The following is a 57671-nucleotide window of genomic DNA, read 5'->3' as shown; positions in this document are numbered from 1 at the left end:
AATACGCCGGCAACATAGGTTTTTTTCGCGTTTTGCTCGCGCTCGTGATTGTACGGATGCGTTGCCCACATGCGCGGTGGTTGGGCAATATCAGCGGTAAAAACACGATGCTTTTCCGGCTGCTCGCTGGGAATATCGCGGACTTTGCCATAGCTCGGATCATTCAGGATTTTGGCTGTGTGTTGCATAATCCGAGTCTGTATAACAAACACATCTTTGTTGGCAATACCTTGATTCACCTGATCGTTCAAAAAGCTTTGGGCATTGTCCCAGGCCTCATCCGCCGCCTGGAGCTTATGCAATGCATGGATTAATGCATCGCTACCGGTCACGGATACGGCGACCAGGTCGGCTTGAAATTCCATTTCGCGTGAAAGTGCGCGCTGGGCCAATAGCACCATATTAAAAAAGGTTTCCATGGTGGCGCGCAGTGACCACACAATTAAACGCAATGCCCAGCCGATCCAGGCAATACGAACATCCACATTGGAAAGAAAGCGCAAAAATTTATCCAGCGCGTCGCGTCGCGCGATAATGTGTGCGGCAATCTGCTGGGCTACATAAACCCAATTTCCCAATGCCATTGAGCGTTGCGCAAAATGGCCAAACTCATGTGCAAGCACGGCCTTTAGCTCGCTGATGGTAAGCACATTAATCAGCGGTAAACCAATTTCCAAATTCTTTTTGGAAGGAAAAATAAAATTCAGTAGCGATAAATCGTAAAACACGCAGGCATTTACGCGCGGTGATAAAAATACCCTGTGTGGTCTTGGTGCTCCGGTTTCGTCGGCCAGGCGGTTTAAAAACGCAATCAATTGCGGTTCGCTGGCCGCGGTAACTTCGTACTCCTGTTCAATGCTGCCTTTCTTCACGAACAGTAGTGCTTTAATCATAAACACGGCTAAAAAGCCGGAGCTGGCAGCAAGTAGCCAGATAAAGAGATTGGACTTTGGCGCAGCCAATTGGGTTGCCGCTAAATGGTAAGCGGACCAGGCAAACCAACTGGTGATTGCCAGGTAAAACAGGATGAAAGCCAGCAACCCCAATGCCGCCAGGGTTGCCTGGCGCTTATGGGATGCGCTGGGTTTGGTAAGGTCTGCGGGTACGTTAACCGGGTTTGCAGGGTAGATATGATCCATAGATAACTTCCTTTGTAAGTGGCTTGCTAAATAACTAACTGGGTTTGCCCTGGTGGTGGATGGGTACAGCGGGTTTAATTCCGAATTAGAATTTTGGTGACAGAGTGTAGTGATTGATCAACATTCCAGCAATTGGCAAATATCTGCATTTTTAGACTTTTTTGCGCAGCTAATTATTGCTCGCGCGTGCCGGGATTTATATGCTGCCGCCATCGGTCACGGCCAGGAGGATGAGCCATGTCATACCAACAACTGCAACATCACTTTTTAAAAATATCGCACTTGCAGCATCTGGAAGCGATTTGTTCCTGGGATCAAGCGGCGATGATGCCCGACGGCGGCAATGATGCACGCAGTGAAGCTATGGCGGAGCTGTCGGTGTTGGTGCACCAGCAAACAACCGCTGCGCATTTGGGGCAATGGATTGATGCCGCAGAACAAGAAACATTATCGGCGGCGGAGCAGGCGAGTCTCGCCGCGATAAAGCGCCGTTGGAAACAGGCAACACAATTACCGGAAGATCTGGTGCAGGCGCAATCGCTCGCCAATTCCACGTGTGAGCACGCGTGGCGCGAGCAGCGGAAAAATAACGACTGGGATGCATTTAAACCCAATCTTGCAAAAGTAGTTGATTTGGTGCGCGAGGAAGCGCGTATTCGTGCCGTCGACTCTGGTTTGCGCCCCTATGACGCTATGTTGGAGCTCTATGAACCGGGCATGACCAGCGCCAAGCTGGATGTATTATTTGCGGATGTAAAAGCCTGGTTGCCTGAATTTATTCAGCGTGCTGATGAAATCCAGCAGCAGAAAAAAGTGATAGTTCCGCAAGGGCCGTTTGCGATCGAGCGACAAAAAGAGTTGGGCCTGGCGGCAATGAAATTGCTCGGGTTTGATTTTACCCACGGCCGTTTGGATGTCAGCACGCATCCCTTTTGCGGTGGTGTGCCGAGTGATGTGCGCATTACCACGCGCTACGACGAAAGCGATTTTATGAAAGCGCTGCTCGGCGTAATCCATGAAACTGGCCATGCACGCTATGAACAAAACCTGCCAAAAACCTGGGCGGGCCTGCCGGTGGGGGAGGCGCGCTCCATGGGCGTGCATGAATCGCAAAGTTTATTTTTTGAAATGCAATTGGCGCGCTCAAAAGAATTTACACAGTTGCTCGCACCGCTTGCGCGCACGAGTTTACAGCGTGAGCAAGACGCTGCTTTTAGTAATGACAACCTCTATGCATTTAATACGCGCATGAAGCGCGGTTATATTCGTGTAGATGCGGATGAGTTGACCTATCCGGCACACGTTATTTTGCGCTATGAAATCGAGCGCGCCCTGGTGGAAGGTGATATTGAGGTCGATGATATTCCCGCACTCTGGAATGAAAAAATGCAAGCCTATCTTGGCTTGTCTACCGAGGGGAATTATCGTGATGGTTGCATGCAAGATATTCACTGGCCCGGCGGCGCCTTTGGATATTTTCCTTCCTATACACTCGGTGCAATGTACGCCGCGCAGGAATTTGCGGCAGCCAGCCGTCGTATTGCGCAACTCCCGGAGAAAATCGCACAGGGGGACCTTGCACCTTTATTTGATTGGTTGCAGGAAAATATCTGGAGCAAAGGCAGTTTGTTGTCCACCGATGAGTTAATCACGGCAGCAACGGGCGAGCCATTGAATGCACGTTTTTTCAAGGCGCATTTACAGCGTCGCTATCTGGATAATAATTAGCAATTAATCGCGGTAAAAATTGCGTGTGGCAGTAAAATTTATTAGTGAGTGTTTGCAGTTGAGTGGATTTATGCAAGTTGGTTTTGATTACGGTACCTCGAATTGTGCTATGTCATTTATGGATGACGGCGTTGCGAAACTGGTGCCGTTGTATGGTGATGACGCTTTTGTTCCCTCCACGCTTTTTGCGCTGGATCGTGGTTTTATTGCCGAGTTGATTGCTCAGCAGTTGCAAAGCGCGAGTGAGAGACAGGCTTATGCACAGGCGCGCTCTGGCGCCTTGGCGCAAGCGCGCGCAGGAAAGTTGGAACACGATTTAGCGCAAGTAAGTGAAGGATTATTTTATGGTGCCGAAGCCATTGCCCATTATGTGGCGGCACCGGAAGAAGGGTATTTTATTAAATCGCCCAAATCGTTTTTGGGGGCGAGCGGCTTACGCCCACAGATGGTTGGCTTTTTTGAGGATCTGGTCGCGGCTATGATGCTCAATGTAAAGCAACGCGCGGAAATCTACTTGCAGCGCGACATTACCCAGGTAGTGATTGGTCGGCCGGTCAACTTCCAAGGTATCAATGCGCAAGAATCCAATCGACAAGCGCAAGCGATTTTATCGGCAGCAGCACAGCGAATTGGCTTTCGCGATATTGAATTCCTATTTGAGCCACTCGCCGCCGGGTTTGATTTTGAAATGCGCCTGCACGAAAACAAAAAAGTGTTGGTGGTGGACGTCGGTGGTGGCACTACAGATTGTTCGATGGTATTGATGGGGCCAGCGCACCGAAACAATTTACAGCGCGAACGCGATTTTCTCGGCCACACTGGTGAGCGCATTGGCGGGAATGATTTTGATATTTTGCTCGCGCAAAAAGCACTCATGCCTTCTTTTGGTATGTTGTCGCCGTTAAAAACCGGGCTGCCCATGCCGCTCATGCCGTTTGTGAATGCCATGGCGATTAACGATATAGGTGCACAATCTGATTTTTATGAGGCTAACACCGGTTTCCTGCTGGAAAAATTACAGCGCGAAACCACCGAGCCAGAATTATTAAAACGTTTTGTTGCCATGCGCGACCACAAACATAATTTTGCCGTAGTACGTGAAGCGGAGCTGGGGAAAATTGCCTTGTCTTCAGCGGCCATGCATCGTTTTCCTTTGGATTTTATTGAACAGGGCCTGGCGCCTGACATAAACGCTCAATCCTATGCTGATATCGTCAATTTGCTGCTGCAAAAAATTGCCAATTTAATTAATGATGCAACCACACAAGCGGGTAGCTTGCCGGACGTAGTGTATATCACCGGCGGCAGCGCCAAATCGCCATTAATTCGGCAGCTGGTGCGTGAGTTGTTGGGAGCGGATATTACGATTGTAGATGGCGATCACTTCGGCAGTGTGGCGGCGGGGCTGGGTGTTTGGTCGAGCCGAATCTTTGGTACAAATTAATGTAACGCGTTAATGTTGTGGCGGGCTAACCAAATCGTAATTCGCGCGTTGTGAAAATAGTGCCCGAGGCTGGTGTTAGCCCGGGCGTTTCATGCTCGCTGAATAAAGTTGCGCGGGTCGTGCTGCATCATCGGCATCGGTTACCAATAAAATATCGACCCTATTGCCTGATGCATTCGCTTCAATACCTTCCAGCTTTACGGTTTTATCAATCGGTTCTAATAACACCAAATCCCCCGTGCGATTAATAACTCCGATCGCCGACCCCATGCATTGCCCATCAAGATAGGAGTCGGAGGTGTTTTCGGCACTGGCTGTAAATACTATGTCGCCGCTATCAAGCGCGCTGGCATCAGTAAAGCAAAGCGGTACATCAGCAATATTACCCAAGTTATAAGGTGTGATGTGAATGTGGGGTGCGAATTTTTTATCAGGCGCGCGCAGCACTTTATAAAAATCCGCGAGTGATAAACGAATGCTTGCATTTAATTTATTCTTCTTATTCCCGCGCTGAAATAAGTACATTGAATCATCCACAACAGCGGCACCTTCAATATTAAGCTTGCCGATTTCATCCTTGAGAAACCCGTAAAATTTCTCCAATTCAAGCAACAGTGGTTTTCCGTGAATATTGCCGTGGCTATCCAGCGTGATCAGCGTACTGCGGTGACGATTCTTCTTCGAACCTGAACCGAGCGCGAGTAGCGTTGTTTGCGCAGAAAAGTTCGGCAGCAGCGTGAGCACTTCAATATCAGGTTTTTCGGCTTTGCGTTCCTCCGCATCCAATGGTAATTCCCCCTCAAAGCAGCGGTGCAACCGCCCATGTGCATGCCCGTCCCGCAAAAACTGCCCGATATGCAGTTCATCATCGGCCACCACATACAACCATTGCCCCACTTGCACCAAACCACTCGCCGCACTCAAATGAGGGTGGCGATCCGCATGCGTGCCTTGCGCTAACATCAGGCTTTTCAATTCAGTAAGGTGGATCATGGGCAGCTCCGTGATGGGATTGGTTTTTTCCGGTAGACGATGAGTATAGGGTAATTATTTAGATTCGAATCAATGTTGGTTGATGGTGACAAGTTTTTCCTGGAGAGGAATACCTATAGAAAATGGATTAGGTCTCATCGCAATCGGAATGTAACACGGAGTTGTTTAATGTCCATGATCGGCAGGGCGGTGTTAGGCATTGCTTTCGAAAATTGCCGCCCTTTTTATCGTTCTTCATGACCACCTGTTTGAGTCAACTAGGGTGTTAGGCTGCACAATTGGTCTTAATAAGTGTCGGGCGTAGATCCAGTGTGGCGTGCTGGTCCGGTGCGATAGGAATGCTTTGAATAAATTCAACAAAATTTGGGGTGGCTATTTTTTCTGTTAGTTCTGGCTGGCCGTGTCGGACTAAGTGAGAGCCTTGATAAACCCAAACCAAAGGAATGGTTTCAGGAAAAAAAGTGCCTAAAAATTCGCAGTGATCTTCCAGATCAAGCCAAAGCCAGTGAGTATTGGATGGTGTAACTTCAGATAGTTGAAATATGGTTTTTTTTACTGGCTCACATTTGTGGCACCAGGATGCGCCGAGGCAGATAACGATAGATTGACTGCTATCGCTTAAGGTCGATGTTATTTTTGCAAAGTCGTCCCAGGCGTCTAACAAATTGCTGTTAGTCATAGAAATTTCCTTTATTAGTCGATAAAAAATGGCTTGGGGAAGTTGGCCAGTTCCTGCGATTCGTCCCTCAGCGTTGTAAGGAGCGCGCTATGCCAATGCTGCGGCATAGCGTTAAATGTGCTTAGCGGCGGTAAGTTCACATTGGTATCAGTGCCGCTGAGAAGATTTTTTCCAGTGGGAAAATTTTCGTGTTGATCAATCAGCCATTGTTTCATTGCAGTAGATGAAACTCTGCTTATTCCCTCTATTTCTCGCATGAGTTGTTTAATGTGTGGTGAATGGTTTCTTTCTAATTCTTCCACTGGGTCAGATAGTATTTCTTCGGGTTCATCGAAGGAGTCAAGCTCAACGCCAGTAATGTGGTGAATTGCGTAGGCGGCAAGTGGTGCTGCAATTTCATGGTCTAGCAACATTGCAAGTCGCGTTATAGAGCTTTTGGTGCCGCGAAAGGCGTTTGCCCAAATATAGTCACTTAAAGTCGATTGAGTGTTGAAAGTAGATAGGCCGGTTTCAAAGTCTTGTTCTGAGCTAGATGCAGACCATATAAGCAGATTTTTAAGGCGCTCATTTCTTTCGAGTAGCGGGAATAACTTGATTGTGTCTTGTTGGTGCTCAGGGTTGCCGAGAATAGCGAGCGATGCGCCAGCAGCCAGTTGGCACAAAGGTTCATTATCCTTTAATCCGTTTATAAGTGCCGGAAGATAATCTCTCAGTTGATAAAGCCCTATGGCTTCTAGTGCCTTAATACGAAGTGAGAGGTCTAGCGAGTTAATGGCGGTTGTTAACAAACGCTCAGCATTTATTTCTGGTATTTTTAATGCGGTGTGAATAAGGGCGCTTTTTATGTGGTCTGATTGTGACCAAAGGAACTGAATAGCTGCAATAGCTTTTTCTTTGTCGCCTAGCAATAGAGTCCAGTGCAATGCAGCAGAAAGCCCATTGTGCGCGTCTTTGTTAAGTTGAACAATTTTTGTAATCGCATCGAGTTGCTCTTCTTTGCTCGTTTGAATAGCGATATAGCTTGCTGCAAATACTTCGTCGGCAGTTTTCCATTGCGTCATTCGTTTCAGTGCGTATGGCCATGCATAATCAGCGTTAATGCGTAGGCCTTCCAAGTGAGCATCAAGCCGCTGCTCAATTCGATAAAATTGATTCAGATTAATATTCGGTCGCCATAGTGAGTCTTCACGTCTCAGCCAGCAAAAGGCGGCTTCCTCTACATGTTGCTCGATAATTGATTTTACGGGGTGTCTAATAATTTCTTTAATTTCTGAAAAAGCCATAGCAATAAACCGTCAGTCCTTTATTAGTAGGGTGCAACCAAACACTGCCATTCATTGCCATCAAACGCATGTACTTCGTAATTGCTGGCGACTACGAGCAATCCATCGTAAGCATCCATGTGGCCGTTGTAGGTAATTAATTCGCCGTTGTGTTGCGGGGTTTTTAACTCCTTGCCGTCCCACACTTTTAATTGATAGCCGGAGCAGAGCCAGAGTTGATTGTTGAACCATACGCTGTCATTGAATAGAACACTGGAAAATCCTTTGGCGATTTTTTTCCAACTGTTTTTTTCGCCAACCCATAAATTGCCGCCTTCACCACTGATGTAAACTTCGCCAGTGGGCGCGACAGTAACTGTATTAAGTTGTTCGTTGCTGGGGAAGTCGCATTGGTGCCAGCGCGTGCCGTCGTAGCGCCATACATCGCCGTGACCACCTACGGCGTACATGTTGGATTCGTTAGGGCCGTCGAGGTCATTAAAGCCGTAACGCCCTTTTTCGATTTGTTCGGGTGATAGTTGAGGGAAACCGTCCATCACTTTTTCCCAGTGTCCAATATCTACTCGCTTGTAGATTTTTCGGAACATACCGACAGCATAGGCCCAACCATCAATGCATTTTAATTTTAATGTGACTATGCCTTTGCTTGGATCTGTATTGCCGATGGGGGTTATTTCTTCTATTCCCTTATTTTCTGCTGATACAGCCCAGGTTGCTCCAGTACGCCAACGTGTAGTCATTAAGGTTTGAGTTATTGGTTTTCTAGAAATACCTACTTGGGGAAACGAAAATCCTGTATCAAATCCGCTGCTACCTAATAGATTATTTTCCGTGTCAAATGAAGTGCAGCGGGTCGGAACCTCGCCATCAAATAACTTATTGAGTTCAAAATCTGGAAGATCTTTTCGTAGAACAAAGCTTATAAGACTCTTCGTTCTAATTGCGCAGTTTTTGATAATCCATCCTTTGAATCGCTTCTCCCAGTCTAATTTCGAAATTAGAGTTTTATGATTAATGTTTGCGTCAGATACCATCTTCTTGGCCTTCTTCATCGGTTATTGTTTTTCCATTTTGATTCACTGCATCTGCTTTTGCATTCGGGCACAAACGGCCGTAATAATCTTCCAGCTGCGCCTTAATACAATCTTTACCGCATCCAGAAAGTGGAAAGGTTTCTGTGTGTGATTCTGCAGCGGCATCAATTGCATCGGTCATGCTCATTTTTCCGTTTGAATCTATGGCGTTGTCTTTAAGCTTTTTATCTAACGCTTTATCAAATTTATTGTGAATCCTTTCATGGCTGCCTCCACTGCCACGCCCGCCTTCCACACATACTACCGGTGCGTCGCTGTCTTTATAGCCGGGGCAATCCACGCCTTTCATGGCGGCTTGTGGAATTAAATGATGCCCTTGTTGGCCTGTGCAGCAACCGCGATCTACGCCTTTGTTGCGATCGGTTTTGCTGGGTTTGGATGGCTCTACACTATCGGCACTGTCCCCCTGCTTTTTGTGGGGGATAAGGCTTCTTTTTTGATGAGCGTGATGCGCGAAAAGATGATTTTCCATCCTTGGTGAATTCCTATTTTTGGCTATTCATAGGGCGCTACCAAGCACTGCCATTCATTACCATCGAATGCATGTACTTCGTAATTGCTGGCGACTACGAGCAATCCATCGTAGGCATCCATGTGGCCGTTGTAGGTAATTAATTCGCCGTTGTGTTGCGGTGTTTTTAATTCTTTGCCGTCCCACACTTTTAATTGATAGCCGGAGCAGAGCCAGAGTTGGTTGTTGAACCATACGCTGTCATTGAATAGAACACTGGAAAAACCTTTGGCGATTTTTTTCCAGCTATTTTTTTCGCCAACCCATAAATTGCCGCCTTCACCACTAATGTAAACTTCGCCAGTGGGCGCGACAGTAACGGTGTTGAGTTGTTCGTTGCTGGGGAAGTCGCATTGGTGCCAGCGCGTGCCGTCGTAGCGCCATACATCGCCGTGACCACCTACGGCGTACATGTTGGATTCGTTAGGACCGTCGAGGTCTTCAAAGCCAAAAAAGCCATTGCGTATTTGCTCTGACGTTAATTGAGGGAAACCATTCATAACCGGTTCCCATTTGCCAATTTCAACGCGTTTGTAAATGTCGCGGAATGAGCCTACAGCATAGGCCCAGCCGTCAATGCATTTTAATTTTTGTGTGGCTATTCCCTTGCTGGGTTCGGTTTTACCGATGGGGGTTATTTCTTCGAAGCCTTTTGAGCCAGAGCCAATTGCGCCAATTGCTCCAGTTCTCGATCTTGATGACATCAGGCGTTGGCCAATAGGTTTTCTTGATACCCCAGCGCGAGGAAAGCTCATTCCTCCATATTCTATATCACCACTTTTTACTGGATTGTCATCTATAAAAATAGTAAGTAATCGGCTCGGAATCTCGCTATCCCAAAGTTTTTCGATTTCTCCATTAGCTATGTCTTGTCTAACTACAAAAGCGATTTTATCTTTTTCCAGAATGGCACAGTCTGTAATAATCCATCCTTTCACTGATTCGGCCCACTCATTTTCAGGTAGATATATTTTAGAGTTCATAGATTTAAGCCTATATTAGTTTTCGCGACGATTTTCTCGTCTAACAGTATTTCCAAGTTGATCTACAGCATTAACCTTTGAATCAGGGCAAAGTCCCTTGTAGTAATCTTCCAGCTGCGCCTTAATGCAATCTTTACCACAGCCAGAAAGCGGAAAGGTTTCTGTGTGTGATTCTGCAGCGGCATCAATTGCATCGGTCATGCTCATTTTTCCGTTTGAATCTATGGCGTTGTCTTTAAGCTTTTTATCTAACGCTTTATCAAACTTATTGTGAATCCGCTCATGGCTGCCTCCACTGCCACGCCCGCCTTCGACGCAAACAACCGGTGCGTCGCTGTCTTTATAGCCGGGGCAATCCACGCCTTTCATGGCGGCTTGTGGAATTAAATGATGCCCTTGTTGGCCTGTGCAGCAACCGCGATCTACGCCTTTGTTGCGATCGGTTTTGCTGGGTTTGGATGGCTCTACATTATCGGCACTGTCGCCCTGCTTTTTGTGGGGTATTAGGCTTCTTTTTTGATGAGCGTGATGCGCGAAAAGATGATTTTCCATCCTTGGTGAATTCCTATTTTTGGTTATTCATAGGGCGCAACCAAACATTGCCATTCGTTACCATCAAACGCATGTACTTCGTAATTGCTAGCGACTACTAATAATCCATCATAAGCATCCATGTGGCCGTTGTAGGTAATTAATTCGCCGTTGTGTTGCGGGGTTTTTAATTCCTTGCCGTCCCACACTTTTAATTGATAGCCGGAGCAGAGCCAGAGTTGATTGTTGAACCATACGCTGTCATTGAATAGAACACTGGAAAATCCTTTGGCGATTTTTTTCCAACTGTTTTTTTCGCCAACCCATAAATTGCCGCCTTCGCCGCTAATATAAACCTCGCCGGTGGGTGCAACAGTGACGGTGTTGAGTTGTTCGTTGCTGGGAAAGTCGCATTGGTGCCAGCGCGTGCCGTCGTAGCGCCATACATCGCCGTGACCACCTACGGCGTACATGTTGGATTCGTTAGGGCCGTCGAGGTCATTAAAGCCGTAACGCCCTTTTTCTATTTGTTCGGGTGATAGTTGAGGGAAACCGTCCATCACTTTTTCCCAGTGTCCAACATCTACTCGCTTGTAGATTTTTCGGAACATACCGACTGCATAGGCCCAGCCATCAATGCATTTTAGTTTTAATGTGACTATGCCTTTGCTTGGATCTGTATTCCCAATGGGGGTTATTTCTTCTAGTCCTTTTGATCCAGAACCTATAGCACCTATAGCGCCTGTTCGAGTTCTTGATGAAATCAATCGTTGCTTTATTGGCTTTCTGCAGGCACCAATACGAGGGAATTGGATTCCTTCGTACCCTTTATGCCCACTTTTTACTGGGTTATCATCCATAAAAATAGTAAACAATCTGGTTGGTATTTCGCTATCCCATAATTTTTCAATTTTCCCGCTTGGAATATTTTCGCGTATCGAAAAGGCAATTGTGTCTTTTTCCACGATTGCGCAATCTGTGATGATCCAATTTTTTAAAGATAATTCCCATTCATTCTTTGGTAAATAGATAGTTTTCTTCATAAAGTTCTCTTTATTCACGACCCGCTTCGTCATTTGCTTTGTCCAAAATTGACTTGCCGTTCTGGTCAACAGCATTTACTTTTGCATTGGGACAAAGGTTATTGTAGTAATCTTCCAGCTGCGCCTTAATACAATCTTTACCGCAACCAGAAAGTGGAAAGGTTTCTGTGTGTGATTCTGCAGCTACATCAATGATTTCGTTTAATGGCATTTTTCCATTGGCATCTACTTTTTTGTTTTCGGCTTTTTGTTGGAGCGCAATGTCGTAGTTATTGTGAATCCGCTCATGGCTGCCGCCACTACCACGCCCGCCTTCCACACATACTACCGGTGCGTCGCTGTCCTTATAGCCGGGGCAATCCACGCCTTTCATGGCGGCTTGTGGAATTAAGTGGTGCCCTTGTTGGCCTGTGCAGCAACCGCGATCTACACCTTTATTGCGATCGGTTTTGCTCGGTTTGGATGGCTCTACATTATCGGCACTGTCGCCCTGTTTTTTGTGGGGGATAAGGCTGCATTTACGTGCGCGAATACAAGGGTTCAATGTTGCCAGTAACTCTTGAAAATCGCCGGTAATACGGCTCAATTCCTGATCGGTAGCGGTGAGTTCGCCTTTTGAATTAATTAATGGATTAATTTTTTCGAAGGCTTCGCTGGCATTTTTGTAAAGCTGCTCGGCCGCTCTGGCGTTTTGGATGTTTTCTGGCAGGCGTGAAATGGTGAGAATCGCATCGCCCACGGACACGATTGTACCCAGGAGCCCGCCTATACCTGCGCCGGGTGCCGCTCCTACGCCCACGGTTGGAACTCCAGCGGCAACGGCGCCCGCTGCGGCTCCTGCCGCTATTTTTGCACCTGTGCGGGCGGCGAGTTTACTTGCCCCTTCAATGGCAGCATCGGACAAATACCCCCAAAACCCGGACTTAATCGCTTCCATTTCTTCCGCAGCGGTATCCAAAAGGGAGTTGAGTTCGTTGCGCAATTGGGTTTTGTTGGGCGTATTGGTTGGAATATTCAAACCATCGCAAAACTCTTGGGTCCAATGCCCCGGCTTCTCATCTTTACTGAGCTTTTTCTTTTTGCGGGATTTTTTCGCTTCACTATCCGAGCAAGCTTTGTTGATGCGTTTCTCTTGTTTTTTACATTCATGCCCACCTAAAAAATTGCGCGATAAAAATGGGAATAGGGCGGTATTGGCCGGGTTGGAGTGGTTGTGGGTTACTGTGTCCATATCCCTTGCAACACCTTCACCCTCGATCTTTACGTTCATAGACCAGCTGGTAAAAAAAGCTCGGCCCTCAATATTGCCAGAGACAATTCCTTTCTTCAGGGCTTTGGTTGCGCCTGTATCGCCAATACTTTTGTGAAAATAGGATTTGTTAGACAAGGCAACTTCTTTGCCGGCAATAAATACTGTACGACTACCATTGCGAATATCTTTAGCAAATACCGTGTTGGGGTAAGGAATGGGAACACCGGTAGCGGGTGGTGTGGGTGGCGAAAAGCAAACATCACCCATGGCATTGCTTTGCCCATCTGAAGAGCGAGAGGCAATTTCGTGACCATTAGCATAAACGTGGTGTGCGCTCATATCTTTTCCTTGACTGGGCATTGGGGGCTAAATACTGCGGCGCCGCGCGATGTTTGCGCCGAGGATAAATGCATAAGAATATATTCAGCATTTAATCGATTAATAAACATTAATTGCCATAAGTAAGCGATGAGTACTGGACCAAAAGAACAGCCTGTGTGGCCGATATGTGCGGCAATGGTCTGGTGCGAAAAATCAGCGGGCGATGGTTCTCTGAGCGTTCTGGCCCACGCATAAGCGGCTTCTTCAAAAAAATATTGTTCACCGCTAAGGTCGCTTACGCGTAAATCAATTTTTTCTGGTGATATTCCTGCTTGCTGAATAGCTGCTTTCATGGCCGCTGCAAGCCCAACGCCATAAACGGGCTGGTCACTCAACAAGCTGGCTTGTTCTTCTGCACAGGCGAGCCCCAGGACAGATAGTTGATGCGCGTGCGGAATAGTCCTTGTCAGCAAGCAGGCCGCCGCTGCTTCACCGGGAATAAAGCCGCCAGCAGACTCGGATGTGTTTATGCGATTTAAATGTAAATTAGATTCGATATCGGTAGTGTTTAACCATGAATCAGCAGCCAGAAGGATTGCATAACTATCATTGGTTAAATAATTATTTGCTGCCGCTAGTGCATAAATACAACTGCTTTCGCCATGGGTAAATGCTTGAATATGGCGTTGTTCTGATTGATGGAAGAGTGAATCATCGTGCAGCAAGGTGTGAATAATTGTCGTGATTGGTTTAGGCCTTGTGTCATCACCCAAAATAAATATAGCGATATCGGTTGGCAGTGGCAGGGTAAGCCCGGCTTTTATTGCGCACTCTTCAATGGCGAGCGTACACATGCGACTAAAGTGCTCGTAACCTCCTTGGCGATACTCGGTAGCAGTTTCAAGCGAGGTTATTTTAACTGGTGCGACAACAATAGGTTCGTTGGTTGTATCTCTAAATTCGGATAGTTGGAAGTTATCCAGGCCCGCGCGGATAGCGGCGGCACTACTGGGTGCATCCATGCCCACACTGGTAACCATTCCGGCCGATACAACATTTAATCTATTTACATTCATTGTAATTGGTTATCCATTTTGTGCTGAGGATGTTGCTGGCTCGCCACAGCACCCCCCTTGTGTACGTTGATTGGCTTTCCAAATATTTATTCCCTGACCTATGAAGACAGTTTTAATTTCTAGCAGAGATCTTTTAATAGGGAACCGTGCGCGCCAGGTAATAAAAATATTTTCCGTTGTTGCATCTATTATCAAAGTATCAACGTTCGACTCTAAAGTATGTTCAAATCCCTTTTGACAAATCAATTGAATAGGCAGTGTCAAATTGGGTAGTGGAAATTGAATAAACGAACGAGTGGGGTGCAAGTTATAAAGTGAAATAACTTCACCTCCTTTTGGGTAATCGATTTGTTGATCTTCTGGTGCAGATTGGTAGTAAAGTTCATTCAAATCGGCAGGTGGTAGAGGGAATACATTCTCTTTCCAGTTGTCGTCGTAAGTGCCAGCCCATTTAAGGCGTGGCTGCCAGCTTCGCCCAATAGGCCCAAACGACATGGGGCGATAATTTGATGCGTAATCTTCTACAGACTTGAGTGGTTCGCTTAAATTCGGAAGTGATGTTCCCAGTAAATGTTTAGTGAATCGCCCTTTAGCAAATCCTCGCCCAACGGGGTTTTGTGGGTAGCATAAGGCATCGGTTGCGTTCTCGTTGCTCCATTGCCCTCCAAAGGCTAGCCCGTAATGAATGGGCATTGAAGTAAATGGTTCTGGTTTTGAGGGCGTCAGCCCGAGCCACCCTTTTTGCCAGATACGATTGCCCGTGACTAAAAGTCTTTTTTCGCAGGTGCCTAGCTTGAAACCTGCGATTAGTTGAGATTCAGGTTTATTGTTTTCAGTATGTGCATTAGCGTGAATCAAAATATCGCAACGTGGTTTATGGGGCGCCAAATCGGATTCAAACAAGGGGGCGGATAGCCCTGCCTCGGCAACAAATACATCATTTAAATTGATTTCACTTTGTTGTGTTGCAGGGCGTGCGCGCTCATTGTTTTTTTCGGGAAATGAATAGCTTGCCTTTACTACGATAGATGCAAAGCGTTGACCACTGCCGTCTAGGGTTTGGTAGAGCTTTGCCGGGTATTTGGTATTGTTAATAAATTCCATGGCAGAGCCTTAGTTAATTCGGACCGACCCAGCTTTTATGCGATGAGATTCGCTAGCCAGGTTGATGATGCGGGTACCACGTATTTCTACCTTGCCGTCCGGATCTAGCGTTATAGAAGATTTGCCACAGGTTATTTTCAAGCCTTCTGGATAATCCAGCTCGCTTCGCGGTAGAAAATTGGACGCTACTGCCGGGGGGCTTTCAATTGTTACAGGGTGCTGTAGCAGTCCAACAATAACCGCTGCAAAATTCAATGCTTCGCTCACCATGAATGCACATTGTTTGCCTGTGTCGTCAGCGCCTAGCGCGCAGGCTGCAACCCCACTGACTATGTCACCTTCGAGTGAGCGGATTTGTATTTCGCCATTACCAACTTGAATTAATGTGCCAATCAAAATAGTTGACGACGATTGCGCGGTGCGAGTGACTGGGGCATCAAGTAAATTGGAAAATGCTGAACTTGCATCTCCTGCGTTATCGGCCGATTCAGGGAAATGATTTGCGTGATTGTTCATTATGGATTCTCCTGAACTTTTTTGGCCTTCATGGTGATCTCCCCTTTCGCTTCGAATAATTGCTCTTCAGCGGCCATGACATTGATATTTGAACCTTTCAGGGTGATGGTTCCATCGCCGTGCATTTCAATTGTCGATTTGCCCACCGTAAAAACAATGCTGTCACCATCCATACTGATATTGGCTTTCTTGCCCACCGTCAGGCTGTAGTCATCGCCCACGGTGATGGATTCGCTCTTACCCACACTGGCGCTTTTGTTCATGAGCACTTGTTCGGTTTTGCTTAAGCCAACCAGAGTGTTCATTGCGGCGCCCACGTTCAAACTGTAAGCGGCGCCCACATTATCCATTCGCGCTAGCAATACATTTTGCGTACTGGTTTTTAAGATGGTTTCGAGTTTGTGACCGCCGATATCGCGCGTTTGGTTCTCGCCGATGCTGATTGTTTCGTTTGCGCCTACATCTTCGGTGCGATTATTGCCAATGGTTATGGTTTCATTGTTGTCTACAGTTTCTGTGCGATCTCGCTTAACGTGTACGGTTTCATCGCGATCAATCGTTTTGCTTCTATCGTTGCCGACCCAGTGGGTTTCATCCTTCTCAACTTCAATATCCTGATTGCGCTGCGCGTGAATCCAAATTTGCTCTTCGCCGATTTTGTCTTCAAAGCGAAAGGCGTTGGCGTCTTCAGCAGTGCCGCTGGGCGTTGAGCGGGTGAGAAAACCGGATTGGGTGGCGTTGGCTGGTAAACCCCAGGGGTGCGGCTGCAAATTGTTGTACACGCGATTGGTGATAATCGGGCGATCCGGGTCACCATTTAAATAATCCACCAAGACTTCTTGTCCGATGCGCGGAACATGCACGCCGCCAAAACCGGAACCGGCCCAGGGGTGAGACACACGAATCCAGCAGGAGGAGTTTTCATCTTTCTTGCCGTACCTGTCCCACTGGAATTGCACAATCACGCGGCCGAATTCATCGGTGTGAATTTCTTTGCCGGCGGGGCCGGTGACTATGGCGGTATCTGGCCCCTGGCTAATGGGTTTGGGTGTGGTGCGAAGTGGGCGAAACGGTCGGCTGCTGGGTTGCGATGTGATTTTTATATCCATCATAAACGGCGTTGTACCAGCATCTGCCTCGTAGTCATTGGCTTGAAATTGATAATGGCAAGCAATGATTAAATATTCTTTGTTTAAAGCAGGTTGCGTGTGTTGCGCGAGGCTGAATAAGCGCCCTGGTGCAATACCGCGCGCGGCGGCGCTACCACTGCAACGCTGATGCTGACTGTGCAATTCTTCCATGCGCACTTGCGCATAGCTGTCGCCCTCACCGGATTGATAATAGCCGCCAGGGTAATCAAAAATTTGTAAATCGGCGAAGGGGTGGGCGCCGGGCTTTTTATGTTGTGTATCCAATAATGCGCTGGCTTCCTTGAAGTGATAATCGCGCGCGGCATAATCGCCGGAGGTCACACTATTACCGCTGTACCAACCGGTAATGAAATCTTCATTGGGGTTGCCCTGGCCGGAACTGCGATAGGGCAGGCTTGCGCAACCGGGCGCTGGGCTGGCAAGACCAATATCGTCCGTGATGACCAGCGCGTGCGCGCCGGCTTTGTGATCAAACCAAAACCAGATGCCTTCATGTTCCAGCAAACGCATCACAAAATTCGCATCGCTCTCGCGATATTGCACGCAGTATTCCCAGGCGCGATAACTTTTGCTTAATTCCAGGCGCAATTCAAAACCGTAAGGCGCCAAAACTTCTTGCACTATTTCCGGCACTTTTTTGTGCTGGAAAATGCGGTAATTCTGCTTGAGCGAGGCGTACCACAGCCAAGGCCGAATGGTGGCGTGATAGGCGTAATGGCGACCCTGTTTGCCGGTGCAGGAAAACGTGCTGCACTGGCCATTGATATGACGCACGCCGCTGGGCTGTGCGATTTCCAGCGTGAGTGGTTTGCCGATCAGTTCGTTCGGGTCAATATCACCGCGCGGGCTTTGCACCAATAACTCAAGCGAAAATAAAGTAGATATTTGCTCAGTTCCACTCAGGCTGACAAAGCGTAAATCTTGCGGCGGCAAGGGGCTGAGTAAATTGAAATTGCGTTGCATGGTTGGCTCTCCTTGGTTAGGCCGGTTCTTGTTGGCGCGCGGCAGCATCGTCCGTGAATAGATTCAATTACAAAGTCCCCTGTTCATATTTATTGGCTAATTCTTTTAGAAAATCCATCAAACCATTTTGGAATAGCCAGGGGTCGGAAAGCGCTAAAGTTTGTAAATCATCCGAATCAAAATGGCTGTGGCGGCTGCCGTTGGTGATGACATAACCGGTATGTGGACAGCCCGCATTGGCACTGCGCATAACGTGTAAATCTTCACCTGCCACAATTTCTTCGTAACTTATCTTATGGGCAGACAAACCACCGTTTTCGGGAGATTTAAAAAACTTTTGTTCAATTACGTCAATGAGCCAGCGGATAGCTTCCAATGGCATTTCGAATTGATTAGCAAATAACTCTGTTTGGCCTGGTTTGTAGTCACTGGTTGGTGGATAGGTATGACGTTGTTCCCTATAAACCAGTAGATGCTTATCCTGAGTAAGAAAGAAAAAGTCTGTCCCATTGTTTTCTTCCTGCGGGCTTTTAAAAAATCTCAGTAACTGGTGTTTAGGCTGTGGGTTTCGTGGATCATATTGTTCAAATACTTGCATAATTATTCCCTATAACGGTTTGGTGGAGATGCGCTTGGCACTACCACTACTTTCAAGTTGGCCGAGAGTTTGCGGACTTTTATCGTAAGTAAACGTTTCCATAACGCCGCATTCATTGGGGCAATCAGCAATTAAGTTTTTCGTAGTGCCATCGCCCGTGTAGTGCTCATTGGCACCAAGCCTTTCGTTGATTTTCATTCGGGTTTTGAACTGCACTTTATCCTCTTTGTTAGAGAAGTTCGCATCAGCGTAGCTGCTCACGTGTTCGTCATTTTGCATATTCAAGCTTCGTTTTTTAAACGCCACCATATGTTCCGCGTATTCCCGGTTATATTCCTGTGTCATTACTTCATCTACCGCATCGGGATTAATTCCTTTAATTTCACTTTTGGCAAAATTCCCCAGGTTTTTATGCGTAGGCACAATGGTGACACTCTGACCTGCGCCCTTTGCTTGGGTATCCACTATCACCAGTGTGTAGGAATTTCCCGGTTTGTAATCAACACCAATAAGCCCGCAGATTGTTTTTGGGTCGGTATCGGCATTCTCCAGTTGATTAAAGGTGGTTGACCAGTATTTCACTTCGCCGTTATTCATTTGTCCTAAATAGCCATCATTATGTTAAGGGGTAGCTGTTGGTTGCTTTAATTGCTGCGCCACTTCTTTGAATTTTTCAAACAGGCCTTTTTCAAACAGAAGCTCGTCGGAAAGGTCGGCTTGTTGGGGGCTCTCATAAGATTTAATTACATGGTCTTGCCTGGAATAATTTCTAAAGCCATAGCCCGGTGTACCAAACATACGCGAAACACAGAGGTGTTCTCCATCGACGATTTCATCGAATGCGAATTGGCCTTTGGGCAAACCTCCTTCGGCTTCAGTTTTAAAGAATTTTTGTTCGAGCGTGTCGATAAACCATTGCAGGCCAGCAATAGGGAATTCGATAATATTTCCTCCTAGCCATTTGGGAGGGTTTCCATTTATAGATGGATAGAGACTTTTTGTTGCCCAAATTAGATGTTGCTTATCTTTTAGTAGATATAAAAAACTGGTAGGCACATCTTCTTCTGGATATTCGACAAAGGAAAAAATTAGTTGAGGGTGTGAATCAAGGTTCTCGGGAGGTATTCTGTTAAAACTTAACATTTGGCAATCTCAGATTAATTAGCTGTTAACGATAAAATGGCGTTTTGTTTTTTTAATTCGCCAAGTGTTTTTGGAGACTTGTCGAGCATTACTAATTCAACTGGGCCGTAAGCGGTTCCATCTTTTACATTGGTGTCCAAAGTCATGCCATTGCCAGTAAATTCTTCCCACGCGGAAACGTCAGTGGCTAATTGATGCCGTGCAATTAAAGCGTCTGCTTCAATTTTGGAAAATCCTTGGCCTAGAGCAAAGTTCTCCATGTCGTCTTGTTTGTTTTGTTTTATCTTCGCCGCACTCATCCCTTTCGCAAACTTGTAGTATTTTGGCGCAAAATCTTGGCTTAATACCTGTTTGCTCACCTCCGGGCTAACTTTGGTGATTTGCGGGTTATCGGCCATGAGTTTTTGCAAGTTGGCATTGGTGGGAATAATGGTTTTGACATCGGCTACTTCATTCATCTTGTGAGTGTCGATGATAAGAATGGTGTAGTTTGCTCCTGGTTTGTGTCTTGTGCCAAATGCGTTAAGGAGAGCTTCCGCATCGGTGTCGCCATGCTCGACCATAGAGAGCGGCGCCATCCACGCGATAGTTGCACCGTGCTCGCGTTTTTGTGCGATATAACCAGTATCACCTTCAGGACGAGTTTCAAATATTCGCACCATAAATCGCTCAGTAACGCCGCTATCAACCACGGCTTGTTTGTCGGCTTGTGTATAGGCAGAATGTGGTAGTGGTTTACCAGCGTTCTTAGCGGCTTGTACCGCAGGGGCGGCATCAACTAACCGTTGTGCGCATTCCTCCAAACTTTGTGGTTGCGAACGGGATACTTGTTTGGGTATTGCTGATGCGGAGGTTTCAGGCTTTGATCGAATTGAACGCACCGCAGCGGCTAACTCTTCCGCCATTGCCGCTTCTTCGGTTGCCCAGCTTGCTTGCTGATGGCGTTTGGCATCCAGGCGTTGGAGTAATCGCTTGCTCATGTCGATGTAGAAAGCGGAACTCGCATACCATTTGCCGCCTTCGGGGTGCCCTGCCAGTTCGCGCCAGTCATAAAGCGCCGACGTGGGGCGTTGTGTGCGAGAAACACCGTAATAGCGCCCGGATCTAAATAGCTGATCCACCTCGTCCCTGACAACATAGTGATTATTCAGCGCACTGTAATGGGGGACTGCTTCTTTGTGGAAGCTATCGATATTGGTTATACGCCCCCACACCGAGTTGCGCATTTGTAAGTAGTCCATAACCATGCCAACGACAAAGATCGGGTTTCCTATGTAGGGTATATCCGCCCACACTAGCTCGAGACTTGATTTGATTTCAAATGAACACATCATAGGCGCAGTTCTTTGTGCTGAATAAATTGTAAGTGCGTTGCATGGTCGCGTTTCCTTTACGCCGGTTGTGGCTGCTTCACTGCAGCACCGGATGTTGATGAAGTCAGTGAATGGCTGTTGGCAGCGGGAGAAAAATCAAAAGCAAAATCCGCCGCGCCAGATGCAGTGCTGGTATGCAAATGCACGGCAGTCAACTGCTTTCCATCGCTTAACCGTTGCAGCAAATCGCGGCTGATCACCGGTAGCAGGTGGTGAGTCAGAATGGCGTCAATCATGCGCCCGCCAGATTCCAGTTCGGTGCAGCGCTGGATAATTAAATCCACGGCGGCTGGGTCATAGGTGAATTGCAATTGATGTTGTTCAAGTGTGCGCTGTTGAATGCGCGCAAGTTGCAAGCGAACGATATTGGCCAGGGTTTCATGGTTGAGCGGGTAGTAGGGAATTACGACTTGCCGACCTAAAAATGCGGGTGGAAATACTTTTAATAGTGGCTCGCGCAGGGCGGTGGTCAGTGCATCTGGTGCGGGCATCAAATCCGGATCGCGCGTTAAATTGGCAATCAATTCAGTGCCCACATTGGAGGTGAGCAGAATTACGGTGTTGCGAAAGTCGATCGCGCGGCCTTCACCGTCTTCCATCCAGCCTTTATCAAATACCTGGAAAAATAATTCGTGCACATCGGGATGAGCTTTTTCAATTTCGTCCAACAAAACAACCGAATAGGGTTTGCGACGAACTGCTTCAGTGAGCACGCCACCTTCACCGTAGCCGACATAACCTGGCGGCGCGCCCTTGAGCGTGGAAATACTGTGTGCTTCCTGGAATTCACTCATATTGATGGTAATTAGATTTTGCTCGCCGCCGTAGAGCGTTTCAGCAAGCGCCAGCGCAGTTTCGGTTTTGCCGACACCGGACGGACCAACCAACATAAATACGCCGATAGGTTTGTTGGGGTTATCCAGATGCGCGCGCGCGGTTTGAATGCGGCGGCTAATTAATTCTAGCGCGTGGCGTTGACCAATAACGCGTTGATCGAGTGCGTCCACCAAATGCAATACATTATTGATTTCATTGCGCAGCATGCGCCCGAGGGGAATGCCAGTCCAATCAGCTACTACAGTGGCCACCGCCGCTTCGTCTACGGCGAGTAACACCAAGGGATTTTCGCCTTGTAGTTCACTCAACTCTTGCAGCGCAAGTTGATGCTGCACTTGTAAATCGGCAAGCAAAGCTTGATTAGTGCTTTCTGTTTGTGTGTGGTGTGCGTTAAATAATTGTTGGCGCAGATTTAATAGCTTCGCGATGCAATTTTTTTCTGCCGCCCAGCGCGTTAATAGCTGTTGTTCCTCGGTCTGGGCTTCAATCAAGCCCGACAGGCATTGCTGTTGTTCATCCTTATCTACTAAACCGTACACAGCTTCACGTGCAAGAATATCGGCCTGTACTTGCAGGGCCTGAATACGTTTTTGGCAATCTTCCAAAACGGCAGGTGTTGCATGTTGGCTTACGGCAACGCGCGCACAGGCGGTATCGAGCAGGCTTATTGCTTTATCCGGCAATTGGCGCGCGGGAATATAGCGCTGCGATAATTTCACGGCTGCGCTGATGGCTTCATCAAGTAGTAAAATCTTGTGGTGTGACTCTAGATTCGCCGTAATGCCGCGCAGCATGGCGATGGCTTTATGTTCGTCCGGCTCATCCACTTGAATGGCCTGGAAGCGGCGCGTGAGGGCCGGGTCTTTCTCAATATATTTTTTGTATTCACTCCAGGTGGTTGCGCCTATGGTGCGCAGGGTACCGCGCGCGAGTGCGGGTTTTAATAAATTGGCGGCATCGCCGGTACCTGCAGCGCCGCCTGCGCCTACCAGGGTGTGAATTTCATCGATAAATAAAATAATGGGCGTGGGGCTGGTTTGCACTTCATCAATCACTTGACGCAAGCGCTGTTCAAATTCGCCCTTCATGCTGGCGCCCGCTTGCAGCAAACCAATATCAAGCAACAATAAGCGCACATCTTTTAATTGCGGTGGAACATCGCCCTGCGCAAGGCGCAATGCAAAACCTTCGACAACTGCTGTTTTTCCAACACCGGCTTCACCGGTTAGTAGCGGATTATTTTGGCGGCGACGCATGAGAATATCGATGATCTGGCGAATTTCTTCATCGCGCCCTGTTACCGGATCTATCTCGCCACTGCGCGCACGCGCGGTTAAGTCCACCGCAAAACGATTCAGTGCTTCTTGCTTGCCCAAGGCACCGGGCGCCATAGCGCCGCTGAATTCGCCGGGGTTGCTAGTTGCCAGTGAATTGTCGCTGGCAGTAAGATTTCTCTCAGGGGATTCTGCTCCGATTTGCGCAAATTCTTCACCCAACTTTTCCGCATTCAGTTGCGCGAGCGTAGGTGAAATTTGTACAAGCCTGGTGCGCAGTTCGGGCGTTTTTAACAATCCCAGTAGCAAGCTGCCGGTGCGTACCTGCGCCTCGTTAAGCATCAGTGTGGCATAGACCCAGGCGCGTTCAACAGCGGCTTCAATACTGGGCGATAAATCATTAATACTATTGGCGCCGCGCGGCAACCGCTCCAAGGCCTGGGTTATTTCTTTGGCGATATGGCTGCTATCCAACTGGTAATGACGGACTATGCGATGCAGATCGCTGTCGTCAAGTTGGAGTATCTGGTGTAGCCAGTGCGTTAATTCCACATAGGGGTTACCACGCAGTTTGCAGAATACTGTTGCACTTTCAATGGCTTTGTAAGCAACCGGATTTAACTTGCCAAATAATGCGGTGCGGCTGATCTCGCGCATAACAAATCCTTTTTAAATTCACTTAACGTTGAGAGACAGGCTTGGCAGTTTTAGTGCCAGACTTTCGCTTATTTTTTTTACTGTTTTGCTGCGCCTCTTGCGCGGCAAGTTGACGTGCTTTGAATTCGTCGGAAGAGAGGCGCGCACCGGTAAAGAAGTGGCCTTTGCGATCCAGCTCATCGGCAACGGGTGTAGCCGTTACCGGGGTGAGTGTCCAGAGTGGGCCTTCGGGATTTTTATTAAGCTGGTAAGCAACCGGCACTTCATTTTCCAGTGTGCGGGTAATACCTTTGCGATCCAAATTGTAAAGCAGCACTTCATAGCCGCTGATAGTGTTATTGGCATCCCAGCGGGCGGGAACTACGCGCGCGTAATTCAATACCTGTGAGTTAGGCAAACGCCCCAACACTCGCTCGCCCAAAAAAGCTTCAGCAAATACGGGATAGTAATTGGTGATGTAGCGGCTGCGCCCCATATCGAATACATGCAGGAAGCGGTAGCGTTGCCAATCAGTCGCGGAGAATAAATTTTCTCCCTGGCCAGAGAGCACCAAATATTTTGTCTGCGGGATGCTGATTTCAATCAAGCGCATGGTGTCCGGGTTTAATTGCGGAAAGCTGCCCCACTGGGATTGGGTCGCAGAATATTTTTTGCGACGATATTCGATCTCACCGATTTCATAAGACTCGCGCAAATACACAGGTGCATCCTTCGCCTGAGGCTCGTGACGCAGAATCCCGTCGTCAACTTGGGTGTCTACCCGCTCAGTAATCAGCGTGGTGGCGCTGCGTTCCATTTTCCACACTCCCTCAAAGGCTTGCAGTAAAAAAGGGTCCGGAGCATTAGTTTGTGCGTAAAGGCCGGTACTGGTTATTAACAGGCCAGCCAATGAGATTGCCCGGGTAAATAATTTCAGTGGTGATTTAATTTTGATCATAATGTTGGTCTTCAATGAGTAGTAAAAATGTGGTTAACATTAACTGTATTTTTCTGGGTGAAAAATAACGCTGGAACCTAAGTCTTGCGTAGCCGTGCGATGCGAATCGCCCAGCCAGGAATTCCAGCCCAGATACTTTTGCTGGCCGAGTTTTATGCCGCGATTGCGCACAGATTTTTTTAAGATCAAACACAGGTCCCAGGTAAATTCCACGCCCACATAGGTGCGCACCCAATCGCGCAACTGGCGATACCTGTTAGTGTTGGGCAGAAACAGGTTGTATTCCTCCTGAGTCAGTGGTCCCAAGTGAATGCGAAAGTGTTGCTGTTTGCTCATCACCTTGCGCCCCAATACCGCATCGAAACCCAATTGCGCACCTTTCACTCGTCCCAGGCAAGTTTGTTCCTCCTCAGGTAGCGGCAACCACTGGGCTACAAATTCTTCAATCCGGGTCGCTACTTTGAAAAAGCCGGACAAAATATTTTGTAAGCCTTCGGCATTGCGCGTTTGTCGCAACAAATGCCCTGCGTTGTGCCAGCGAGCGTGCGCGGGAATGGAATCGGTTTGTTGTACTGGCGAGTAACCAGCAGCGCAAAGGCTGGTAATATAACGCGTGAAATTTTCATCGCGTTTGTCCAGACTCGCGCAGGAATTGCTGTCAGCCCAGGCGCGATAAAACAGCATGATCAAACGGTTGTGAAAAATATCGATAAAGTCGCTCAGTGCATAATCGCCATGGTGGGTCATGCGCTCTTTGACATATTCGGTAAATACCAGAGGCATGGCCCCGTTGGGTCCGAACATGCCGAAACTATGAATTGCGAGCTTGGGTTTTCTGCCATTGCTGTACTGATAAAGTTTGGCAATGCTGGCGCTGGCAAAAACAGGCGAAGGCTCTTGGCCGAATTGCAAAATTTCGTCGCGGTATTTTGTGGCATGCCCCCATTGAATCGCGTCACTGTTAGCTTCCAAGCGGCGCATTAAGGCAAATAAATCCTTGGAATAAGGCTTTTCTGCCAATGTAAAAAGGAGTTCATCCATGCGTGTAGGTGCGCTTACCTGCTTGTTCATAGGTTGCCTCGTTCACCGAAACGTGCGGGCCACTGGGCAATAAGCCCTCGCTGGGAGCTGATTAATTGCATTTCCGTAAATGAGTTAATGCTGGCGTGGCGTGCGAGGTAGCGCTCTAGCACCGCACCAAACACATAGGGGCTAGCACCCGCAAATGGAATTTCATCCACTTCAATTTTAATAGCGGTACCTCGTCCAAAAACCAATGGGCCTTTGCCGGGCATGCGGCGTGTGACGGGGTTGAGATTGCATTTAATTAAGGACTGGCTATAGCGACCGACATTTGCATCGCCCAATGCGGTGTATAGCCCTAACAACTCGCGTAATGTTTTCGCGCTTTGTTCTGCGTCCGGCTGGGCAAGACTTTGGTAGGATAAATTTAAATGGCTGATAAAGCGCCAATGCATTTCTCCTTCCGCGATTGCCGCTACCGGGCGAGTTGGGGCGCTGATAATGCGCACACCTTCAACTGGCAGAGATGATACTGGGCGCAAATCTTGTTCTGTGCCTGTGGGAATTAATAGCGGTAAGTCACGGTTAGTGGCAAGCAGTTCGATGCCTAGCTGACGTAATTGGCAATTGTAGGGCGCATCCTGTTGATCAACCAGCGAAATAAAAACCTCTGATCCTTGATAGGTTGAGCGGGCGCCATTCTGCAGAATATTTTCCGATGCGACGCGAGGTTCACGGCGCGCGGAAAAATAGGCTCCATGATTATTGCGATCATCGGCATGGGTGGCATAAAAAGGGCGAAACTGCCGTTGTACGCGATGATCGCGATCAAAACCTTCTGCTGCGCTTAAGCTATAAACTTCGTAATCCAATGGGCGTTCTTTGTCGGGAACGACATGAAATTCGTGACGGTTTTCGGCAAGGGGAACGCGATCGGCGCGCATAGAAATTAAATTAATCGCGGGAGTACAAAATAGCGAAAACTGATTAACGTCTACCTGTTTTTCCAATTCGACACTGACGTGATCTAGCAAAATAGCCACTTCGAATTCGCGGCATTTAGGCTTGCTGGAGAGAAAACGCTTGATATGGGTGAGCGCAAAAAAATGAAATCGGCCGGGCAGTGCAAAATATTCGTGCAGTAAGCGGTACCCCTGAAAACTTTGTTTTTCATAGGGTAATAGCGCTTCAGTCTCATCAAAACCAACGGGAGTAATTCCGACCGGTTCAAATTGCCAGGCGGTATCTGCTTCATCATTCAATGAACGCAGCGCAATTCCTACATTGTGACCAAAAATAGTTTCATACAAGCGCGATGCCAACTGCAAATCACCACAAAGGTGTACCGGAATGCGATCGACGGCCGAATCCTGAAACTCCAATGGAATACTTAAGCCGAAACGCAGATGCAAGCAGGATAGTGCCGGCTTTTTGTCGCGTGCATGAAAAAACTTGAGCTCGCTGCTAATTGGCTGGATTTTGGCGTGGTGAATTTTTAACGGCAGCAGCTCCACCTCATGGGCAGTGCGAAATTCACAATGGCTCGCACCAGGTACAGAATGGGAGCGCAAGCGCGCACCTCTGGGCACCAGATAGGAACTGCGTTGATTGCGCACCAGCTCCCCCGGTGCAAAACGGACAATACACATGGATGGCGTTGGAGCCAGATAATTCGGATAGGTAACTTCAATTAACCGTTGAATAAATCGCGGAAATTCAGCATCCATCTTTAATTTAATGCGCGCGGTTAAAAAGCTGAAGCCTTCAAGCAAGCGTTCAACATAAGGATCAGCAACTTCCGTTTCATTTAGTGTGAGGCGCGAGGCAATTTTGGGGTAGTGTTCGGCAAACTTGGCCCCCGCCTCGCGCAAATAGGCTAATTCATTGTTGTAGTATTCCAGCATCTTCTGAATCATGGCGCGCTATCCAAAAGGTCGGTGAGTTGGACCAGGCCAATTTCCAAATCAATATGGCTGCGCAACAAAAACTCCAAGGGGTAGGGGTCGGCCCATAGCTGGCCTTTAATTTCCAGTGAAAGCTGGTTGCGCGCTGCGTAGCCATCATCCATCGGCAGTGCTTTAACCTGCAAACTGGCGGGTACTATGCGCGGTTCAAAATTTAATAATGTTTGAGAAATAGATTTAGCAATCATTGAGCGATCGTCATCAACCAGATATTGCCCTGATAGCGCAGCCACACCAAAATTCACAACAGATTTTTGGGCGTGCGGTATTTCAGTAAAATCAATTGCAGAATCAGCATTGGTGGTATTCAGTAGCCAGCTAATGTCGCGCAGCACACTAGCGCGATAATCGCGCTTGCTCATGCCCAGCGCCGTAATCGCTTCACGCTTTTGCATCGGTTGGTGATCGGTAAGACGATCCAGCAAACTGGGCGTTAAACGATTAGTGCGCGCAATGCGGCTTGCGGCTGAGTTGTTGGTTGGTGGCTGCACCATTATTCACTCGCCTGTTGCGTTAGTGTGCGAATTGTCAGTAATGGATATTCAGCCTGAGCACTCACCAGCATTTTTTGTCCAATTCCGGCCCAGCTGTGCTTGCTTAGGGTTTCCCATTCGGTCAGGCTGGCAAGGCTGAGCTGATCGTTAGCCTGGGTATAGCTGAACGCATAGCGGCTTGGCAAAAAGCCATAGTGCTGGGAAAAATCAGTTAACGTAATGGCGGCCGGAATCCAGACCAGATCGCGCAAATCTTGCGGTTGTTCAATGGTCAGTTGTTGTATCTGGCTAAACGGAAGCCAGTAATAATTGCCGTTAATAAATACTTCGCACACAGGGCCAAGGCGTGAATCGCCATCGGCAATCCACTCGGCGGTTTCATGGTTAATCATAAATGCAACGGCAGGGGCATCGCTGTAGGCTTGCTGCTGGAATTTTTCTGCGGCGCTTGCTTGATGATGTGCGCGCGCAACTAGCGCTTCAGCCAGCAGGATTTGCCAATCCTCTGGTGCACTGAGATATTGTGGATCGCGTTGGCTATTGAGCACTTGCTCGCGCTGAATTTCAGCTTGAATGAGTGCGCGATAGGTTTGTGCCATAGCGGCCGCTTTGCTATCAAGTTGGGCGGCAGTTTGTAATTGTTGAAGTGCTTTTTGCCATTGGCCGGTAACCATCAACAACTGCGTCAAATGCACCCGCAACTCCAGCTTACTCGGATCGGTGCGAATTTGTCCGTGCAGCTGGGATATCTGAACTTCCAAAGCAATGTCATGGACATGTGGATTGGTTGTTGTGCCTTGCATATTTAGGGTTCCTTGCCGTTATCAGCCTTGGCTTATTTTGCGTTCTGATATTTTGTCGCGATACTTTCAAGTTCTTTGCTGTGATAAAAATCAATGCATTTCATTAATATGAGATCTGCCCCGGAAATACTTTTATAGGGTTTCTTTAAAAACTCTCTTCCCAATATTGTTGCTTCTGTGTGGGCTTCTAATGGGTACTCGCCAAGTTCAAGGTATCCGCTAGCGGCGGCGGCGGCATCAGACCTTGCATCATTAGATTTGAAGCCATCCGCAATGCAACTGCTAAGTGCATAGTTTTTGAAGTAATCCTTGGCCGAGTATTTAATTAATTCTTCAGCAGTTACGCTTTTGCAAAAAACTAGCAAGAATATGGAAAAGGTTATTACTTTAGTATCCATATTGAGGCCTCTTTTGCTTCTGGGAAATAGCAGTGATCGGAACATGTTGAACCATCCCAAAGTGTTGCGTGTCCTGTTGCGTCACTCCAATTTACATTAAAAACCAGTATTCCCTTTAATGCGGAAAAATCTTTAGGTTTTGGGGTTTCTATTGTTTTGTCCGGTTTTCCAAATGAATTATTAAGAAAGCTAACAATGTCCCTTACTCGGAAGATATACCATTTGTTGTCGCCGCCGGATACGGTATTCCAGCTTCCGCGAGGAATGCTTATACCTGAATAATTCAGCGAATAGCTCATTCTTAACGCACATTCATTGGTGAACCCCAATCTTGGGTCTTGTACGCCTAGGTCTATATTTTGTTTAACTTTCCCGCCAATTTTATTACCAACGCTAGTAACCTTCCCATCTGCATAAACGCTCTTAAAGTTACGCCACATCGTTAAAAATTTTGGTCTTGGGGTGCTCATAATTGATTCCTTTTAAATGCCTTCAATGTTTTTTGTCCAGTTGCCCGCGAGCGGGCAACTGAAAAAGCAACTTAGGCTGCTTTGTTTTGCTTCACGTCCCAAGCGCCGGTCACTGCTGCGCCCATGGAGCCGTTGGCATTTTGTTCTTTCACTTCCACTTTAATTTTGGAGTAAGAGATACCAACTTCTTCCATAACGCGTGGGCTACTGGAATCGCCAGTCGGGCGAACGTGAGTGATGAGTACATCATTCAGGGTAACTTTCATGTACTCTTGTTGGCCATCGCCGACTTTGCAGCAAGAAAGTTCAACGCTGGGGATGTGTTTACCGCTGGCGCAGTATTTCATCAGGTTAGGAGTAGATTTATCGATAAAGTGGGTAAACACCAACTCGCTAAAGTGCGCCTTTCCTACGCCACCGCCACCACCGGTATTGGTGGAAGAAGATTGGGTAACTGCATAACCCCAATTCAACACATCAATTTGACCCTTGTGATTGGAATCTTTTGATTCGCCAGCGATGCCTTCGATCTTGATAAAAAAATCCTGTAGGGATTCAGACATAGTTTTTCTTCCTTAGTTAATACAACGTCAAAAATAAATACCACCTTACATGGTGATATCCGTTTTATTAAAAACCTGGCGATGTGCCAGGCCTCTAATATTTATTGGCCGCCTGATTTGACTGATGGCAATTTGGATACCAGTCGCAACGAAACGGTCAGTCCCTCTAATTGATAATGAGGGCGCAAGAAAAATTTGGACGTGTAATGGCCGGGGTTTCCTTCCACTTCTTCTACGTATACTTCTGCTGCTGCCAAAGGCTTTAATGCTTTGGTTTGTTGTGATGAGTTGGCCGGATCACCATCAACGTAATTCATAATCCAATCGTTTAGCCAGCGCTCCATTTCTTCGCGCTCTTTGAACGAACCAATTTTGTCGCGCACTATGCACTTTAAGTAGTGTGCAAAGCGGCAACAGGCAAATAAATAGGGTAAGCGCGCTGCCAGATTTGCATTGGCAGTTGCGTCCGGGTCAAAAAAATCACCCGGCTTTTGCAGTGACTGCGCACCAATAAATGCCGCTATATCCGTATTTTTACGGTGGATAAGCGGCATAAAGCCATTTTTTGCAAGCTCTGCTTCGCGACGATCAGAAATAGCAATTTCTGTCGGACATTTCATGTCCACACCGCCATCGTCCGTTGGGAAGGTATGGGTTGGCAAATTGGGAACGGCCCCGCCTGATTCAACGCCGCGAATCGAGGTGCACCAGCCATATTGCTTGAAGGAATTATTAATGTTCACCGCCATCGCATAGGCTGCGTTGGCCCAGCAGTAGCGGGAGTGGTCAGCACCCTCAATACTTTCTTCAAAATTAAAATCATCTACCGGATTCGATTTTGCGCCGTAGGGTGTGCGCGCTAAGAAGCGCGGCATGGTTAAACCTAGGTAGCGTGCATCATCTGAATCTCGTAGGCCGCGCCAGGCGGCGTATTCGGTGTTTTCAAAGATTTTGGTGAGGTCGCGCGGATTGGCTAATTCCTGCCAGGATTCCATTTGCATTACTCCTGGATCTGCGGCTGAAATAAACGGACAGTGAGCCGCCGCCGAAATTTTTGCCATTTCTCCCAGTAGTTCTACATCGGGTGGCGAATGATCAAAGGTGTAATCGCCTACTACACAACCGTAAGGTGATCCACCCAGCTGATCGTATTCCTGTTCGTAGATTTTTTTGAAAATCGGGCTTTGATCCCAGCCCACACCTTTATGGCGACGCAGGGTGCGATGAAGTTCCTGCTTTGAAATCGGCATGAAGCGGATTTTCAACATTTCATCGGTTTCGGTATTGTTCACCAGGTAATGCAGGCCGCGCCAGGCGCTTTCCAGTTTCAGGAAATCAGCGTGGTGAATAATCGCGTTAATCTGTTCAGACAGGCGAGTATCTATTTCCGCAATAATGGACTCAATGGATTTGTAGGCATCGTTGCTGACGGTAACAGACAGCGATAATGCTTGCTGCGCAAGTGTTTGAACTGCAAATTGTACAGCGGATTTTGCTTCGTCTGTTTTGGGCTTAAATTCCTTTTGTAGCAGGCTAGAGAAATCATTGAAATGGGGCTGTTGATCCAGCGCTCTGGTTACTTCGCTCATTTCCATGGTGAGTGCTCCTGTATTAATTTCCTGAGTTAAACTGCTTCAGCAGCTTCCGGGGTTTCGGTTTTATCGCTGGACAGTGCCAGGCTTTTTAACAGGCTGGGGTCTTGCAACACTTTGCTGATAAGTTCTTCTGCACCGGTTTTGCCATCCATGTAAGTCAACAGGTTATTTAGTTGCGTGCGCGCATCGAGCAACTTGGCGAGTGCATCCACTTTTTTCGCAATAGCAGCAGGAGAAAAATCTTCCATGCTATTGAACGTTAAATCGACAGTCAGTTCACCTTCACCTGTCAAGGTGTTGGGAACGGCAAATGCAGCGCGTGGTTTCAAGGCTTTCATGCGGTCATCAAAATTGCTCACATCAATTTCGAGGAATTTACGATCGGCAATCGCGGGCATTTCTTCTTTTTGTTTCCCTGCCAGATCGGCCATTACTCCCATGATGAAGGGAATTTGGATCTTTTTTTCTGAACCATAAATTTCCACATCGTATTCAATTTGCACGCGTGGTGCGCGATTACGCGCGATAAACTTCTGACTGCTTTGGCTGTTGCTCATAGTTGCTCCTCTGCAAATTGCGCAGACGTTGGTGGTTAAAATTGTGGTCCGGTTATATGCTCTGCCTGAGCGACTGCATCGGGCGCCAGTTGGCTGAGAATGGTATAGAAATCCTGTCCAATCATATTGCGCGCACGCTTGATTAGCAGGGGCGCGGGGTTGGCAGGATCATTTCGCGCGAGAAATTCACACACTTTGTCCAGTAATCGAATTGCGTCGTCACGAGAATTAATTGCTGCTGGGTTATTTGGGTTGCTGCGAGGTGTTGAGCAGGCACCTGCGTCTTGCGTATCGATTTCTGTTTCTTTGGTTTCGACGTGGTGTTGATCAGGAATTGGAGTGACTCCGGTAAGTAGCGCTTTTAACTGGCTAAAGTCGGGCGCTTGTTCATTGCCGAAGTGTTGGTTTAATAAATTTTCCAGTTCGCTAATCTGCGTGAGTAGTTGTTTGATGACCAGCAATTCACTGCTGTGATCCAGTACTTCATCGCGCAGTATCTGCACGAGTTGATCCCGTGAAAAATCTTCGTTTTCTGCTCTGCCGCTGAGGATTTTTTCCAGCCGGCTCAGTGTTATTTTTCCGGTGGCATTTAAGCGGATATCGGTATGGCGCAAATCACCGACCAGACCGGTGGATGAATTTAGCTCGGCAATGGCGTTAGCCCTTGGAAAGAGATCTGTTTCACCATCGAATACGATGGCTGGGAACGCGTGCTGCCAACATTGCTCAGTCAGCGAGTGGATAGCTTCCATGCCTTTTAGTGCACCTCTGATTCCATATTTGTGCGTTAGAGCCCGGGTAATAATGCAGCACAGGCGATAATCTTTGCTTTTATTGAGAAGTTCACAGGCCTTGTTGAGCGCACGTGACCAATCAATCGGTGCTGCTGGAATAATGGTATCGCCATATTGTTGCTCAGGTTTAATCGCAACCATATGTTCCAGCTCGAGGAAATCCGGGTCGTAATCAATTTCACTGCCGCAATAATCGTCCCCTAGTAATTTGCTTTCCAACGCGTCGAATGAGAAATCGATATTATCGTAGTCCATCGTCAGATTCCCTGTTGCTAAATTTTTATTGGTTGTTTTTGCCCAGTCCACTTTGAGCAACTACGAATTCAGGGCCCCAGAGGGGATGTGTGCTCTCTGCAGAAGTTAATTCGAAGCCGGGATCCAGCTGCAGGGCTTTATAGAATGAGTGGCGGCAAAGAGTGACTCTTTCGGTAACGCAGTAAATAAACGCAAGATATTTTAATGACTCAACTTGTGTGCTTTTATCGTCCTGCCAAATGCTGCTATCCAGAAAAGCGGTTTCCGCTGCCCCATATTCGCCATTTTGGAAATTGGCTTTGCCAGCCTCCAGTTTCATTTGTGCTGGTGTTAGTTGTTGCGGTTTTTGTTGCATCGTGTTGCAGCCGGAAAGCAACAAGCTTGCAATCGATATTACGGACACAAGTCCAACTACCTTGCGTGCGAAGGCCAATGAGCGAGAATTGATTTGCATAGGAATATTTTTCTCAATAACGTTATTTAAATTGATGTTCTATTGTCTGTGATAAAGAATCAGTAGCGCTGATTGTTATGCTTTTGGTCGCATAACTCGGATGGCGAATTTCCAACTTATGCTCGCCCGGGGCAATTTTTAGTTGTCGCAGTGGTGGGATGACGCCCGCCATTTTCCCATCGATAAAAATTTCACCCCAAGGTTGCACTTTGATGTTCAAGGTGCGTTCACTGGTAATTACCGGTGCGGTTTGGGTTGCAACAGGTTCTCCCTGCGATTGAACTGCGGGCGGTGAGTCTGCCGCTGGTTGCGCTGCGGATGTTTGGGGCTTGGCTTGTGTGGTTTTAACTGGTTTCGCGGCAGTTACCGGTTGTTGTTGTTGTTGTTGTTGCGGTACAGCAAAGTTGTGATAGATCGCCGGGTTCTCTCCTTGTTTAATGCTCAGGGTGCGTATCTCGGTGGGTAAGCCGGGGTTCCGCAGTTCAATCCGGTAGGTGCCTGGCGCGAGTGATAATTCACGCACCGGCGGGCTTACACCGTAGCGCTGTTCGTCGACCCAAATTTCGCCCCAAGGTAATAGCGTAAGTTTTGCCGTACCGAAAGCTACCGGCCTAGCTGTTTCCGCGGGGGCATCGGGTTTAGGCTTTTTATTCGATGCAGCATTTGTGCTTGTCGCTGTAGTGGGTTCAAAAGTCGTTACTTCGTTGGTCTGATTTTGGACACCAATTTCCGAAGGGAGAATTTGGGCCGAATCCGCTAGTGGCGCAGTGCTAAATTCTGCCGTTACGGCGCCTTGTTCCGGCGGGATAAGGTCGCTAATTGATTGCGAGGTTTGATCCGATGCGTTGCTTAGGTCGGAAGTCGCCGGTAGTGACGGCGATGCTGCGCCGTCGGATATGTTTGTTGAGATTTGGTTTGCGTTCTGGTCCGCTGAAGTTAACGCTATTTGAGTTTCTGCTGCTATAGGCGCTGCCGCTGCGGTTGAATTGTTCACATGCAGTGGCTTTATTTCAGTATTGTCTTTACTGAATAAGTAGCCGCCTGCAAACAATCCTGCCACCAGAGCTGCACCACCTATCGCGAAAATGGTAGTCGTTCTATTTTTTGTGTTGAGTTTTCCCGTGGCTGAGGCATTTGCCTGCGCGGATGTTTGGCTTACTGCGTTGTGCTTGGCGCCAAGGGGTGGGTGAGCATTTTCTTTTGTTTTGGGCGGAACACTCACAGGCTTTTGTTCCAACAGCTGCTTTACATCATTGAAGCTACTGATAGGTTTTGTTTCAGCGTTGGAGCTATTCAGCAGAATATTTTCGTTAAATTGATTTTGAAGCGGTTGTTCTACTGTTGGTATTGGCGATTGAAGCTGTTGAGTTTTTTGTGGTGATCCAAGCGTAATTAAAAGCTTTTCTTTAAACTGATTAATTTCTTCTTCTGTCAGTATTTGCGTGATCTCATCATCGTGCGTGTCCACGGTCGCAACACTTTTAATTAATTGCGAAACATATGAGAGATTAGCGGTATGCACCGTGCTGAGATTCAATGCGTCGCGAAATTCGGAGATAGTTTGAAAGCGATCCATCGGTCGCAATTGCAGGGCCCGATTAATGGCGGCTAGAAACCCGTCACTAAATTGCGGATGGTCTTGAGGTGTCAAGAGTTTTAAAGAGTCGCGCATCATCCGTGATACAGATGCACTAGGCGCCGAACCGGTAATAGAAAAATATAATACTGCGCCCAATGCATAGATGTCCGTCCAGGGGCCCTGCTCATTTGCAGTATCTTCAGTGTATTGTTCGATAGGTGCATAGCCAGGCTTTACCACAACCGTTAACGCACTTTGCATGCCCGCAATAACCCGTCGCGCCGAACCTAAATCCAGTAGTACCGGTTGTCCATTGTCTTGAATCACAATATTGTCAGGCGCTATGTCGCGATGATAAATACTGTTGTTATGCAGGAGTTCAGTGGCATCCAGAATGGGAGCCAAAATGCTTTTCAACCATGCTTCTGACGCAAAGTTGCGATCCAGTCGCAGCAGGTTGCGGAGTGTCTTTCCGGAGTAGTGCGGCATCACCATATAGGCGGTGCCATTGGCTTCCCAAAATCGCAAAATTTCTACCAGTGCCGGGTGTTTGAATTGTGCAAGTAGGCGCGCTTCTTCAATAAAACCTTGCATGCCAGCATCAAAAGTCTGTTGGTGGCGCACTGAGCGTAAATTAATTTGTGCAGATGAAAGTCTGTTGGCGATGGCTGCCGGCATGTACTCTTTGATAGCTACATTACGGTGTAGCAGTGTGTCTTGTGCTGCATAGACGATTCCGAATCCACCTTCACCGATAATGCCGTTGATGACATATTCTTTAAGTGCTTCGCCAATAGGTAATGCCGATGCAGGAATAACTACAGATTCGCTGTTAGTAGCTTTTAGTAATGGTGATGGGTTTATTGTGCTGGCGTCCATGCGGTATCCGCTTAATTAGTTTTAAATGAGTTGGCGATTGCTCGGCGAATTAAACCAAAAACATTCGATGATGATTAAATCACACGTGCATTTATTTCTGGTGGCGATTCTATTTACAAATCAAATACAGCTTTGTGATCAAAATCTCCATTTGCGAATTGTGATGTAAAAAAATATCGTTATGATGGCGCCATCGTCTTTGGTCAGTTTTGTTTTTCGTTGCTTTACGCGACGTGATTATAAAAGCAATCTGTCGATGTTATTAAATTTTGCAACTATATGGATGTAGACCACATGTCATCCCGCTCACAACTAAAACTCGCAGCCGTAAGTTTTAATGGTGAAGCTGTGTCGCCAGATGCAGCGAGCTGCGAGTTTTGGTCCAATGAAAAAATTACGCTCGGCCGAAACGGCAGCAATAATCTAGTGCTGGATGATCCGTCGCGCGTCATTTCCCGTGTGCAAGCAAGCTTGTCACCTAAAGATCCTTCATCGATGCATATCGTGAATTTAAGCGCTTCAACTAGCATATTTGTTAATGCGCAAGAATTGCTGCCCGGTGAAAGAGGCGTGTTGAGTTGTAATGACAGCTTAATGGTAGGTGCTTATGTGCTTCAGTTAAGTGCGAATAATTTTGAGGATAATAATTTAGCATCGATATCATCACGTTTTTTTGAAAATCCTGCCGCGACACCAGGTTATATTCCTGAGGATGCCGACTTTTTTTCTGTAAATAATTCAGGTGTATCAGAGCCGACTTCAACAGCAGGTGATGAATATTGCTTTGTTTCCGACGGCGGGTTGTTGCAATCTGAAAGTCAATCCACCGATTTTCTACTCGATCAATTGCTGGCAAAAAAAACTGTGACGGAATTTACAGTAGGGACTGAATCAGTTGGTTCAAGTGTCGTTGTTTCTCCCGATGAGTTGGTGGATTCATTGAGTTCACTGTTAGTGGAGAAAAATGATTTTCCGATTTTCTCTTCGAATCGGGATCGCTCACTGGAAATTGAATCACTTTTTGTTGTGCCCCGTCCCGTGGCAACACAGCCGATGGGTCTAGAGGTGTGCGCTACTGAGCATCCTGTAGCTGATTCGCAAAGAGTGTTTCCGCAAAGCCCTGAGTCAGTAGAAGCGGGAGTGAGGGCATCAGATGATGATTGTCGAATGGCGCTAGCGCGCGCTTTGCAATTGGATATTCATAAATTGCCAGCCTTTACCCCTGCGTTTTTTGAGCGGCTCGGTGGCGTATTGCTGCATCTTACTGCCGGTACCGTGAACATGATGCATGGGCGTGCGCAGGTAAAACACGAAATGCGTGCTGATGTCACTATTATCGCTGCATCTGGCAACAACCCGTTGAAATTTGCTCCCGATGCTCAGTCGGCTATTGCGCACCTATTGGGTGATCCTGTGCCGGGCTTTTTGCGCGCTAAGGAAGCGATAGATGATGCAGTTGATGATTTGCTTGCGCACCAAATTGGTTTGGTTTCTGGAGCGCGCGCCGCTGTCTATGAAGTGATGAAAAATTTCAGTCCCGAGAGAATGCAAAAATATCTCGCCACCAAAAATATTATTGACTCGCTGCTACCAATGGCGAAAAGATCGAAGCTGTGGGAGTTGTACGAGGCGCATTACGCAGAGCTTGCTGGAAACGCACGAGAGGAGTTTGAATTGCGCTTTCAGCAAGCATTTGCGCAGGCATACGAGCAGGAAATTGACAAGATGTGTGCTGGGAGGGAGGCCGTATGAGTGCTTACCTTGCCAGTTCGGGCATGACTATCGAGTATGCCACTCTTTCACGGCAAGGCGCACGCGATTATAACGAAGACGCCTGCGGTTATTGGACTTCAGATGAGGGGGCGTGCTTTATTGTTGCAGATGGAGCGGGTGGCCATGGCGGTGGCGACGTTGCATCGGAAACCGCCGTTAAAACATTTTTAATGGGTTTCTCTGAGCAACCTGCGATAGATAAGCATTTTGTCGATCAATTATTGCAGCAAGCCGACTCTGCAATTCGTTACGGCCAAACACTGGCCAATCAATTAAAAAAAATGAGTACCACTGTCGCCTGCCTGTTTTTAAATGATGATGCAGGCTTGGCCCAGTGGACTCATCTGGGCGATACACGTATTTATTTAATTCGTCGCCGGCAGTGCAGGCAGCTCACTAAAGATCACAGTTTGTTACAGCGCTTTCTCGATAATAAAACTCTTTCTGCCGAAATGGCTCAATCCAGCATTGCTCGCAATATTCTTTATGCGGCGTTGGGAACAGGAGAAGAAATATATTTTGAGTCGCTGGAAAGCCCTTTTCAATTGCAAGAAGGCGATGCGTTTTTGTTGTGTTCTGATGGTTTTTGGGAGGGTGTTGATCAAGATCTTATGGTGGCTACCCTGGGGTTGGCCGGCTCGGCGGAGGAATGGTTAATTCGCATGGAGCAAATAGTACTTGAACGTAATTCAGCGGCTCAAGATAACTATAGCGCCCTGGCGGTCTGGATTGGTGGGCCAAACGACATAACGCTTAGCTTTAGTGGCGCGAGCCCTATGTCTGCATTACTGGAAAATAGTTGACATGAATCACCAGAAATTTTTTTATAAAATTCCGAGTCTGGGGATTACCCTGCGCATGCTGTTTGTTGTCTTAATGACATGGTTGTTGGTGTCTTGTGCTAACAGCGGGCAACCTAAAAAAGTAATCACATTGGAATTGGTCGCTGCAGAAAATTTGAATCCGGATATTAACGGGCGGCCTTCGCCAGTGGCCATTACAGTTTATCAATTGGCAAATGCGTCAGGGTTTCGTAAAGGTGATTACATGTCGCTTACCGAAAATGGCAAGCAATTGCTGGGTAAGGATTTGCTCGCTATGCATACCGTAAACTTGCGCCCTGGGCAGCGCCTGGTATTGGAATATCCAATTACTAGGGGTGAAAGCGCTTTGGGTGTGGTAGTGGGCTATAGAGTCATCGATTACAGTGGTTGGCAGCTGGTGTATGAGTATCCTCGCCAGGGGAGTGGTTTTTGGTCACGTTTTGGTGGCAAAGAGGTTTTAGCACACCGCGTGCTCGTTGAAAAAAACAGGATTCAATTTGACTCATCTTCCAAAGAACATTAATAGGAGTGTATGTTTTATGGATGCATTTAAAAAAGTTGTCTGGTGCGAAGGGATGTTTTTGCGCCCACAACATTTTCAGCAGCAAGAGCGTTATCTCGAGCAAATGCGACATCAACGCGCCCAAGCGCCAGCTAATTATTTTTGGGGGTTTCGAAACCTGCGAATCGATTCTGCGGCCTTAAGTCAGGGAATTATTGCCGTTACAGAGGCCGAAGGAATTTTTCCCGACGGAACTCCCTTTGCGTTTTCTCTGCCCCAAGAGGCGCCAGCGCCCTTGGTTATTGGCGAGGGTGTGAATGACCAGCTCGTCTATTTAGCGTTACCCGCGCAACAACACCAGTCTGAATTGGTCGCTTTTGATCCACTGGAACAGAGTCTGGCGCGCTATGGAGTGGAAGATTTCCTCGCGGAAGATATCAACTCAATTGGCGGTGAACCAGCGGAGCTACAGATTGCCAGGCCGCGTCTGCGTTTATTGTTGCAAACTGAGTTAACAGATTCATGGGTTGCCCTTGGCATGTTACGTATTGTTGAGCGCCGGGCGGATCGACAATTAGCGATAGATCCTTTGTACATTCCCGCGCTTATATCGGTGTTTGCCTCTTCCACATTGACTCATCTGATTAATGAAGTTCTGGGTTTGGTGCGTCAGCGGGCAGATGTCCTTAGTACTCGCATTAGTCAGGCTGGCAGAGGAGGCATCTCTGAAGTTGGGGAATTTTTGATGCTGCAGCTATTGAATCGCAGTGAGCCATTGATAGCGCATCTATTGCAAGGACGTGGCCTCGGCCCTGAAACGGCCTATTTACAGCTGATCGCACTGTGCGGAGAACTAGCTACGTTTGCGAGTGATAGCCGACGGTGCGAGCATTTGCCGGCCTACTGGCATGATGACGCGGAACAATCTTTCCATAGCTTGGTGCAGCTACTACGTCGTTATTTATCCACTGTGTTGGAGCAGAACGCCATAGAAATTCCGCTGATAGAAAAAAATTACGGTGTGCGTATTGGCCAGGTTGTTGATCGCGAGCTATTTAACTCCTGCCAATTTGTCTTGGCTGTTCGTGCAAGTGTTCCCACTGATACGTTAAAGCAAAGTTTTCCCCGGCAAATAAAATTAGGCTCAGTGGATAAAATTCGCGATTTGGTTAACTTGCAGCTACCAGGAATATTAATTCAATCCTTGCCCATAGCTCCGCGCCAAATTCCTTATCACACCGGCAGTCATTATTTTGAATTGGATACCGGTTCTGAAATGTGGAAAGCCTTTGTGTCCTCAGGAACTATCGCTATGCATATCGCTGGTGATTTTCCCGATTTGGAGATTCAATGTTGGGCGATTCGCCGCTAACCAAGACGTGAGAAGGAATTTGTATGCTTGATATAGAAAGTTTTGGTGAAAATGAATCGCGCACTTTTGTCGTACCTAACCCAGGTGGTCGGGCAAGAACGACTTCGGAGGCCAATACTCGTTCAGTATTTCTTGATGTGCCCGATGAAACCCCTCCGGCTGCCAGCGCCTTGTTGCGCTGCGCTAATCCACTACTCAATATGATTTACCAGGTGCGTACCCTGGTACACAATTCCGATCCATCGCAACTGCGCAATTATTTAATTGATGAGATAAAAAAATTTGAGCAGCGCGCAAAAGCTGATGCCATTCCTGCAGAGACTATCGCTGCGGCACGTTATTGTTTATGTACCGTCATTGATGAAACCGCTGCCCAGACACCCTGGGGCGGTGGTGGTATGTGGGCAAAATACAGCTTACTGGTAACGTTTCATAATGAGACCTGGGGAGGAGAGAAATTTTTTCAGATTCTTGCTCGAGTTACCCAAACACCTGCAGTGCATCGTGATTTGATTGAGCTGATGTTTTTTTGTATCTCGCTAGGTTTTGAGGGCCGTTACAAAATTGTCCCAAACGGCCAGGCTCAACTTGAGTTGCTGCGGTTGCGTTTGGTTGAAATAGTTGCTGAGCTTAAGGGCGAGCGAGAAAAATCTTTGTCGGCACATTGGCAGGGAATTATTAAGCCTCGCCCACCTATTTGGACATTACTACCGGTCTGGGTGTCGGCGCTCTTGTGCACTGTTTTAGTGTTCTCGGTATTTGTGTTTCTCGCGTTCAAACTCTCTGATAGTTCGGATCGGGTGTTTGCTCGGATTTTACAAACTCCTGTTCCCTTGTTTAAAGAAAAAGTGGCCCCCGTTGCAATCGAGGGGCAGATTACCAGATTGTTGCAGGATGAAATTGCCCGGAAGCTCGTGAGCGTCCGTGAAGGTGGCGGTGTTGCTGTTGTGACATTGATGGGGGATGGATTGTTTCCCTCAGGAAGTGTTTCTCTCAGCCTAGCTTATGTGCCAGTGATCAATAAAATTAGCGTTGCCATCCGTGATTTTGGCAAGGGTGCTGTTGTCTCTGGTTATACCGATAATATTCCTATCCGTAGCGCGCGTTTTCCTTCCAATTGGCATCTTTCACTGGAGCGCGCACGTGCGGTTGCCGCAGTTTTGGATGCGGGACTTGCGCTAAAAGTGCAGGGGCTAGGTGAGGCGGAAGCGCTGACGTCCAACGATACCCCTGCCGGCAGAGCACTGAATCGCCGTGTAGAAGTAAAAATTTTATTGAAATCCGCTCAATAGGCCAAAAGGAATTCTTGCTGTGATGCGCAAATTATTTGATTTTATCATTCATCCGGTGTTGTGGAAGCTGATCCTGCTCGTGATTCTTGCGCTGGCTATTTGGTTTATTGGGCCCCTTTTTGCGATTGCAGAATGGCGCCCGTTGGAGCCAGTATTGCATCGTGGGCTATTGATCTTTTCGGTGCTTTTCTATTTTGGAGTAAAAAAATTACTTGGCGTTTGGCGTGAGCGGCGTGTGAATGAGCGGTTTATGCAGGCACTGGCTAACAAAGGTGCGAGCGATATCCAATCCAGTTCAGTGTTGGATGAGCTAGGGAAAAACTTTGCGTTGGCCATGACGCATTTAAAAAGTTCTACTGCCAATGCGCGCACGGGTTTTTTTAGTAGTATGCGTCAGCGCTTTGTCTATCAATTTCCCTGGTATGTATTTATCGGTGCCCCCGGCTCTGGCAAAACCACGGCGCTAATTAATAGCGGATTGCAATTTCCATTAACCGATGTATTGGGGCGTGAGTCGCTTAAAGGTGTCGGCGGTACACGCAATTGTGACTGGTGGTTTACCGAAGATGCAGTGTTTATAGATACGGCGGGCCGCTATATAACGCACGAAAGCCATGCTCAACAGGATAAGGATGAGTGGGCTGGCTTTTTGGGGTTGCTTAAAAAATTTAGACCGCGACAACCATTGAATGGCGCTGTGCTAACTATTTCTATTGCTGATTTGTTAACTGGGTCAGAGCAGAGCCGCAATCAGCACGCAGCGATTATCCGAGCGCGCCTGGGTGAGTTAAGTAATTCGCTCGGTATTAATTTCCCGGTTTATATTTTAATTACCAAAGCTGATTTACTGGGCGGTTTTTCCGATTACTTTAGTATGCTGAGCAAAGAGGATCGCGATCAGGTATTGGGTTTTAGTTTTTCAGACCAATCAGCGCACACGTCACCCCTCGCACGCGACATAACACCTGTATCCACTGATCTAGCTGTGCGGGTTAGACAAGAATTGGATCTGCTCGGGCAGCGTTTATTTGATGGTTTGTCTGATTTGCTCGTACGCGAAACGGATATTACTCGCCGTGCACACAGCTTCGCTTTTCCGCAAAATTTTGCCAACTGTTTACCCTCGATTGCCGATCTCATTGAGAAAATTTTTTCGGGGGTAGATGTGTCCGGCGTGCAGTTGCGCGGCGTCTATTTTGCCAGTGGCACGCAGGAAGGAACTCCATTTGATCGCGTGTTAGGTGCCTTGGGGCGAAGGTTTGGTGTGAGTTCCAGTATTAATACTCAGAGGAAAATGGTGTCCGGACGCAGTTATTTTCTAAAGGATTTAATCACGCGAGTTATTTTGCCGGAAGCACATTTGGCAGGGAAAAATCGTCGCGCGGAAAAGAGGGAGCTGCTGATTGGCTTGATTGTTCACAGTCTTATACTGTTGGCCTGTGCAACATTTATATTTTTACTTGTGGGTAGCTATCTTAAAAATCGCGACTATCTCATCAGTGTTGACCAAAAAGTAGCGCTAATTAGTTCGGCGGTGGATAAGACCTCCGCCGCAGATATACGGGGAATTGTTGATTACCTGCCATTGCTAAATGCGCTTTGTTGCGTTGCGGATGGCGATACTTTTGCTGTTCTATCTCCGCCGCTTGAAATGACCTACGGTTTGTATCAAGGCGAAAAATTAGATGCAGCAACCCAGCGCACTTATGCACGCGCATTGCAGGAAACATTGCTTCCTTGGGTTTCACGCCGATTGCAGCAACTATTGGTGGATAGTGGCGATCAGGATATGAATAACACTTACCAAACGTTAAAAGCCTATTTAATGCTGAACCAGGCTGAGCACTATAATCCTGCTCAGTTGCTCGCCTATGTAGAGGCGGATATTGAGCGCCACTTTGCCGCCGGTATCTCTCGCGAGCAGCAAGCGGGATTGATATTTCATTTGCGTCAATTGTTTGGTGCTGAGGCGCAGATGTCTCCTTATGCGATGGACGAGAAATTAGTGTTGTCCACGCGCCGTTCTTTAAGTGGGTTTTCATTTGCGGAGCGTGCATATCAAACTATCAAGGTAGATCTGTTGCAACAGTCTGCGCTCGCTGATGTTTCTTTTTTAACGGCAGGTGGAGCCAAGAGCAATTTTGTTTTTGAACGCAATAGTGGCAAGCCGTTAAGTGATGGCGTTCCCGGCTTATTTACTCGCAAAGGGTATAAGGAAATATTTTTGCCTGCCGTGCAAGATCAATTAAAAGCAACGGTGGTAGAAGAATCCTGGGTGTTAGGGGAGTATTCGTCATTTAGCGAAAAAGAACTTACAGCGGAGCGTATGACTGATATAGAGCAAGTACTGATACGGCTTTATTTGCAAGACTATTCCAGTTTTTGGGATTCTTATTTGATCGATTTGCGTTTGATTTCCACGCGCTCTATGTCGGAGTCGATAGATGTTGCACGTATATTGTCGGCATCAGACTCACCTTTGTGGCAGCTGGTAAGCAATTTCTCGCCTGAGTTAAGCCTTGGAAAAGATCTGTCGCTGACCTCGCAAATAGCTGGCAAGGAAGTTAAACGGCGTATTGCCGAGAAAACATCAGGGTTTGATCAATCCTTGCAAGGATTAGCTGCTAATTTGACCCGCTCCGATGCGGTCGAATCAGTTGTGGATGGTAGATTTAAGGAAATGATTGAATTAACTCACGGAGCTAATAAAGAAACTGAAAAAAACACGTTGCTGAAATTATTTAATGAGGTTTACCTCGGCTTATCCAATGCTGATTTTTCGATTCGCAGTGGCGCAAGAAGTTTGGAAAACGACGACGCAATGTTTAAGGTTCGCTCCGAGGCGGCGCGCTATCCAATTCCGGTGCGTACCATTTTAGAAGGATTAACGGATGAGGGAAAGCGCCAGACAGAGGGCGGAATTCGCGGCGCGCTCAATGCGGAATTGGATAGCTCTATCGGTGAGTTTTGTCGTATGGCAATCAGCGGACGCTATCCCATTGATCGACGTTCGACGCGTGACGTCACCTTTGCCGATTTTTCCAAAATGTTTGCCCCGGCGGGATTAATGGATAGCTTTTTTAACGAAAATCTGCGAACAATCACCGATACGACCGGGCGTGTTTGGACGATGCGTCAAGCTGCCGATGTCCCACTACCTATTACTTCATTTCAGCAAGCGGCACGTATTCGCGATGTATTTTTTCCGGCAGCGGTGCGTGCACCCATGTTAAATTTTGAATATAAAGTGCTGGAAATGGATGCCGGCATCAGTCAGTTATCCATGGATTTTGACGGGCAGCTTTTTCAATACGCACATGGCCCACAAATCCCACGCTCTGTGAGCTGGCCGGGGCCTTTGGGTAGTAATCAAATTCGTATCGAATTGAGCGGGGCTGACCTTAATCGCAAAACATTGGTAGTGAATGGCCCTTGGGCAATTATGCGCTTGTTTGATTTGGGTGAGCGTAGGCAGCTATTGCCGGAAAAGTTTGTAACAACTTTGTTTATCCATGGCCAAAAAGTAGTGCTGGAAGTTACCGCTACCAGCGTAAACAATCCCTTTTATCTTGCTGAGTTGGCGAGTTTCTCTTGTCCGGCTCGGCGTTAATTTGTGAGTGGCATTGTGCTCCCGCCAACATCAATTTCTTTTTATGGAAAGCTGCCATGGGTCGGTGATTTTATTGTGCGCAATTTGGAGTTTACACTGCACCGCCAAATTGATCGGTGGTTGAGCGCAGGATTATCGGCACTGCGTGATACTGATTCCAACTGGTTAGAGGCTTATCTTTCCGCTCCCGTGTGGAATTTTATTCTACCTGCTGGTGTATGGGGGGAACAGGCAGTGTGCGGGGCGATTATGCCGAGCGTAGATAAGGTAGGGCGTTACTTTCCATTTATCCTTTTTTTTAATCCGGATGCGGTTGCAGATATTCATCTCCGTAATCAATATCTGGCGAAGATTGCAGTTTTGCTACCTGGCTTGCTGCAGCATGAAACCTTGGTGGATGATATATTTTTCTACATTGTACAGGGCTTGGTGACTGTTGATGATGTGGATTTGGCCGCGTTGCCAGAGCGAACAGCTAACTTTTTCCATGTGCGGGAAACGTCTGGCTATTGGTGGAACGAGGATGGCGATGCTGTGTTGAATCATTCTGCGGATGTTGGTGCGGACATTTTTATTAGGTTGTTTGGTGATGCTCAACAGTTTTACCGATAGCTTGATTTATATTGCGTTGACATAAAAATGGCCGCTAAGAGCGGCCATTTTTTTCGAACTTAGACGTTAAACCGCAATTTTTACCATAAGTATCTGTATTGTATAGATAATTAATGGTCATTCTTGGATTTGTAGTCACCTCTGTATACACATTTGCAAAGGCTGCATTTTTTTCGCTTGATCCAGCATAAATCATACCGGATTTTTTCGGGCAAAAATAAACATCATCCTCTCCGTGAAATCAATTCTTGTCTTCGAGAAACTTCTAGGAACTTTACACAAGTTCTTTGAGGATGATTTATGCAGATTATACGCCGCGCAGCCCTTTGCAAAAAATTGGGAGGTATTGGAACCGTTTCACTCTGGAGGTTGACACGGGATGATCCCAGCTTTCCGGCGGGGATAAAAATTAATAAACGTATCGTTGGATGGCTAGAGCATGAGATCGATGATTGGATCGAGTGTCGTGCCGCCTCCCGGGTTGCCAAGCCTGAAGCAACTGCTATCGGGGGTGGCAAAAATGACTAAACGCACGAATCTAATTTCTCCTCGGCTCTTAGCATCGTCCCTTGGTATCCCAATGGCTACATTGTGGCGTTTGACTCTAAACGGAGTTATACCAAGACCTATATTTCTAAATTCGCGCATCATGGGTTGGGATAGGCGAGCAATCGATAGCTGGCTTAGCCGTGTCAATCAGTTAAGTCTGGTTTGGAGTGCGAATTCATGAAAGATTTTTCGCATCTCAATCACGAGACTAAAGTTGCGATAGATACTTTTCTAAAACAAGCAAAGCTTGTAGCTGCTAGATCAAAAGCATCTATACGCTCCGATAAAACATCTGAAGAGTACGTGCGTATTGCTAAACGAATTTTCAAAAAATGCTCCGTTAGCGGGCAATCTATCGAGCAATATTTTTCAGCTATTGATAATAAAAGTACTTTCTTTAAGGGTGCTGCTGCGATTAAGTGTTATGTAACTGATACAGGTATACAAGCAGTTAGGACTCTCATTGATAGTTACTGCCCTGTCGCTGAACACAATATTAAAAAAGCTGCTGTGGATATTCAGCAGATTCTCAACGTTATCCAAAAGGGTATGACCTGTAAACGTAAAAAAAGAAAGTCGAAACGCGCTGCATTGTCTGGTTTGCCTGATGATTGGCGCGAGCAAATATGTAATTACAATAAAAAATCAAAATACTATGCGGCTTTTTTAGTGGCTTCGCTTACCGGCTGTCGGCCATCAGAGTTGTGTAATGGTGTTTTGGTAAGCTATCGAAACGAAGGCGAAGACAATTTTCTAAAATTTAAAATAAAGGGTGCGAAAGTTACTGACTCAAGTGGGCAAGAATGGCGGGAGATAATATACCGAATATCTAACCCTGAAGGGATGTTGGCGGATGCAATAGCTTTAGTTCAGCGTGGCGATAAAACAATTAGTATTGAAAACCCAGCAAATTTTAGCGTGGAAATTAGAAGGATTGCTAAAGAGGTTTTTTCAGAGCATAAAAAGCCGATTACCGCTTATTGTTTCCGTCACCAATTCGCGGCCAATTTAAAAGCTCACGGTGATGGTGATTTGGTTAGTTTAGCGCTGGGGCACCGCTCATTAAAAACAAAAAAAGTTTATGGTCATAGAGGGCAGAAGCGAGGTAAATCTTACGATATTTCGGTTAACACTTCTCATGATATATCGACGACGATTGCTCCTCCGAAAAACGGAGGTAGTTATGAAGTCTAAAAAAATCAAGCTGACTCAGCGTGACATTAAGTTAATCGATCAATCTATAGCCATAAAGGATTGCCCAGCAACAATCGAGCAAGCGGGGTTTATGTTCACGCTGTTTTGCCAGCTTGGTTTTCCTCGATCTCATTGTGATCAGCTTTATTTCTTTCGCGAGTGCGGTAAAGCAAGGTTGGTGCTGGACGCGGAGGCAGTACATATTGAAGGTAACCTTATACAAGCCTCGTTACCTTACGGTGTGCTTCCACGTTTAATCCTGCTGGAGATTTTTTCTTGTGCGGTACGTTATAAAACGAAAAAGATAGATTTGGGATCAAGTGCTGCGAGTTTTATTCGCCGGTTGGGGTTGCGGCCTGCTGGGGGTAAGCGAGGCAATTATGCAAACCTGAAGAATCAGCTGGGTAGCCTGTTAGCCTTGCATGTCGAATGCGACTTCAATGTAAAAGGTAAAAGAATTTCATTTTGCGGGAAGCTGTTCTCTGATTGTTCTTTGGTTAATGAAAAGGATAAAAGTTGGCATTCAGTGATAAATTTGTCGGACGATTTTTATGATGTGCTTGTTACTCAACGAAATGCCGTTCCTGTTGATACTAGGGCGATTTCAGCCTTAAAAGGTTCTGCATTGGCGCTTGATATTTACTCTATGCTTGTTGAACGTTTACATCGTGCGTCGGCTAAGCCAGTCACGCTTTATTGGAAGAACCTGCGCGAGCAGTTTGCCAGTGAGTATATTGATAACGAAAACGGAAAGCGGAGTTTTAAGGAGAATTTTTTGATAGCTCTTAAAAAGGTAAAAATGGTTTACCCGGTCGCGGATATTCAGGCTGTGAGTGGCGGAGTTTGCATCAGAAAGTCTCCTCCTCCGATACCTAAAAAGTAGTAATGATTACCGATGAAAAAGGTGAGTAAGTTTAGGGTTATTATCGTTAATGAAAGATGATTGTGGTCGTATTTGTTGCAGAAGTGGGGCGGTTTCAAGGCCTGGTTGCGCTGAATCAGAATCAGTTTTTAGCTGATTCAGCCCCCCATTAATACCTGTAAACATACCTATAATTTTGTTACCTATAAAAATCACCTATAGTTGAGGCGAGCAAATGTACATAAGTTTTGTATTTCATTACATGCGCAAGTGAAGTTCACCTGCGCATGTATGGGGCTTACCGGTTCTCCGGCACATCTTCAGTCAGTACAAAGGTAGAGCCAGGTTCGCTAACAGCGGTTAGTCGGATTTGAGTAAGAACAGGAAGATTTTCAAACACCTGAAACAATGCTCTCGCGCCAAAGGTGTGGAACTCCGCCTCATCGAGTAATGCTTCTGTGAATCTATCGTCTATGGATAGTCTGCAATGAAATAATCTGAGCTCTTGTTTTAAGCGTTCAAAAGTGTTTGGTGAATGACCTGAAATACTTGTGCTTAGCTGCACGCTAGGGCTTTGGTGTGTTCGTTGCGGGTTTTATAAATACGGCGTTGCTTGCGCCACTCCGTTAGAAATGCTGCTGCGAGAGGGGTGTTTTTATGGGCGAGTTGGCGATCGGTGTATAAGCTTTTGGTGAGGTAGCGATAAGAAAATTGCACTGGTTCCAAGTGTAAGGTTTCAACATTGGCAATCAAGTCAGCGATTTTTAAACGGCACGCCAGTGGGCATTGGGCAAGCTTGCCCACATAGCGCGCCAGGCAAGTCTCGTAGCGGCTAACTCGTTCAACCAGTTCACAAATCTCCGCAGGAAAAGCCTCCCGTAATTGCTCCAGCGTGGTATCAAAACCTGCCTCCAATACATCATGCAAGTAACCCGCTGCGACTGACAGCGGGCTTCCATCGTATAGATTCAGCAACTCAGCTACGCGAAAAGGGTGCGTTGAATAAGGTTTAGCCGAGTACTTTCGGGTTTGCCCTTCATGGGCGTGTAAACAAAAATTGCGTGCAGCAGATGCGTGGGCTGGGGTGACTTGTATGGCATTTTCCTCGCAGTGGTTGTTACTGGTATTACTGCGGGGGAATTGCTATGGATCGTTTTATGACTCTCTTTTAATTGTGTCCATCATTGCGTTAAAAGCTTGTGGTCGTAAATCCTGCAAAATCGCTTCAGTAAAAAGTGCGTCACGATCTTCTGAATGCATACACATAATGTCTGGTATGGCATCCCACAATACGAGATCACCGGAAGCCGGGCAGCATACGTATGCGCCATTCAACAATTCACCTGCGCTTTGATACTCACCACAATGCGGGCAAACAATATTGGCCTCATTCAAAGTCATACTAATTGCTTGCCTTAGCGCTAGCGAATCACATTGTGAGCCCGGTGTGGGTATGGCTGTTATTTTCATGCGGTTTTGCAAATACCTTACCTGAAAAACTGAAAACTCAGGCGAGAGCGTACCCATCGCCGACTCGCACAATGCGAGAAGTCGTGTAACTAAATCGACGTGGCCCGGCATAGGCTTTACTCGCCGCGGATTAATCCATGGATGTTTCAGCGATAGGTTTTTCAATTTTGTGAGATAAGAAACTAGGGTGTAATTCATTTGCATGCCTCTCGTTATTTTTTCACTGCGTCGAATGTAATTTTCAATCGTTTTTGGGTAACTCATCACCCTGTGCGACCTTTAACATCGCATGAATAAATTCATGTGTTTGTGGCAGCAGCAGTGCAAAATTTTTGTCCTCGTGTGGCGCTGTTTCTATGTCATCCACTAAGATTCTGAAATCGACCGACTTTTTATACTCATCTGCAAACAACTTACTAAAACTGTTTTCAAGTTCTGGATTCGATTCCAGCGTAGACTTTACTGCTCCTAAAATCGAGTTCACAAAAGTCAGTGTTTTATTGAAATGCGCCAACTGTTCCTGATATTTCAATCGATTTGAGTCCTTTGCCAGCGTTAAGTTTTCCACTGTTTCATCGAGGTCAGATCTTTCTCGATGCAGCGACTGGATGCGTTGCGTCAGCGTTGAGCATTGTTCCTGAAGTGCCGCGCTTTCCTGTGTGAAGCGTTGATGTGTTGCAATAAGATTATCAATTTTGGTCCGGTAATGACGCGCGGATTGCTCGTGCTGAACCAACCGATCTTTAAGTGCCTGGATGTGGGTAGCTTGGTTGTCCGCTAACTGCCTTAATTGATCGCGCTCAGCCTCGTAGGCTAGATAGTTTCGAGCGACCTCTTGTTGGTAGATAACATGCTCTGCCTGTAATCTTTCAATAGCTAAGTTGGCTTCATCGATGGCCTCATTGTAGCCAGCCACATGAGCCTCCTGGCTCCCAGTGGAGTAGCCTTGATTGTAGCCATTAGCGTAACCTTCGTTGTAGCCCTCGGTTAATCCTTGCTGCCTCCCAATATTAATCCCTTCATTCCGCCCCTCCCATCGCCCTTGTTCCTGCCAAGACAACTGGTCGTTACTGATCCCACCAAGAGGCGTTATTGCTGCTGGTCTCATAGACTGTTACTCCTACCGGATTGCCAGAACGCGTAACTATTTGTCACTCTTAGTAGCCAATCTAGCATCGACCTTTATAAATGTCACTCATAGAGGGTGAACTTATAGAGCGTGGCCTCATATAGGTTTAAGAAATAGCATCCCGGTTTCAGTAGGGGTGTAGTATGAAAGATCCAAAAATCCTTTTTGGTCAACGACTTGTAGAACTAAGAAAGCGCCTTGGCTGGTCCCAAGAGAAGCTTGCGTTGGAATCAGGTTTAGCGCGGAGTTACCTAGGTGGGGTCGAAAGGGGGCAGCGCAACATTGCGTTGGTTAACATTTACAAGCTCGCCGAGACCTTGAATGTACCGCCGTCCACTCTTCTGGAGCCGCCAGGGCAGCCCGAGTAAACCTCCTACGTGTTGTCATGCTCGGAACACCCGACACCAGTAACCCCCTCCCTTCTTCGTCACCCTTCGCATATTTTTGGCTCCAACCTAATCCACTTGTTCGCCTCTCAGTTTCTTTGTGCCTATCTGCCTGTGCTTAAGAATGGTGGCAAAAGAGCGCACAGGCCATATTCTTTGTGCTTGAAAAAGGAGCACAAAGAATATGAAAAGGCTGCTATTTCGAGGGCACAAAGAAGCAATTTGCGAACAAAACAATGTGGGAAAAATGTGTTTCAACTGGATTTAAATGTGTCATCTCTGTGTGAAAAACACGATTTAAATGTGCTAACAATGTGTTAAAGCATGATTAAAATGTGTGAGCTATGTCTTGAAACACGACTAAAATACACCCCGATATCTCGTTAAAAGCTAAGGCTGCATGGGGTAGCACGGGTAAAGGCATCACAAAAATCGAATAAGTAATAGGAAATACAGAATACATGCAGCTTCAACTCGCCCCCGGAATGCGCGTAGTCATACGCGATGAAGAATGGCTCGTTCGCCGTGCAGACCCCGCCAAAGACGGCGGCTATTTACTGAGCTGCGATGGCATATCGGAACTGGTCAGAGGGCAGGAGTCGCTCTTCCTCACCGAGTTGGAAGATGCCATTGAAGTTCTCGACCCAGCCAATACCCAATTAGTGGCAGATACTAGCGATAAGTACAGCGCCGCTTTGCTCTACATCGAAAGTCAGCGCCGCCGCAGTATTCCCAATGACGAGCAAATTCACGTCGGCCATCAAGGCGTTATGAATTTAGTGCCTTATCAATTGGACCCTGCAATCCAAGCACTCAAGCAGCCACGTAGCCGAATCTTGATTGCGGATGCCGTGGGCTTGGGTAAAACCCTGGAAGCTGCCATTCTCACCTCCGAGCTTATTCAGCGCGGTCGAGGAAAGCGCATTTTGGTAGTGACTCAGAAAAGCATGCTTACCCAGTTCCAAAAGGAATGGTGGAGTCGCTTTTCAATTCCGCTGACTCGATTGGATTCAGTCGGGCTTGGGCGGGTTCGCAATCGCATTCCCGCCAACCACAATCCGTTTAACTATTTTGACCGTTCCATTATTTCTATGGATACGCTCAAAAATAATCTTGAATACCGCAACTATTTGGGTAATGCCTGGTGGGACATTATCGTCATCGACGAATGCCACAACGTAGCCGCTCGCGCATCCGAGCAAAGCATGTCTCGTCGGGCGCGCTTAGCCCGCTTGCTGGCGACCCGCTCAGACACCATGATTCTGCTATCTGCTACCCCGCATGATGGTTCTGCCCGCAGTTTTGCTTCCTTGATTAACTTGCTCGACCCTACAGCCATTAGTGATCCCGATGAATATACGGCGGATGATTTCAAGCACAAAGGCTTAGTGGTACGTCGCTTCAAAAAAGACATAAAAGATCAAGTCACCGCCGACTTTCAGGAGCGCATCACTACCAACCTGCGTCAAGCCGCCAGCCCGCAAGAAGAGGCTGCATACCGTGCGTTATTGGAGGTGCCCTTCACTCAAGGTGGCAAATATACGCCCGGCAAGCCACAGGAATTGCAGCGTGTAGGTATGCAAAAGGGTATGTTCTCCAGCCCCTTTGCTGCATTGGAATCCACCAAGCGCCGCATAAAATTGCTCAGCGAAAGGGGCTCTGCAACGGATGATGAACAAACCGAAGTCGCTCACTTAAAGGATTTGCAAGCAGCACTGGAAGCGATAGATGCCAGCAGCTTCAGCAAATACCAAAAGCTCTTAAACCACTTAAAAGATTCCGCAAACGGTTGGAGCCCAAACAATGCCGATGACCGTTTGGTGATTTTTTCTGAGCGTATTGAGACTCTAAAATGGCTCAACACTCAGCTGGCGCAAGATCTCAAGCTCAAGCCCAACCAAATGGCCGTGATGGACGGCAGTATGTCCGATACCGATCAGCAAGAAATCGTTGAGCGCTTTGGCCGTTTAGAAGACCCGATTCGCGTGCTGCTCTGTTCCGATGTCGCCTCCGAAGGTTTAAACCTGCATTACTTCTGTCACCGCCTTGTGCATTTTGATATGCCTTGGTCGCTCATGGTGTTCCAGCAGCGCAATGGCCGTGTGGATCGTTACGGCCAAAAACACCAGCCGCAAATTGTGTACCTTACAACCACCACCAACGTGGAAAAGGTGAAGGGCGATTTACGCATTTTAGAAATTCTGCAAACCAAAGATGAGCAAGCCAACCTCAATTTGGGTGATCCAGCCGCATTTTTAAATGTGTACGACCCAGACAAAGAAAGCGAAAAAATTGCTGACCTAATGGCGAGCGGAACAGCACCAGAAGTCGTTGAAGCGCAGCTCGACAAAGCTGCCGCGAGTGACGACGATAACGAAGGCGATTGGTTGCTCAACCTATTTGCAGAGGAGCCAGCCGCAGAAGAAAAAGCCGCCGCTCAAAACAGCCTTGATCAAATCCGCGAACCCATCAGCCTGTTTGCGCAAGATTATCAATTTGCCAAAACCGCACTCAACCTGCTCAACAAAGATCAGCGTTTGGCGCAGTGGACTGGCGATGACGAAGGAAAAACTATCCGGCTCACCGCCCCGCGCGATTTACAAGAACGCCTAAAAAACTTGCCAGTCGAAGTGCAAGACAAAGACGACAGCTACCTGCTCACCAGTGATCGCGAGCACTTGGCAAAAGCCATTGAGCAAGCGCGCCAAGCCAAAACCGAAGCGGAGAGCTGGCCGCAACTGCACTACCTCTGGCGCCAGCACCCCATTATGGATTGGTTGGTGGATAGGGTGCTCGCGCACTTTGGCCGCCACACCGCCCCCGTAATTGAAAGTGCCTTTTTAGACAAAGGCGAACAGGCCTTTGTAATGATGGCCTTAATCCCTAACCGCAAAGGCCAAGCCCTCTTGGTGGATTGGCAAGTCGTAAGTTTTACCGCCAGTGGCGATTCAAGCCTGCAAACTTTTGAGCAATTTGCCGAGCGTGCCAAACTCAAAGCAGATGCCTTACCCAATAGCGGTAAAGAGCTGGAAGTAACCAAGCTCCAAGCCAAGCTCCCGCAAGCCGTTGCACTTATGCAGCAGCACATGGTGAGCCAGCAGCAAACCTTTGCTGCCCAGTTAAACGAGCGATTGGCCGGTACCTTGGAAGAACTCAAAAAACTGCAAGAAAAGCAAATGCAGCAATTAGAGCTGCATTTAGAAAACCTGGTAGCAGGCGTAAAACAATCGCGCCGCGAACAGCGCAGCAAGCATATTCACCAAGTATTCGACGATTACCGCCAATGGGTGGAAGACACCATGACCACCGAGCCGCAACCCTATATTCGCGTGCTCGCCGCTGTATGCAATGGAGTGAATTAATATGCCCGTACTAGAAGCCGTACAAACCTTTGCTGGCATAGCCAATGAAAACGAGTTTTACAGCCACCACTATTTGGCAGAAGTATTCAAAGGCGATATTAAAAGCCTGATCGACCAATGGCTGGCCGAAGAAGCCGCCGCAGGCGAGGGCGAAAACGCCGACCAGCAGCGCGCGCCCTTCAAACGCCTAAGCAGCACCAGCAACCGCTGGTTCGCCGATACCGGCCGTATTGCCCGCTTAAAAGAGCCGGTGGAACGCATTAAAGCCCACGCCAATGTGCACAAACCATTACTGGCTGCCTTGGGTTACCAACCGCAAGCTCGCCAGTTGGAGCTGCAAGCCGGTATGCCCGTACCGGTTTGGCAGGTGATAGGCGAGGTCGGCAAAGCCCCGCAACTGGTCATTCTGCCTAGCTACAACCCCAGCCAAGAAGATGACGATCTGCTGGATCAAGAGCTATCCATCAATCACTACAACGGCATCCCCGTACCCAAAAACCTGCACGGCCTCACCATGGCTGAAGTGGTCAGCGAAGCCCTGTTCGGTGCAGACCAGCCGCCGCGTTTTGTATTGTTGATCGGCCTAAACGAATGGTTACTGCTAGATCGCTTCAAATGGCCCAACAACCGTGTACTGCGTTTTGACTGGAATGACATTCTCGACCGCAAAGACGACGCCACCCTAAAAGCCGCCGCCGCGCTCTTGCATACCCAAAGCCTTGCGCCTGAAAGCGGTGCAAGTTTGCTGGAAGGCTTGGAAGAAAACGCCCACAAACACGCCTTTGGCGTAAGTGAGGATCTAAAGTACGCCCTGCGCGAGGCCATTGAACTACTGGGCAATGAAGCCGCCAGCCAGTTGATTCTGCGCAAAGACATCAGCTACACCGGCAAATCCGCATTAGACGCCGAACAGCTCAGCCTGGAATGCTTGCGCACCGTCTACCGCCTGCTGTTTATGTTCTACATAGAAGCGCGGCCAGAGCTGGGTTATGTACCCATCCAAAAAAGTGAAATCTATTTAAAAGGCTACAGCTTGGAAGCCCTGCGCGATTTAGAAACTGTCGCGCTTAATACCCCGCAAGCACGCAGCGGCACCTATTTTGATAACAGCCTGCGCCGCCTGTTCAAGCTTATTGCCCAAGGCTGCGGTGCCGATGCCGCCCAAAAATTAACAGCGCAAGGAGCCAAAGACACCTTCGCACTGGCACCGCTAGACAGCCGCCTGTTCGACGAATCTGCCACGCCGCTGCTCAACAAAGTCGTATTCCCCAATCAGGTATGGCAAACCGTTATTCGCCTTATGTCCCTCTCGGGCGGCAAAGGCCGGGGCAAGCGCCAAGGCCGCGTCAGCTACCAATTGCTCTCCATTAACCAATTGGGCGCCGTGTATGAAGCGCTGCTTTCCTACCGTGGCTTTTTCGCCAGCGAAACCCTCTACGAGGTGCAACCCGCACCCAAAAAAGGCAAAGCTGCTGCCAGTGATGATGCCGATGAAGACGATGAAAACACGGATGACGACAGCGCAAGCAGCGCATCCGCCAGCAACACAGACTTGCTAGACAGCGCCTGGTTTGTACCCGAAAGTCGCATAGGCGATTACACCGATGCAGAGCGTGTATACGACAAAGACGACAACGGTCACCTAAAACTGCGCAAATACGAAAAAGGCAGTTTTATTTACCGCCTTGCAGGGCGCGACCGCCAAAAGAGCGCGAGTTATTACACCCCGCAAGTGCTCACCCGCTGCTTGGTGAAATACGCCCTTAAAGAGCTGCTGCAAAACAAAACGGCGGATGACATACTCACCCTCACCGTAGTAGAACCCGCCATGGGCAGCGCGGCGTTTTTGAATGAAGCCGTAAACCAACTAGCAGAAAAATATTTAGAGCTAAAACAACAAGAGCTGGGCAAACGCATTCCCCACGAGCAATACCCGCTAGAACTGCAAAAAGTGCGCATGTACATAGCCGACCGCAACGTCTTCGGGGTGGATCTAAACCCCATCGCGGTAGAACTCGCCGAAGTTTCCCTCTGGCTAAACGCCATTTACGGCGAACCCACGGAAGATGAAAACGGCAACCCCATACCACCTCGCCCAGCCTATGTACCTTGGTTTGGTTATCAACTCTTTAATGGCAACAGCCTGATTGGTGCAGGCCGCAAAGTCTGGGCGGCGAATTATTTGCTGAAAGACGCAAAACCCAAATGGTATGACCTGGAGCCAAAGCGTTTAGACCCTCAAAACCCTGTGCGCGGCAGCGATGAAATCTACCACT

50 protein-coding genes (2 of these 50 cut by a window edge) are annotated in these 57671 nt (G+C 47.5%); 15 read left to right on the top strand and 35 right to left on the bottom strand.

All coding sequences use genetic code 11. The annotated features are described in order from the left end of the window. A protein-coding gene (locus tag D0C16_RS12550) for a M48 family metallopeptidase (protein WP_151032695.1) crosses the window boundary here: on the bottom strand, window positions 1–1139 show its beginning. The gene continues 1192 nt to the left of window position 1, outside the view; 1139 of the gene's 2331 nt are visible here — the first part of the coding sequence; the start codon lies at window positions 1137–1139; its stop codon lies off the left edge, out of view. 237 nt (window positions 1140–1376) lie between these two features. Here D0C16_RS12550 and D0C16_RS12545 point away from each other — a divergent pair, with 237 nt between their 5' ends. Continuing rightward, on the top strand, window positions 1377–2867 hold the full coding sequence (locus tag D0C16_RS12545) for a carboxypeptidase M32 (RefSeq protein WP_151032694.1): 1491 nt from the start codon (window positions 1377–1379) through the stop codon (window positions 2865–2867). Window positions 2868–2892: 25 nt separating this feature from the next. Then, a complete protein-coding gene (yegD, locus tag D0C16_RS12540) occupies window positions 2893–4311 on the top strand; it encodes a molecular chaperone (RefSeq protein WP_225318660.1) in 1419 nt (472 codons plus the stop codon). Window positions 4312–4386: 75 nt separating this feature from the next. Here the strand turns inward: yegD and D0C16_RS12535 are convergent, their stop codons facing one another. The 31 genes from D0C16_RS12535 to D0C16_RS12385 all read right to left on the bottom strand — a co-directional run bounded on the left by D0C16_RS12535 (window position 4387) and on the right by D0C16_RS12385 (window position 36458). Then, a complete protein-coding gene (locus D0C16_RS12535) occupies window positions 4387–5304 on the bottom strand; it encodes a hypothetical protein (RefSeq protein WP_151032693.1) in 918 nt (305 codons plus the stop codon). A 265-nt stretch (window positions 5305–5569) separates the two neighbouring features. Beyond that, window positions 5570–5983 carry a hypothetical protein gene (locus D0C16_RS12530; protein ID WP_151032692.1) on the bottom strand — a complete coding sequence of 138 codons (414 nt, stop codon included), beginning with the start codon at window positions 5981–5983 and terminating at the stop codon, window positions 5570–5572. Window positions 5984–5997: 14 nt separating this feature from the next. Further along, window positions 5998–7266 carry a HEAT repeat domain-containing protein gene (locus D0C16_RS12525; protein WP_151032691.1) on the bottom strand — a complete coding sequence of 423 codons (1269 nt, stop codon included), beginning with the start codon at window positions 7264–7266 and terminating at the stop codon, window positions 5998–6000. Between the two features lie 23 nt (window positions 7267–7289). Further along, window positions 7290–8006: a hypothetical protein gene (locus tag D0C16_RS12520; protein WP_151032690.1), complete on the bottom strand. Its 717-nt coding sequence runs from the start codon at window positions 8004–8006 to the stop codon at window positions 7290–7292. A 283-nt stretch (window positions 8007–8289) separates the two neighbouring features. Continuing rightward, complete coding sequence (locus tag D0C16_RS12515) at window positions 8290–8832, bottom strand: HNH/endonuclease VII fold toxin-2 domain-containing protein (protein ID WP_151032689.1); 543 nt, start codon at window positions 8830–8832, stop codon at window positions 8290–8292. A 23-nt stretch (window positions 8833–8855) separates the two neighbouring features. Beyond that, window positions 8856–9854, bottom strand: coding sequence for a hypothetical protein (locus D0C16_RS12510; RefSeq protein WP_151032688.1), 999 nt, complete (start codon window positions 9852–9854; stop codon window positions 8856–8858). A gap of 15 nt (window positions 9855–9869) precedes the next feature. Then, window positions 9870–10406 (bottom strand): HNH/endonuclease VII fold toxin-2 domain-containing protein, encoded by a 537-nt coding sequence (locus D0C16_RS12505; protein WP_151032687.1) that lies wholly within the window; start codon window positions 10404–10406, stop codon window positions 9870–9872. A 23-nt stretch (window positions 10407–10429) separates the two neighbouring features. Then, on the bottom strand, window positions 10430–11428 hold the full coding sequence (locus tag D0C16_RS12500) for a hypothetical protein (RefSeq protein ID WP_151032686.1): 999 nt from the start codon (window positions 11426–11428) through the stop codon (window positions 10430–10432). A gap of 10 nt (window positions 11429–11438) precedes the next feature. Further along, entirely contained in the window at window positions 11439–13019 is a 1581-nt protein-coding gene (locus D0C16_RS12495; RefSeq protein WP_191968469.1) for a PAAR-like domain-containing protein, read from the bottom strand. Continuing rightward, entirely contained in the window at window positions 13016–14077 is a 1062-nt protein-coding gene (locus tag D0C16_RS12490; RefSeq protein ID WP_151032684.1) for a hypothetical protein, read from the bottom strand. Before D0C16_RS12490 ends, D0C16_RS12495 begins: the two co-directional genes overlap by 4 nt. Before the next feature lie 9 nt (window positions 14078–14086). Next, entirely contained in the window at window positions 14087–15181 is a 1095-nt protein-coding gene (locus tag D0C16_RS12485) for a DUF2169 domain-containing protein (RefSeq protein WP_151032683.1), read from the bottom strand. Between the two features lie 9 nt (window positions 15182–15190). Next, window positions 15191–15697, bottom strand: coding sequence for a hypothetical protein (locus D0C16_RS12480; RefSeq protein ID WP_151032682.1), 507 nt, complete (start codon window positions 15695–15697; stop codon window positions 15191–15193). Continuing rightward, a complete protein-coding gene (locus D0C16_RS12475) occupies window positions 15697–17811 on the bottom strand; it encodes a type VI secretion system Vgr family protein (protein WP_191968468.1) in 2115 nt (704 codons plus the stop codon). Before D0C16_RS12475 ends, D0C16_RS12480 begins: the two co-directional genes overlap by 1 nt. A 67-nt stretch (window positions 17812–17878) precedes the next feature. Further along, on the bottom strand, window positions 17879–18409 hold the full coding sequence (locus D0C16_RS12470) for a hypothetical protein (protein WP_151032680.1): 531 nt from the start codon (window positions 18407–18409) through the stop codon (window positions 17879–17881). A gap of 9 nt (window positions 18410–18418) precedes the next feature. Continuing rightward, entirely contained in the window at window positions 18419–19006 is a 588-nt protein-coding gene (locus D0C16_RS12465) for a hypothetical protein (protein WP_151032679.1), read from the bottom strand. Window positions 19007–19030: 24 nt separating this feature from the next. Beyond that, complete coding sequence (locus tag D0C16_RS12460) at window positions 19031–19552, bottom strand: hypothetical protein (RefSeq protein ID WP_151032678.1); 522 nt, start codon at window positions 19550–19552, stop codon at window positions 19031–19033. A 14-nt stretch (window positions 19553–19566) separates the two neighbouring features. Then, a complete protein-coding gene (locus D0C16_RS12455; RefSeq protein WP_151032677.1) occupies window positions 19567–20886 on the bottom strand; it encodes a hypothetical protein in 1320 nt (439 codons plus the stop codon). Between the two features lie 56 nt (window positions 20887–20942). Further along, window positions 20943–23693, bottom strand: a complete 2751-nt coding sequence (gene tssH, locus D0C16_RS12450; RefSeq protein ID WP_151032676.1) for a type VI secretion system ATPase TssH — start codon at window positions 23691–23693, stop codon at window positions 20943–20945. A 22-nt stretch (window positions 23694–23715) separates the two neighbouring features. Beyond that, on the bottom strand, window positions 23716–24630 hold the full coding sequence (locus D0C16_RS12445; protein WP_151032675.1) for a hypothetical protein: 915 nt from the start codon (window positions 24628–24630) through the stop codon (window positions 23716–23718). A gap of 39 nt (window positions 24631–24669) precedes the next feature. Continuing rightward, window positions 24670–25701 carry a type VI secretion system baseplate subunit TssG gene (gene tssG / locus D0C16_RS12440; protein WP_151032674.1) on the bottom strand — a complete coding sequence of 344 codons (1032 nt, stop codon included), beginning with the start codon at window positions 25699–25701 and terminating at the stop codon, window positions 24670–24672. Then, window positions 25698–27569, bottom strand: a complete 1872-nt coding sequence (tssF, locus tag D0C16_RS12435) for a type VI secretion system baseplate subunit TssF (RefSeq protein ID WP_151032673.1) — start codon at window positions 27567–27569, stop codon at window positions 25698–25700. The genes tssG and tssF overlap by 4 nt, the downstream gene beginning before the upstream one ends. Beyond that, window positions 27566–28111 (bottom strand): type VI secretion system baseplate subunit TssE, encoded by a 546-nt coding sequence (gene tssE, locus D0C16_RS12430; RefSeq protein ID WP_151032672.1) that lies wholly within the window; start codon window positions 28109–28111, stop codon window positions 27566–27568. Before tssE ends, tssF begins: the two co-directional genes overlap by 4 nt. Continuing rightward, complete coding sequence (locus tag D0C16_RS12425) at window positions 28111–28914, bottom strand: type VI secretion system accessory protein TagJ (protein WP_151032671.1); 804 nt, start codon at window positions 28912–28914, stop codon at window positions 28111–28113. The genes tssE and D0C16_RS12425 overlap by 1 nt, the downstream gene beginning before the upstream one ends. A 32-nt stretch (window positions 28915–28946) precedes the next feature. Next, window positions 28947–29312: a T6SS amidase immunity protein Tai4 family protein gene (locus tag D0C16_RS12420; RefSeq protein WP_151032670.1), complete on the bottom strand. Its 366-nt coding sequence runs from the start codon at window positions 29310–29312 to the stop codon at window positions 28947–28949. Next, window positions 29297–29782 (bottom strand): type VI secretion system amidase effector protein Tae4, encoded by a 486-nt coding sequence (locus tag D0C16_RS12415; protein WP_225318659.1) that lies wholly within the window; start codon window positions 29780–29782, stop codon window positions 29297–29299. Before D0C16_RS12415 ends, D0C16_RS12420 begins: the two co-directional genes overlap by 16 nt. 71 nt (window positions 29783–29853) lie before the next feature. After that, window positions 29854–30345, bottom strand: coding sequence for a type VI secretion system tube protein Hcp (locus D0C16_RS12410; RefSeq protein WP_151032669.1), 492 nt, complete (start codon window positions 30343–30345; stop codon window positions 29854–29856). Between the two features lie 101 nt (window positions 30346–30446). Next, the gene (gene tssC, locus D0C16_RS12405) at window positions 30447–31940 is read right to left on the bottom strand and encodes a type VI secretion system contractile sheath large subunit (RefSeq protein ID WP_225318658.1); all 1494 of its coding nucleotides are present in this window, start codon (window positions 31938–31940) and stop codon (window positions 30447–30449) included. Window positions 31941–31969: 29 nt separating this feature from the next. Continuing rightward, window positions 31970–32497 (bottom strand): type VI secretion system contractile sheath small subunit, encoded by a 528-nt coding sequence (gene tssB, locus D0C16_RS12400; protein WP_151032668.1) that lies wholly within the window; start codon window positions 32495–32497, stop codon window positions 31970–31972. Window positions 32498–32532: 35 nt separating this feature from the next. After that, on the bottom strand, window positions 32533–33546 hold the full coding sequence (locus tag D0C16_RS12395) for an ImpA family type VI secretion system protein (protein ID WP_151032667.1): 1014 nt from the start codon (window positions 33544–33546) through the stop codon (window positions 32533–32535). Window positions 33547–33571: 25 nt separating this feature from the next. Continuing rightward, window positions 33572–34000, bottom strand: coding sequence for a TssQ family T6SS-associated lipoprotein (locus tag D0C16_RS12390; RefSeq protein ID WP_151032666.1), 429 nt, complete (start codon window positions 33998–34000; stop codon window positions 33572–33574). Window positions 34001–34022: 22 nt separating this feature from the next. Further along, on the bottom strand, window positions 34023–36458 hold the full coding sequence (locus D0C16_RS12385; protein WP_151032665.1) for a serine/threonine-protein kinase: 2436 nt from the start codon (window positions 36456–36458) through the stop codon (window positions 34023–34025). A gap of 294 nt (window positions 36459–36752) precedes the next feature. On the opposite strand from D0C16_RS12385, the gene tagH reads away from it, so the two are divergent. The 10 genes from tagH (at window position 36753) to D0C16_RS12335 (ending at window position 49069) form a co-directional block, all read left to right on the top strand. Then, window positions 36753–38210, top strand: coding sequence for a type VI secretion system-associated FHA domain protein TagH (tagH, locus tag D0C16_RS12380; RefSeq protein WP_191968706.1), 1458 nt, complete (start codon window positions 36753–36755; stop codon window positions 38208–38210). Further along, a complete protein-coding gene (locus tag D0C16_RS12375; protein ID WP_151032663.1) occupies window positions 38207–39034 on the top strand; it encodes a PP2C family serine/threonine-protein phosphatase in 828 nt (275 codons plus the stop codon). Before tagH ends, D0C16_RS12375 begins: the two co-directional genes overlap by 4 nt. Before the next feature lies 1 nt (window position 39035). Beyond that, the gene (gene tssJ, locus D0C16_RS12370; protein ID WP_151032662.1) at window positions 39036–39578 is read left to right on the top strand and encodes a type VI secretion system lipoprotein TssJ; all 543 of its coding nucleotides are present in this window, start codon (window positions 39036–39038) and stop codon (window positions 39576–39578) included. A gap of 16 nt (window positions 39579–39594) precedes the next feature. Continuing rightward, the gene (tssK, locus tag D0C16_RS12365) at window positions 39595–40929 is read left to right on the top strand and encodes a type VI secretion system baseplate subunit TssK (protein ID WP_151032661.1); all 1335 of its coding nucleotides are present in this window, start codon (window positions 39595–39597) and stop codon (window positions 40927–40929) included. Between the two features lie 23 nt (window positions 40930–40952). Further along, window positions 40953–42221, top strand: a complete 1269-nt coding sequence (gene icmH / locus D0C16_RS12360) for a type IVB secretion system protein IcmH/DotU (RefSeq protein WP_151032660.1) — start codon at window positions 40953–40955, stop codon at window positions 42219–42221. A gap of 22 nt (window positions 42222–42243) precedes the next feature. Beyond that, window positions 42244–45831, top strand: coding sequence for a type VI secretion system membrane subunit TssM (gene tssM / locus D0C16_RS12355; RefSeq protein WP_225319041.1), 3588 nt, complete (start codon window positions 42244–42246; stop codon window positions 45829–45831). A 3-nt stretch (window positions 45832–45834) separates the two neighbouring features. Beyond that, window positions 45835–46443: a type VI secretion system-associated protein TagF gene (tagF, locus tag D0C16_RS12350; RefSeq protein WP_151032658.1), complete on the top strand. Its 609-nt coding sequence runs from the start codon at window positions 45835–45837 to the stop codon at window positions 46441–46443. Window positions 46444–46743: 300 nt separating this feature from the next. Then, window positions 46744–46971 carry an AlpA family transcriptional regulator gene (locus tag D0C16_RS12345; protein WP_151032657.1) on the top strand — a complete coding sequence of 76 codons (228 nt, stop codon included), beginning with the start codon at window positions 46744–46746 and terminating at the stop codon, window positions 46969–46971. Between the two features lie 198 nt (window positions 46972–47169). Continuing rightward, a complete protein-coding gene (locus D0C16_RS12340) occupies window positions 47170–48186 on the top strand; it encodes a site-specific integrase (protein WP_151032656.1) in 1017 nt (338 codons plus the stop codon). Next, window positions 48176–49069, top strand: coding sequence for a replication protein RepA (locus D0C16_RS12335; RefSeq protein ID WP_191968705.1), 894 nt, complete (start codon window positions 48176–48178; stop codon window positions 49067–49069). The genes D0C16_RS12340 and D0C16_RS12335 overlap by 11 nt, the downstream gene beginning before the upstream one ends. Window positions 49070–49603: 534 nt before the next feature. Here D0C16_RS12335 and D0C16_RS12330 read toward each other — a convergent pair. The 3 genes from D0C16_RS12330 to D0C16_RS12320 are packed head-to-tail and all read right to left on the bottom strand — an operon-like array spanning window position 49604 to window position 51626. After that, complete coding sequence (locus tag D0C16_RS12330; RefSeq protein ID WP_151032654.1) at window positions 49604–50143, bottom strand: HD domain-containing protein; 540 nt, start codon at window positions 50141–50143, stop codon at window positions 49604–49606. A gap of 60 nt (window positions 50144–50203) precedes the next feature. Further along, a complete protein-coding gene (locus tag D0C16_RS12325) occupies window positions 50204–50782 on the bottom strand; it encodes a hypothetical protein (RefSeq protein WP_151032653.1) in 579 nt (192 codons plus the stop codon). Then, on the bottom strand, window positions 50760–51626 hold the full coding sequence (locus D0C16_RS12320) for a Yae1 family protein (protein ID WP_151032652.1): 867 nt from the start codon (window positions 51624–51626) through the stop codon (window positions 50760–50762). Before D0C16_RS12320 ends, D0C16_RS12325 begins: the two co-directional genes overlap by 23 nt. A gap of 164 nt (window positions 51627–51790) precedes the next feature. Here D0C16_RS12320 and D0C16_RS12315 point away from each other — a divergent pair, with 164 nt between their 5' ends. From D0C16_RS12315 to D0C16_RS12305, 3 genes are all read left to right on the top strand, one after another. Next, window positions 51791–52015, top strand: a complete 225-nt coding sequence (locus tag D0C16_RS12315) for a helix-turn-helix domain-containing protein (RefSeq protein WP_151032651.1) — start codon at window positions 51791–51793, stop codon at window positions 52013–52015. Between the two features lie 479 nt (window positions 52016–52494). Continuing rightward, window positions 52495–55395 carry a DEAD/DEAH box helicase gene (locus tag D0C16_RS12310; RefSeq protein ID WP_151032650.1) on the top strand — a complete coding sequence of 967 codons (2901 nt, stop codon included), beginning with the start codon at window positions 52495–52497 and terminating at the stop codon, window positions 55393–55395. 1 nt (window position 55396) lies between these two features. After that, window positions 55397–57671, top strand: partial view of a class I SAM-dependent DNA methyltransferase gene (locus D0C16_RS12305; protein ID WP_151032649.1) — the start only. It continues 2885 nt past the right edge of the window; only the first 2275 of its 5160 coding nucleotides appear in the window; its start codon is at window positions 55397–55399; its stop codon lies beyond the right edge, outside the window.

It is taken from the genome of Cellvibrio sp. KY-GH-1, assembly GCF_008806975.1.
Classification (GTDB): Bacteria; Pseudomonadota; Gammaproteobacteria; order Pseudomonadales; family Cellvibrionaceae; genus Cellvibrio.
The sequence above is the reverse complement of the archived record's forward strand: the minus strand, read 5'-3'. Positions and strand labels throughout refer to the sequence as shown.

Excerpts from the sequence above, each read along its gene's own strand:
- D0C16_RS12415 (WP_225318659.1), bottom strand. The coding sequence starts at position 29,782 with ATGAGCACCCCAAGACCAAAATTTTTAACGATGTGGCGTAACTTTAAG.
- tagH (WP_191968706.1), top strand. The coding sequence starts at position 36,753 with ATGTCATCCCGCTCACAACTAAAACTCGCAGCCGTAAGTTTTAATGGT.
- D0C16_RS12425 (WP_151032671.1), bottom strand. The coding sequence starts at position 28,914 with ATGCAAGGCACAACAACCAATCCACATGTCCATGACATTGCTTTGGAA.
- D0C16_RS12395 (WP_151032667.1), bottom strand. The coding sequence starts at position 33,546 with ATGGACTACGATAATATCGATTTCTCATTCGACGCGTTGGAAAGCAAA.
- D0C16_RS12445 (WP_151032675.1), bottom strand. The coding sequence starts at position 24,630 with ATGATCAAAATTAAATCACCACTGAAATTATTTACCCGGGCAATCTCA.
- D0C16_RS12505 (WP_151032687.1), bottom strand. The coding sequence starts at position 10,406 with ATGGAAAATCATCTTTTCGCGCATCACGCTCATCAAAAAAGAAGCCTA.
- D0C16_RS12465 (WP_151032679.1), bottom strand. The coding sequence starts at position 19,006 with ATGAATAACGGCGAAGTGAAATACTGGTCAACCACCTTTAATCAACTG.
- D0C16_RS12335 (WP_191968705.1), top strand. The coding sequence starts at position 48,176 with ATGAAGTCTAAAAAAATCAAGCTGACTCAGCGTGACATTAAGTTAATC.
- tssG (WP_151032674.1), bottom strand. The coding sequence starts at position 25,701 with ATGAACAAGCAGGTAAGCGCACCTACACGCATGGATGAACTCCTTTTT.
- D0C16_RS12320 (WP_151032652.1), bottom strand. The coding sequence starts at position 51,626 with ATGAGACCAGCAGCAATAACGCCTCTTGGTGGGATCAGTAACGACCAG.
- D0C16_RS12495 (WP_191968469.1), bottom strand. The coding sequence starts at position 13,019 with ATGAGCGCACACCACGTTTATGCTAATGGTCACGAAATTGCCTCTCGC.
- D0C16_RS12310 (WP_151032650.1), top strand. The coding sequence starts at position 52,495 with ATGCAGCTTCAACTCGCCCCCGGAATGCGCGTAGTCATACGCGATGAA.
- D0C16_RS12480 (WP_151032682.1), bottom strand. The coding sequence starts at position 15,697 with ATGAACAATCACGCAAATCATTTCCCTGAATCGGCCGATAACGCAGGA.
- D0C16_RS12315 (WP_151032651.1), top strand. The coding sequence starts at position 51,791 with ATGAAAGATCCAAAAATCCTTTTTGGTCAACGACTTGTAGAACTAAGA.
- D0C16_RS12390 (WP_151032666.1), bottom strand. The coding sequence starts at position 34,000 with ATGCAAATCAATTCTCGCTCATTGGCCTTCGCACGCAAGGTAGTTGGA.
- D0C16_RS12340 (WP_151032656.1), top strand. The coding sequence starts at position 47,170 with ATGAAAGATTTTTCGCATCTCAATCACGAGACTAAAGTTGCGATAGAT.
- D0C16_RS12470 (WP_151032680.1), bottom strand. The coding sequence starts at position 18,409 with ATGCAAGTATTTGAACAATATGATCCACGAAACCCACAGCCTAAACAC.
- D0C16_RS12475 (WP_191968468.1), bottom strand. The coding sequence starts at position 17,811 with ATGCAACGCAATTTCAATTTACTCAGCCCCTTGCCGCCGCAAGATTTA.
- D0C16_RS12420 (WP_151032670.1), bottom strand. The coding sequence starts at position 29,312 with ATGGATACTAAAGTAATAACCTTTTCCATATTCTTGCTAGTTTTTTGC.
- D0C16_RS12490 (WP_151032684.1), bottom strand. The coding sequence starts at position 14,077 with ATGAATGTAAATAGATTAAATGTTGTATCGGCCGGAATGGTTACCAGT.
- D0C16_RS12525 (WP_151032691.1), bottom strand. The coding sequence starts at position 7,266 with ATGGCTTTTTCAGAAATTAAAGAAATTATTAGACACCCCGTAAAATCA.
- icmH (WP_151032660.1), top strand. The coding sequence starts at position 40,953 with ATGCTTGATATAGAAAGTTTTGGTGAAAATGAATCGCGCACTTTTGTC.
- tssF (WP_151032673.1), bottom strand. The coding sequence starts at position 27,569 with ATGATTCAGAAGATGCTGGAATACTACAACAATGAATTAGCCTATTTG.
- D0C16_RS12325 (WP_151032653.1), bottom strand. The coding sequence starts at position 50,782 with ATGAGTTACCCAAAAACGATTGAAAATTACATTCGACGCAGTGAAAAA.
- D0C16_RS12345 (WP_151032657.1), top strand. The coding sequence starts at position 46,744 with ATGCAGATTATACGCCGCGCAGCCCTTTGCAAAAAATTGGGAGGTATT.
- D0C16_RS12530 (WP_151032692.1), bottom strand. The coding sequence starts at position 5,983 with ATGACTAACAGCAATTTGTTAGACGCCTGGGACGACTTTGCAAAAATA.
- D0C16_RS12500 (WP_151032686.1), bottom strand. The coding sequence starts at position 11,428 with ATGAAGAAAACTATCTATTTACCAAAGAATGAATGGGAATTATCTTTA.
- D0C16_RS12455 (WP_151032677.1), bottom strand. The coding sequence starts at position 20,886 with ATGATGTGTTCATTTGAAATCAAATCAAGTCTCGAGCTAGTGTGGGCG.
- tssK (WP_151032661.1), top strand. The coding sequence starts at position 39,595 with ATGGATGCATTTAAAAAAGTTGTCTGGTGCGAAGGGATGTTTTTGCGC.
- D0C16_RS12485 (WP_151032683.1), bottom strand. The coding sequence starts at position 15,181 with ATGGAATTTATTAACAATACCAAATACCCGGCAAAGCTCTACCAAACC.
- D0C16_RS12515 (WP_151032689.1), bottom strand. The coding sequence starts at position 8,832 with ATGGAAAATCATCTTTTCGCGCATCACGCTCATCAAAAAAGAAGCCTT.
- D0C16_RS12460 (WP_151032678.1), bottom strand. The coding sequence starts at position 19,552 with ATGTTAAGTTTTAACAGAATACCTCCCGAGAACCTTGATTCACACCCT.
- D0C16_RS12385 (WP_151032665.1), bottom strand. The coding sequence starts at position 36,458 with ATGGACGCCAGCACAATAAACCCATCACCATTACTAAAAGCTACTAAC.
- D0C16_RS12535 (WP_151032693.1), bottom strand. The coding sequence starts at position 5,304 with ATGATCCACCTTACTGAATTGAAAAGCCTGATGTTAGCGCAAGGCACG.
- tssC (WP_225318658.1), bottom strand. The coding sequence starts at position 31,940 with ATGGAAATGAGCGAAGTAACCAGAGCGCTGGATCAACAGCCCCATTTC.
- tssM (WP_225319041.1), top strand. The coding sequence starts at position 42,244 with ATGCGCAAATTATTTGATTTTATCATTCATCCGGTGTTGTGGAAGCTG.
- tssE (WP_151032672.1), bottom strand. The coding sequence starts at position 28,111 with ATGGTGCAGCCACCAACCAACAACTCAGCCGCAAGCCGCATTGCGCGC.
- D0C16_RS12510 (WP_151032688.1), bottom strand. The coding sequence starts at position 9,854 with ATGAACTCTAAAATATATCTACCTGAAAATGAGTGGGCCGAATCAGTG.
- tssH (WP_151032676.1), bottom strand. The coding sequence starts at position 23,693 with ATGCGCGAGATCAGCCGCACCGCATTATTTGGCAAGTTAAATCCGGTT.
- D0C16_RS12520 (WP_151032690.1), bottom strand. The coding sequence starts at position 8,006 with ATGACTACACGTTGGCGTACTGGAGCAACCTGGGCTGTATCAGCAGAA.
- D0C16_RS12375 (WP_151032663.1), top strand. The coding sequence starts at position 38,207 with ATGAGTGCTTACCTTGCCAGTTCGGGCATGACTATCGAGTATGCCACT.
- D0C16_RS12410 (WP_151032669.1), bottom strand. The coding sequence starts at position 30,345 with ATGTCTGAATCCCTACAGGATTTTTTTATCAAGATCGAAGGCATCGCT.
- tssJ (WP_151032662.1), top strand. The coding sequence starts at position 39,036 with ATGAATCACCAGAAATTTTTTTATAAAATTCCGAGTCTGGGGATTACC.
- tssB (WP_151032668.1), bottom strand. The coding sequence starts at position 32,497 with ATGAGCAACAGCCAAAGCAGTCAGAAGTTTATCGCGCGTAATCGCGCA.
- D0C16_RS12545 (WP_151032694.1), top strand. The coding sequence starts at position 1,377 with ATGTCATACCAACAACTGCAACATCACTTTTTAAAAATATCGCACTTG.